The following is a 42,444-nucleotide window of genomic DNA, read 5'->3' as shown; positions in this document are numbered from 1 at the left end:
TCGGTGTGTTCCCAGGGCAGGTCGACGTCGGTGCGGCCGAAGTGGCCGTACGCGGCGGTCGGCGCGTAGATCGGGCGCAGCAGGTCGAGGTCGCGGATGATCGCGCCGGGGCGCAGATCGAAGACCTCGGTGATGGCCGTGGCGATGCGCGCCGGATCGACCTTCTCGGTGCCGAAGGTCTCGACGAACAGACCGACCGGTGCGGCCTTGCCGATGGCGTAGGCGACCTGGACCTCGACCCGTTCGGCGAGTCCGGCCGCGACGACATTCTTGGCGACCCAGCGCATGGCGTAGGCGGCCGAACGGTCCACCTTCGACGGATCCTTACCGGAGAACGCGCCACCACCGTGACGAGCCATGCCGCCGTAGGTGTCGACGATGATCTTGCGGCCGGTCAGGCCCGCATCACCCATCGGACCACCGAGGACGAACTTGCCGGTCGGGTTCACCAGCAGGCGAATATCGGAGACATCCAGCGGCGCGGGCAGATCAAGATCGGCGAGCACCACGTCGACGACCTTCTCGCGGATATCGGGTGCCAGCAAGTTGTCCAGGTCGATATCGGCGGCGTGCTGCGTGGAGATCACGACCGTATCCAGGCGGACCGGACGGTCACCGTCGTATTCGATGGTGACCTGGGTCTTACCGTCGGGACGCAGGTACGGTAGCACTCCCGACTTGCGAACCTCGGTCAGCCGACGCGAGAGCCGGTGCGCGAGCGCGATCGGCAGCGGCATCAGCTCGGGTGTGTCGGTGTTGGCATAGCCGAACATCAGGCCCTGGTCGCCAGCGCCCTGCCGCTCGATCTCGTCATCCGATCCGGCGGTACGCGCCTCGTGCGAGGTGTCGACGCCCTGTGCGATATCCGGCGACTGTGCGCCGATCGCAATATTCACACCGCAGGAATTTCCGTCGAAACCCTTTGCGGACGAGTCGTATCCGATTTCCAGAACCTTTTCGCGGACGATTTTCGGAATATCCGCATAAGCCGACGTGGTTACCTCACCCGCGACGTGCACCTGGCCGGTGGTCACGAGAGTTTCCACCGCGACCCGGCTGCGCGGATCCGCCGCGAGCAGGGCGTCGAGGATGGAATCGCTGATGGCGTCACAGATCTTGTCCGGATGACCTTCGGTCACGGACTCACTGGTGAAAAGGCGGCTGCCAGACGTGGGCACAGTTCTTCCCTCTCCCTCAACGGGTTACTCGTATCGGATTGCGACGGTAACGCGATGTGGCCACCGCACAACCCTTCATTCAGACTATTCCAAACCACCGACGCGACGGGGTTGACGACAGGCAACTGTCTCAGACTATTGAAATCCGTCGATATGTCGGGCCGGGGCTCCAGCCTCCAACACATCGACCAGTCCGGGTTGCGGTCGACAACAGCCTAACCATCACGCGGCGGTGTATCCACCGGACATCCTCGATGCACAGCACAATCCAAGCGCCGCAACGATTCTCAGCGCAGCAGCGGACCGAGCGCGTCCAGCACCCGGCTCGCGAGCAATGCCTTCGATCCGTGGTCGAGCGCCTGTTCGGTGCCGTCGGCACCGAGCAGCCAGCCGTCGTTGGTGTCGACCTCGAACGCCTTGCCCTCGCCGACCGCGTTGACGACCAGCAGATCACAGCCCTTACGCGCCAGTTTGGCCCGCGCGTGCGTGAGCACATCGCCGTGCTCGTCACCGGTCTCGGCGGCAAAGCCGACGATCGCGGTTCCGGGTAGCTGACCATCGCGTCGCGACTGAACGAGTCCGGCGAGAATGTCGTCGGTCTTGGTCAGCGGGATCACGTCGGGCTCGTGCGCGCCCTTCTTGATCTTGGCAGCGGCCACGGTGGTCGGCCGGAAGTCGGCGACGGCCGCGGCCATGATCACCGCGTCCGCACCGAGCGCATGCTTCTCGACGGCGGTCTTGAGCTGTTCGGCGGTGGTGATGTGCACGAGATCCACGGCGGCGGGTGCGGCCATCTCGATGGTGTTGCCCGCGATCAACGTGACGTGGGCGCCGCGCTGCGCGGCGACCCTGGCCAATGCGTAGCCCTGCTTGCCGGAGCTGCGATTGCCGAGGAAACGCACCGGATCCAGCGGTTCCCTGGTGCCGCCCGCGGTGATCACCACGCGGCGGCCCGCCAGATCACGCGGGATGGCGTCGGCGCGTTCCAGCAGCAGCGTCGCCAGCCCGAAGATCTCCTCGGGCTCGGGCAACCGGCCGGGACCCGTATCGGTACCGGTCAACCGGCCCGACGCGGGTTCCATGACGATCGCACCGTGCGCGCGCAGCGTCGCGACATTGGCGACGGTGGCCGGATGCTCCCACATCTCGGTATGCATCGCGGGCGCGAACAACACCGGACATCGGGCCGTCAGCAAGGTGGCGGTGAGTAGATCGTCGGCGCGGCCCTGTGCGGCACGAGCCATCAGATCGGCGGTCGCCGGGGCGATGACCACAAGGTCCGCCTCCTGGCCCAACCGCACGTGCGGCACCTCGGGGACATCGGTGAACACATCGGTGTGCACCGGATTCCCGGACAGCGCCTCGAAGGTTGCCTTACCGACGAACTGCAGCGCCGACTCGGTGGGGATCACCCGTACCTGATGCCCGGTCTCGGTGAACCGGCGCACGATCGAACAGGCCTTATAGGCGGCGATCCCTCCGCCGACGCCGACGACGATCCGTGTGGTCACTACGCCTCCGGCCTAGATGTGGTTGTTACTCGCCTTCGGAGTGCTCGAGCAGGTCGGAGTGGATCTCACGCATCGCGACCGACAGCGGCTTCTCCTGCAGACCCGGCTCGACCAGCGGGCCGACGTATTCGAGGATGCCGTCGCCGAGCTGGTTGTAGTAGTCGTTGATCTGACGGGCCCGCTTGGCCGCGTAGATCACCAGCGCGTACTTGGACGAGGTGCGCTCGAGCAGCTCGTCGATCGGCGGGTTGGTGAGGCCGACCGGAGTGTCGTATGCGGGCGCGGGCTTGATGTCCGTACTGCTCACTGAGAGGGCTCCTGCGGGGATCGGTTCTTCGGGCTGGGTGGTTTTCCGAGAGTGCGGGTCACGAACTCGAATTTGTGCTAACGAACAACGATACCAACTGCTCACAGGCGCTGGTCACCTCGTCGTTCACTATGACGATGTCGAACTCGTCACAGGCCGCCAATTCCGTCCTGGCGGTCTCCAACCTGCGGGCGATCACCTCGGGTGATTCGGTACCCCGCGCGGTCAGCCGGGAAACCAGTTCCTCCCAGCTGGGCGGGGCGAGAAATACCAGCAGCGCCTCCGGCATGGCCTTGCGCACCGACCGCGCGCCCTCGAGGTCCACCTCGACGAGCACCGGCAGGCCGGCGGCGAGTGCGTCACGCACCGGTTTCGCCGGAGTACCCGAGCGCTGCAGTCCCCCGTGGATATCAGCCCACTCGAGGAGTTCGCCCGCCGCGATCATGGCGTCGAACTCCTCCCGGGACACAAACCGGTAGTCGCGGCCTTCGACCTCCCCGGGCCGGGGGGCCCGGGTTGTCGCCGACACGCTGAAGACCAGTTGGGGCAGTCGCTCGCGGACGCAGCGGACCACGGTCGACTTGCCCACGGCCGAGGGGCCGACCAGTACTACCAGTCGACCCTTCCGCGTGTGTTCGACCACCTTGGTGGTCAGGCGAAGTCGAATCGGGCGAGCAGCGCCTTGCGCTGCCGATCACCCAGTCCGCGCAGACGCCGGGTGGGGGCGATCTCCAGCTCGCTCATGATTTCCGCCGCCTTGACCTTGCCCACCTTGGGCAGGGCCTCCAGCAGCGCCGACACCTTCATCTTGCCGAGGATCTCGTCGGTTTCGGCGTCGGTGAGGACCTGCTTCAGGTCGGTGCCGCCACGCTTCAGGCGCTCCTTGAGCTCCGCCCGAGCACGGCGAGCGGCAGCCGCCTTCTCCAAAGCAGCGGCGCGCTGCTCGTCAGTCAGCTGGGGAAGGGCCACGGTTCCTCCGTCTCATCGTTCATTGCATCAACTCCTGCCGGTAACCCAGCAGTCTCAGCGACCGTACCCACGACGTTGCCCGATTGCGAACCCACCCCCCAGGTCAGCGCATGATTCGCCGATGTCGTAAGGGTGGGCCCGACGGGATGCGCACAGCGCGTCGATCGCTGCGGTGATCCTACCGCCGAAATCTCGAAATGCCCCGCTAGCAGGGCTTTTTCATACCGAAACTGGGTTAGCGGAGCGGTTGCGGTGTCAACCCGCATCGGACCAGCAACCGGTCACGTGTCCGACCTGGAATTTTCTAGGATTTTTCCGCGTGTCGCGTTGTTCTTGCGCGTGTCGGAGGCTCGAAACGACCGATTTCAGGCTTCCGTACCTCCCGAACCGACGCCGGACACACGGAGCGCAACAAAATCCTGGAATTCGCCTGGACCGCAGCGCGGCGAGAGCGAACGGCACTCTGTGCCGGTCCAGTTGGCTCCGTGATCGATCAGGACGCCGCCTCGGCCACCGATATGCCGAATGGCGGGGAAATCGGCGCAGCGGGCCGCACAGCTGTTCGATATGACACGTCATCCCCGATCAACATGCCTTCCCCCGCCCGAAACGCGAAATGGACCGACGCCGAAGCGCCGGTCCATGTAATCGTCACGCGTCATCGCCGCAGGAAGGCGAACTCCTCCTGCAGCGCGCTCACCTTGGCACGCAGTGCCGACACCGACGGACCGGCGCCGAGCACCTCGCGCGAAACGGTCGGCACCGCGGCGCGCAACAACTGCTCCGGCACCAGCTCACGCACGGTTTCCGGACCGCCACCCTGCGCGCCGACGCCCGGCATCAGGATCGGGCCGTTGAGCTCCGCGAGATCCGGCGCTTCGGTGAGGGTGGCCCCCAGCACAATGCCGACCGATCCGAATTCCTGCCCCGCATTGCACTGCGCCGCCGCATCGACCATGGTCTGCGCGATCGTTCGACCGTCCGCCGCGACCGCCCGCTGCACCTGTGCACCTTCGGGATTCGAGGTGGCGGCGAGTACGAAGACACCGCGCCCGTTCGCCTCCGCGAGCGTCAAAGCCGGTGCGAGGGAACCGAATCCGAGATACGGCGAGACCGTCACCGCATCCGAGCCGAGCGTACCGTCGGCGAGCCAGGTCCGCGCGTAGGCAGCCATGGTCGAGCCGATATCGCCGCGCTTGGCATCGGCGAGCACCAGGGTGCCCGAGGCGCGCAGCACCTCGATGGTGCGCTCGAGCACCGCGATTCCGCCGGAACCGTAGGCCTCGAAGAAGGCGACCTGGGGTTTGATCAGCGCGATCCGGCCGTCGAAAGCTTCGACGCAGATCTCGGCGAAGGCCTCGATACCGTCGACATCGTCGGTGAGACCCCACGATCCGAGCAGGCCGGGATGCGGATCGATGCCGACGCACAGTGGCCCGAGATGCCGCATGGCGTGCTGCAATCGGGCACCGAAGGTCTTCATCGCACCGTCTCCTTCGTCAGCCACGCAGCACCGAATGCAGTTCCTGCAGCGAGCGCACCCCGATGCCGCCGTTGATGCTCGCCTCGATGCCTTGCACGGCCGCGGCCGCACCCTGCACCGTGGTGATGCACGGGATGTTCACACCGACCGCCGCCGTGCGGATCTCGTAACCGTCCACGCGCGGGCCGGAATTGCCGTAGGGGGTGTTGAACACCATGTCGACCTCGCCGTCGCGGATCTGCTCCACGATGGTCGGCTGGTCGGCGGGTCCGTCCTCGGAGTGCTTGCGCACCTGTTCGCACGGAATTCCGTTGCGGCGCAGCATTTCCGCGGTGCCCTCGGTGGCCAGGATGCGGAAGCCGAGGTCGTTGAGGCGCTTCACCGGGAACACCATGGCGCGCTTGTCCCGGTTGGCGATCGAGACGAAGACGGTGCCCTCGGTCGGCAGCGAACCGTAGGCCGCGGCCTGGCTCTTGGCGAAGGCGGTGCCGAAATCGGCGTCGATGCCCATGACCTCACCGGTGGACTTCATCTCCGGCGAGAGCAGCGAATCCACACCGCTGCCGTCGGCCTTGCGGAACCGGTGGAACGGCAGCACCGCCTCCTTCACCGCGACGGGTGCGTCGAGCGGCACGTGGCCGCCGTCGCCCTCGGCGGGCAGCATGCCCTCCTTGCGCAGTTCGGCGATGGTGGCGCCCATGGTGATCCGTGCCGCCGCCTTGGCCAGCGGCACCGCGGTGGCCTTGGAGACGAACGGAACCGTGCGGCTCGCCCGCGGATTCGCCTCGAGCACGTACAGCACATCGTCCTTGAGCGCGTACTGCACATTGAGCAGGCCCTTGACGCCGATGCCCTTGGCCAGCGCGATGGTGGAGCGGCGCACCGCCTCGATATCGCTGCGGCCCAGGGTGATCGGCGGCAGTGCGCAGGCGGAGTCGCCGGAGTGGATGCCCGCCTCTTCGATGTGCTCCATCACACCGCCGAGGTAGACCTCGTCACCGTCGCAGAGCGCGTCGACGTCGATCTCGATGGCGTCTTCCAGGAACCGGTCGACCAGCACCGGATGTTCCGGACTGAGTTCGGTCGCCCGGGAGATGTAGCCCTCCAGCGAGTCCTCGTCGTAGACGATCTCCATACCGCGACCGCCGAGCACGTAGGACGGGCGCACCAGCACCGGGTAGCCGATGCCCGCGGCGATCTTTTTGGCCTGCGCGAAGGTGGTCGCGGTGCCGTACTTCGGTGCGGGCAGGCCCGCGGCGACCAGCACGTCACCGAATTCGCCGCGATCCTCGGCCAGGTCGATGGCCGCGGCGCTGGTGCCGACCACTGGCACACCCGCGTCGGTGAGGCGCTGCGCCAGCCCCAGCGGGGTCTGGCCGCCGAGCTGCACGATCACACCGGCGACGGTGCCGGACTCGGTTTCGGCGTGGTAGACCTCGAGCACATCCTCGAAGGTCAGCGGCTCGAAGTAGAGCCGGTCGGCGGTGTCGTAGTCGGTGGAGACGGTTTCCGGGTTGCAGTTGACCATGACGGTCTCGTATCCGGCCTGCGAAAGCGTCTGCGCCGCATGGACACACGAGTAGTCGAACTCGATGCCCTGGCCGATCCGGTTCGGCCCGGAACCCAGGATGATCACCTTGTCGCGTTCGCGCTGCGGCGAGACCTCCGACTCGGCTGCGGGATCGAGCTCGTAGGCCGAGTAGTGATATGGGGTTTTGGCCTCGAACTCCGCGGCGCAGGTGTCGACGGTCTTGAAGACCGGGCGGATACCGAGCCGATGACGCAGCGCGCGCACGCCGGTCTCACCCGCCAATTCCGGTCGCAGCGCGGCGATCTGGCGATCGGAGAGGCCATAGTGCTTGGCACGGCGAAGCAGCGGCTCGTCGAGTACGGGTGCGTCGATGACCTCTCGGCGCAGCTCGACCAGTCCTGCCACCTCGGCGACGAACCAGGGGTCGATGCCGGAGGCCGCGGCGACGTCCTCGATGCTCGCGCCCAGCCGCAGCGCCCGCTCGACCTGGTAGATGCGCCCCTCGGTCGGCGTGCGCAGATCTTCGAGGACGGCTTCGGTATCGGTCCAGTTGCCGTCGCCCTGGGTCCAGAAGCCCGCGGCCTTGGTCTCCAGCGAGCGCAGCACCTTGCCGAGTGCCTCGGCGAAGTTGCGACCAAGCGACATCGCCTCGCCGACCGACTTCATGGTAGTGGTCAGCGTGGCGTCGGCGCCGGGGAACTTCTCGAAGGCGAAGCGCGGTGCCTTGACGACCACATAGTCCAAGGTCGGCTCGAAACAGGCCGGGGTTTCCTTGGTGATGTCGTTGATGATCTCGTCCAGGGTGTAGCCGATGGCCAGCTTGGCGGCGATCTTGGCGATCGGGAAACCCGTTGCCTTGGAAGCCAATGCGGACGAGCGCGAGACGCGCGGGTTCATCTCGATGACGATCAGGCGTCCGTCGGCCGGATTGACCGCGAACTGGATGTTGCAGCCACCGGTATCGACGCCGACCTCGCGCAGGATGTCGATGCCCAGGTCGCGCAACCGCTGGTATTCGCGGTCGGTCAAGGTCATGGCGGGTGCGACGGTGACCGAATCACCGGTGTGCACACCCATCGGGTCCACATTCTCGATCGAGCAGACCACCACGACATTGTCACGGCCGTCGCGCATCAGCTCGAGTTCGTATTCCTTCCAACCCAGGATGGATTCCTCGATGAGCACATTGGCGGTCGGCGAGGCTGCCAAGCCGCCGCCCGCTATGCGATCGAGGTCCTCGTCGTTGTAGGCCATGCCGGAGCCGAGGCCGCCCATGGTGAACGACGGCCGCACGACCACCGGAAAGCCCAGTTCAGTGACGGTTTCGCGGACCTCGTCCATGGTGTGGCAGACACGCGAGCGAGCGCTCTCGCCACCGACCTTGGCGACGATGTCCTTGAACTTCTGCCGGTCCTCACCGCGCTGGATGGCCTCGAAATCGGCGCCGATCAGCTCGACGTTGTATTTCTGCAGCACTCCGCGCTCGTGCAGGGCGACCGCGGTATTCAGCGCGGTCTGCCCACCGAGGGTGGCGAGAATGGCATCGGGGCGTTCCTTTTCGATGACCTTCTCGACGAACTCCGGCGTAATCGGTTCCACATAGGTCGAATCGGCGAACTCCGGATCGGTCATGATGGTCGCCGGGTTGGAATTCACCAGCGATACCCGCAGACCCTCGGCCCGCAGCACCCGGCACGCCTGGGTGCCGGAGTAGTCGAATTCGCAGGCCTGGCCGATGACGATCGGACCGGAGCCGATCACCAGGATGTGCTTCAGATCCTCGCGGCGAGGCATCAGGCTCCTTCCATGAGACCGGCGAAACGGTCGAAGAGATAGGCGGCGTCATGAGGTCCGGCGGCGGCTTCCGGGTGGTACTGCACCGAGAATGCGCGGCCGTCGACCAGGCGCACGCCCTCGACGGTGCCGTCATTGGCGCACACGTGGCTGACCTCGGCCTTGCCGAACGGAGTATCGAACTGTTCGCCCTGTTCGCCCTCCAGCGCGAAGCCGTGGTTCTGTGCGGTGATCGAGATACGGCCGGTTTCGTGTTCGACGACCGGGATATTGATGCCGCGGTGGCCGAACTTCATCTTGTAGGTCTTGCGGCCGAAGGCGCGACCGAGGATCTGATTGCCGAAGCAGATCCCGAACAGCGGCAGCCCCTTCTCCAGCATGCCCTGGGTGATGGCGACCGCGCCGTCCTGGGTGGCCGGGTCGCCCGGACCGTTGGACAGGAAGACGCCGTCCGGCTTCAGCTCCAGGATCTGATCCAGCGAGACGGTCGACGGCACCACATGCACCCGCATGCCACGCTGAGCGAACATGCGCGGGGTGTTGGTCTTGATGCCGAGGTCGACCGCGACAACGGTGAAGCGCGGGTCGCCGTTCGGTTCGATCGTGTACAGCGCGTCGGTACTCACCTCCTCGGCCAGATCCGCGCCCAGCATCGAGGGCTGTCCGTTGACCCGGGACAGCAGTTCGTCTGCGTCGGCGAGGGCCGAGCCGGAGAAGATGCCCGCTTTCATCGAGCCGCGGGTGCGCAGGTGGCGCACCAGCGCGCGGGTGTCGATACCAGCGATGCCGACGATCTGCTGGCTGTCCAGCTGGTCCTGCAGAGTTCCGGTTGATCGCCAGTTCGACGCGACGCGCGAGGCGTCGCGGACCGCGTATCCGGCGACCCAGATCTTGCCCGATTCGTCGTCCTCGTCGTTCCAGCCGGTATTGCCGATCTGCGGGGCCGTGGCCACCACGATCTGGCGGTGGTAGCTGGGGTCGGTGAGGGTCTCCTGATACCCGGTCATCGCGGTGCAGAACACCGCCTCACCGAGTGTTTCGCCCACGGCGCCGAAGGCCGTGCCGCGGAAAACCCGCCCGTCCTCCAAGACCAATGCCGCTGCTTCTTGTGGCCCTCCCGTCACCCGACCACCACCCCCCATGGAATCGCTCCGCGATCCTGCGTTCATTCGTCGTCTCCCGTCATCGCCCTGGCCCACGCCGGGTACACCGTCTTGTCGTCACCTCGGAAACCGGTATCTATCTCGGTTCCGGTCGGCAGCTTCCAGCGAATTACCAGCACACCATCTTCCGTCATCACCTTGCCCGCATGTCCGCGTTCGGTCCGCACGGCGGTAATGGATTCCTGCGGAATCCAGATCACCGTCGCACCGTCGCGCTCGAGCAGAATCCCCCGTTCGAACCGCGTGAGTTCCGCTGTGGCCCGGAAACCCAGGTCGCCCACCGCGATCCGGTCCTGCCAGCTCGGCGCGATGGTGCTGCCGAGATACAGTCCGGTGGTCGGCTCGAGCACCTGAGCGCCGAGATCACCCGGCACATGCGGTAGTTCGCCGATGCGCGCCTCCTGACGCGCGGCTCGGTTCTGCCAGCCCCGGTACATCAGCCAGACGCACAGAACGAACAGTGCGATCAGCCCGACCACCAACAGCACTCTCATTTACGAACCTCCCACCGCCTTGCCCTCACGGGCGGTTACCCGGCCTCGGAGCAACGTCGTTGTCACCCGAGCCGGGAACGTCATGTCCTCGAACGGCGTGTTGTTCGAAATGCTGGCGAGTTCGGCGGCCCGCACCGTCCAGCTCGCGTCCGGGTCGACCAGCGTCAGGTTGGCCGGTTCACCGACCTCGATCGGGCGGCCATGGCCGTCGAGTCCGACGATTTCGGCCGGACGCTCGCTCATCACGCGGGCGACACCGCGCCAGTCCAGCAGGCCGGGTTCGACCATGGTCTGCACGATGATCGACAGCGCGGTCTCCAGGCCGAGCATGCCGGGGCGGGCGGCGGCGAATTCGCAGCACTTGTCCTGTTCGGCGTGCGGGGCGTGGTCGGTGGCGACGCAGTCGAGGATGCCCTCGGCGAGTGCCTGCCGCAGCGCGATGGTGTCGGAGACCTCGCGCAGCGGGGGGTTCACCTTATTGACCGCGTCGTAGGTCTCCAGGCGTGAGTCGTCGAGCAGCAGATGGTGCGGGGTGACCTCGGCGGTGATCGAAATGCCCTGCGCCTTGGCCCATTTCACCAGTTCGACGGTACCGGCCGTGGAGGCGTGGCAGATGTGCACGCGGGCATCTGCGTCGCGGGCCAGTAGTGCGTCGCGAGCCACGATCGACTCTTCCGCGGCGCGCGGCCAACCGGCCAGGCCGAGGCGGGCCGCGGTCGGACCTTCGTGCGCGACAGCGCCTTTGGTCAGGCGCGGCTCTTCGGCATGCTGTGCGATCAAGACGCCGAGGGAGTTCGAGTACTCCAGTGCGCGGCGCATGAGCAGCGGGTCGTAGACGCAGTGGCCGTCGTCGGAGAACATGCGTACCGCGCCGACTCCGGCGGCCATGGTGCCCATTTCGGCGAGCTGCTTACCTTCCAGCCCGACCGTGACCGCCCCCACCGGGTACACGTCGACCAGCCCGACCTCCTGACCGCGCCGCCACACGTGATCGGTGACGACCACCGAGTCGGCGACCGGGTTGGTATTGGCCATGGCGAAGACCGCGGTGTAACCGCCGAGTGCCGCTGCGGCGGAACCGGTTTCGATGGTCTCGGTGTCCTCGCGGCCGGGTTCGCGCAGATGGGTGTGCAGATCGACGAAGCCGGGCAGCAGGATCTGGCCATGCGCATCGATGATCTCGGCGTCGATAATGCCGAGATCGGTTCCGATGGCGGCGATTACACCGTCGCGCACGAGTAGGTCGACCGGCTCGCCCTCGCCGTACGGCCGAACACCCTTGAGCAGCAAGCTCATGCCTTCACCTCACTGGCGCTCGGCTCCGGCATGCGCCATGCGCACTGGCACATGATTCGCTCACTTCGTTCGCTCATGCGACAGCCTCCTGGGTACCGACCAGCAGCCGGAACAGCACGGCCATCCGCATATGCACTCCGTTCGTCACCTGTTGCAGGATCGCCGCCTGCGGGGAATCCGCGACCGGCGAGGCGATTTCCATGCCACGCAGCATCGGCCCCGGATGCAGGACGACCGCGTTCTCGTCGAGCAGTGCGAGCCTGCGCTCGGAAAGTCCGTAGTTGACCGAATATTCGCGCGCAGACGGGAAGAAACCGCCGTTCATCCGCTCCTGCTGCACCCGCAGCATCAGCACCGCATCGGCGCCGGGCAATTCGGCGTCCAGGGAAGACGAGATCCGGGCGGGCCACAGGTCCGCACCCACCGGCAGCAGCGTGCGCGGCGCGACCAGCACCACCTCGGCGCCAAGAGTATTGAGCAGGAAGACATTCGAGCGCGCGACCCGGCTGTGCAGGATATCGCCGACGATGACGATCCGCTTGCCCTCGATATCGCCGAGGCGCTGACGAAGGGTCAGCGCGTCCAGCAGCGCCTGCGTCGGATGCTGGTGGGTACCGTCACCGGCGTTGATGATGGCCGGGCCCTGCCGCCCCTCGGCGACCGCCCAGCCATCCATCCAGCGCGCGATCTGATGCGCCGCACCGGAGGCCGGGTGCCGGACGATGAGCGCATCGGCGCCCGCCGCGTGCAGAGTAAGCGCGGTGTCGCGCAGTGATTCGCCCTTGGCGACCGAGGAGCTGCTCGCGCTGACATTGATCACATCGGCGCTCATCCACTTGCCCGCGACCTCGAACGAGACCCGGGTGCGAGTCGAGTTCTCGTAGAAGACGGTCATCACGGTGCGGCCGCGCAGCGTCGGCAGCTTCTTCACCTCGCGGCCCAGCAGCGCCTGTTCGAAGCGTTCGGCCTCGTCGAGCAGTTCGGTGGCGGTGGCACGATCGAGGTCGGTCACCGTCAAGAGATGTCTCACGACTCCACCTCGCTGGCGCTCGGTTCCGTCGTTCGACCTCCGGCCGCTGTGTTGATGGTTCGCTCGCTACGCTCGCTCACGACTCCACCTCGCTGACACTCGCTCCGGCGAGCCGATTCACTGCGCGTCCTCCTGATGCAAGTAGACGCCGTCGCGCCCGTCGTGTTCGGTGAGCAGTACAGAGATGTCCTCGCTGCGGGAGGTCGGCACGTTCTTGCCGACGAAATCCGCGCGGATCGGGAGTTCGCGATGGCCGCGGTCGATGAGCACCGCGAGTTGGACGGCGCGGGGGCGGCCGAGATCGCGCAGACCGTCGAGGGCCGAGCGCACGGTGCGGCCGGAGAAGAGCACGTCGTCGACCAGCACCACGAGTGCGTCCTCGATGCCGCCCTCGGGCACCGAGGTGCGCTCGAGCGGGCGGTGCGGGCGGCTGCGGAGATCGTCGCGATAGAGGGTGATGTCGAGCGAGCCGAGTGCCGGGCGGACGCCGGAGAACTCCTCGATCTTGTCGGTAAGTCGCGCGGCCAGCGTGGTGCCGCGGGTGGGAATGCCGATCAGCACCACGCGCGGTGCGTCCGGCTCACCCGCATCGAGGGCGGTCTTTTCGATGATCTGATGCGCGATGCGCGCGATGGTCCGGCCGACGTCGGAAGGAGACAGCAACTCGCGTCCCGCGCTCACCCACTCCGGGGTGTGTCGCTGCGACGTTTCGGCAGCGCCGGACTTGGCGGCCCGTTCCTCGGGCACGGCCATGCCGACCTCCTTCCCCGCCTCACCGGACGGTCCGTTAAAGGATGTCTTTACGGCATGCAGCCTAGCAGCGCCGTTTGCACCGCTTTAACCAGGCATATCCCGCTGTGAGCGGGCCCACGCGTGGTTCGGGCACTCCGGGCATTCCGGGCGGTTCACGCCTCGCGGACCGCGATGACGACTCCGATGTCCGGATCGTTCGAAGCGACGGGCCGCCCCAAGGCGGCGACCATATCGTCCCAGCTACGGAATTTGGTATACCAGCCGTGTTCGTCCAGCCAGGTTCTGGCATCGGCGCCGAGGCCGGTGCGCGGACGATCCGCGTCGTCGTCACCGCGGACCAGCCGTTTGAGTTCGGCGTACGGCCGGGCATTTTCGTCGACGGCGAAGCGGCTGACACCGAAACGGCTTCCCGGAGCGGATAATTCGGTCAGCGTGGTGACCACATGCAAAGCGTGCTCGTGGGTCAGGTAGCCCAGGACGCCCTCGTCTACCCAGTGCGTGGGCAGATCCGGCCGAAATCCGTACTCCCCGAGCAGCTTTGCCCAGTCTTCGCGCAGATCGATGGCGAGCACCGCGCGGCCGCAGCGCGGTTGCGCATGTGCCGCGGTGAGGACCGGTTCCTTGAACGCGAAGAGCTCCGGCAGATCGATCTCGAATACTCGAACGTCGGCGGGCAGCGCCATGCGGAATGCCCTGGTGTCCAAGCCCGCACCGATCAGCACGATCTGACGTATCCCCTGTTCGACCGCCGCGGCGACGCGGTCGTCGACGAGCCGGACGCCGACCGTGCGGCCCTCGAAGAACATGTCCGCCACCGCTTCCAGCCGCGCCCAGCGCTCGGGTCCGCCGTCGATCTCGCAGTAGGCGCGGCGTGCGGCGTCAACGAACAGTTGCGCGAGCGGATCGTCGTACAGGCGGTCCGTGCGCACGGATTCCTTCGCCCGGATTACGGCGACACCGATCGCGGTCAGTGCGACACCGGCCGTCGGCGCCTTCGGATGCGTTTCGGTCATTGCTGCCTCCCCAATAGATAACTTGTCGCCCGGCTAGTAATTCGGGCACAGGGAAGACGCTAGGCTTCCACTAGCCGGTCGTCAAGCAAAAAGAGAAGGACACAATGGACGGACGTCGCAGCGATACACGCGAGCGGATTCGTACTGTCGCAATGGAATTGTTCTCCGAACGCGGCTACGAGAAGACCTCCCTGCGCGAGATCGCCGACCGCCTCGGCGTCACCAAGGCCGCGCTCTACTACCACTTCCGCACCAAGGAAGACATCGTCGCGAGCCTCTCCGACGACCTGCGTCGCGGCATCGACGACATCGTGACCTGGGCCGAGAGCGCCCCGCCCGGCACGGAGCGAGCCAACGAAATCCTCACCCGCTACGGCGCGCTGCTGCACGGCATCGGCCGCAGCATGGTCCGCTTCTGGCACGAGAACCAGCCAGCCTTCCGCCAGCTCGACTTCGGCTCGAGCATGCGCTACCAGTTCCGCGTGCTCGCTGACCTGATGGCCGGTCCGGACCAGCCGCCGCTCGCCGTCTTCCGTGCGCGCGAAGCCCTGCTCGCCATCAGCTGGAGCACCGCCATGATGGGCGATCTTCCTCTCACCGACGACGAGTGCTACGCCGCGGCCGTCGATATCGCGCGAGACATTCTCACCAAGAATTGAATGACCGTTTCTCGCTAGCACATATGTTCGATAGCGCGTAGATTCGACGGCATGTCGACACCGCTGCAGGGATCATTGCTCGACGGGTTCGGAGACATCGAGGTGGGCGAGCTCGATGGCGTGCGCCGGACGGCATTGAGTCATGGGGCCTGGGTGGATGTGTTGCCCGGGTGGTTATCGGGGGCGGATGTGTTGTTCGAACGGTTGGTGGATGGCGTGCCGTGGCAGGCGGAGCGGCGGCCGATGTACGACCGGGTGGTGGATGTGCCGCGGCTACTGTGTTTCTACGAGGAGGGCGCGGAATTACCTGATCCAGCGTTGGACGAGGCACGGGCGGCACTGACCGCGCACTACCGCGCGGAACTCGGTGAACCGTTCCGCACAGCCGGGTTGTGCTACTACCGCGACGGACGCGACAGCGTGGCCTGGCACGGCGATACCTTCGGGCGCGGCGCAACCGATGACACCATGGTCGCCATCGTTTCGATCGGTGCGCCGCGAGCGCTGCTGCTGCGCCCGCGTGGTGGCGGCGCGAGTCTTCGATTCCAGGTCGGACATGGCGATCTGCTGGTCATGGGCGGGTCGTGCCAGCGCACCTGGGAACACGCGGTACCGAAGACGCGCAGGCCGACCGGGCCGCGAATCAGCATTCAATTTCGACCGCGTGGCGTGCGCTGACTACACAGACGGCGCGACGATTTGACCTCAACTATGGTTGAGATAAGAAGCTGATCTCCATGAGCGCAACGACAATTCAGCCCGCGGTCGAGCACACCACGGTCGACCACACCGACGACATTGCGGCGATCGAGCAGATCATCGCCAATGTCGAAACCGCGTACAACACCAACGATGCCGAACTCATGACCGCCGACTTCACCGCCAATGCGGCGGTGGTCAATGCGGTCGGTGCTCTCATGGTCGGGAAAGACGCACTGCTGGAGGCGAATCGGCAGGGGCTGGCGGGATTTCTGAAGGATCAGTATGTCCGCTACGAGGTCGCCGACATCGTATTCCTGCGGCCCGATATCGCGATCGCGCACAAGCTCGCCCGGGCGACCACGGCCGAGGGCGAGCTGATCGATATCGGTCACGCGATGATCGCGCTGTACGTCCTGGTCAAAGAGAACGGTCGATGGTGGACCGCGGCGCGGCAGAACACACTGGTCCCGCAGGCGAATTAGCCGTCAGTTCAGGGCGCGGCGAGCCGTTCTTCGCGCGTAGGGAAAAGACGGCGGCGAACGGTCGCACCGTGCGACCAGATGGCCCGCTGAACCTCCTCCGCCGAGGCACATCCGTCGAATCGGACGAGTACTTCGGCACGGGCCTGACGTGCGATTTTCACCTTGCGGCGGTATTGCCGGAAAATCTGCACCTCGCCATTACGATCCTCGTCCAGGTATTCGTAATCCATGCCGTAGTAGGCGTAGGTCCCGAGGGTTGCGAGCGAGGTTGCCCAGGATCGCAGCTGATCGCGTGCACCGAAAATCGTGACCATGCCGCCGATGCGGTCGATCCGTTCCCACCCGGTCGGTATGTCGGCGAAATACCAGTCGCGCTCCCCCGGCCCCTTCGCGCGCCACTCCTGCAGCTGGGCCACCGCGGCATCCAGACCGAATGTCTGCCAGCGCACCGTACCCTGCGAACCGTCGCGGAACGGCAGTTGCCTGCGCAAAGCGACGGCGGCGGCACGGGTGAACACGGTCAGGTCGGCGGGGACCAGCACAATCGGATCCGACGGCGCGGCGTCGAACGGATTGGGATCCAGATGCGCCGGATCGATGACCACGAGCGTGCCCGGCCGTCGCTGATAGGCCAGGCCCCACAGCAGTCGAGCAAGCATGCGCGCACCGCGCCAATCGGAGAGCACATGCCAGGTCTCGTGGAAATGGTTGGTGGCGAATCGGAAATCGCTGCCGGGCCGCAGGCTCAGCACCGTATACACCCGCCCATCGAGCACCATGGTGCGCCGATGCAGTTTCGCCATATTGTCGGTGGCCGAACCGGGGCGCGGCCGTTTATTCTGCGCGGCCACATTCACCTCCAGTTCCGCCTCGCGTGCATTCCAGGAGATCACGGCCGCCACCGTGCGGCAACGGATTATTTTCGCGTGGTTGAACAGTGGTCCAGAGCACAGCGGTGCGCGGCATCCCCCGATAGATTGGCCCTATGAGCAATCCTGGGGCGGGGGTTTTGGCCGTGATGCCGCTGCATACGATCAGCGAGGTCTACGGCGAAAGCGGACTGCGCGAACGATTACTGCTGGAAATCGCCGAACTATCCGATACCGAACGGCTCACCGAGGCATTGGACCTGGCTACCGAGTTGCATCGCGAGGATCGTTACGGCCGCGAACCGTATCTGAGTCACCTACTGCGCGTTGCGATTCGGATCGTCAGCCACTACGAGGTGCGGGACCCGGATGTCGTCGCGGCCGGGCTGCTGCACGATTCGGTCGAGGATCACCCGGTCGAACTGGCCGGAGCGCGTCCCGGTGCCCCGGCCGATGCCGCCCTCGCCGAACTCTCGGCCCGGTTCGGCACCCGGGTCGCCGAACTCGTCGCCGCCGTCACCAATCCGGAACCGGACCCGGACATAGATCAGCACGCGCAATACCGCGAGCATGTGGCGGCCAATCTCGATCGGGCGCCATGGGCCCGCATCGTCAAACTCTCCGACTTCACCGACAACGGCGTCGGCATCCTCTACGCCGACGGACCGGCGATGCGCAGACTCGCCACCAAGTACCGCCCGCTCACCGATATCTACCGCGACCTCGTCACCCGCCCGGACACTCCGCTCGCCGAGCACGTCAAACGGCACATCCTGCACCAGCTCGACAGCGCCGACGAACGTTTCGACGCCATTCTCGCCCGGGACTAGGGTCCGCGCAGCACCGATTCGACGAGTTCACGAACCGCTGCGAGCAGCCGTTCGGTCTGTCCCGCACGAGCCAGTCGCGGCACCTGTTCGCCACCCAGTGCGCCGAACAGCAGCCTGCCGACCACCTCGGCATCCAGGTCCGGGCGGGCCTCCCGCAACAGTGCGGTGATGTGCGCATCCCAGAATTCGTGGATTTCGGCGGCACGTGGATGCGGCGGGCCCTGCAGGTAGGCGACCGTCACCTCGATGTTGTCGGTCATCATTCGCACGAAGCCGTCGAAGAAGGCCAGCAGTCGCTCTCCGGCCGGGGCCCCCGGACCCAGCGGCGGCGGCCCGGTCCGGACGGCATCCATCAAGGCGAAGGTGCTCTCGGCGATCATCTCGTGCAGCAATCCGGCGCGATTGCCGAAGCGGTGGAAGATCGTGCCCTTGCCGACCCCGGCGGCCGCCGCGACCCGATCCATCGTGAGTGCGTCGGCGCCGTGTTCGGCGAGCAGCGCGGCGGTCGCGGCCAGGATCGCCTGCCGATTACGTGCGGCATCCGCCCGTTCCCTCGGCCGTTCGTCGGTCATTCCACCACCTTCATTGACAACTTGACCGCCGGTCCATATTGTTCCGAGACATCTGGACCTGCAGTCAAGTTATGGAGTTAGCAATGAAGGCAATCGTAATGACGGGCGTCGGCGGACCCGAGGTCCTGGTCGCCCGGGATGTCGCCGTACCGCATCCGGGTCCCGGCGAACTGGTGATCCGCGCCGAGGCGATTCCGGCGCTGTTCCCAGAGACCAAACTGCGCTCGGGTGAGTTCCCGATGCCGGTCGGAACACCGGTGGTCTTCGGTTTCCAGGCCGCCGGGGTGGTCGTCGAGCTCGGGGACGGGGTCGACCCGGCATTGCTGGGCCGACGGGTCGCGGTGTCCACCGCAGGCTTCGGTTCCTACGCCGAATTCGTCTGCGCACCAGCACCTTCCGCAACCGCCATTCCGGACGCACTCTCTTCGGAAGACGCGGCGGCCGTCCTGATGGACGGATCGGTGGCACTGCCTCTGCTCGCGACCGCGGCGCTCACCGGCACCGAAACCGTCCTGATCGAAGCCGCCGCAACAGGAGTCGGCAGCGCACTTACCCAACTCGCCAAGGAATTCGGCGCCGCGCGCGTCATCGCAACCGCTGGCGGCGCCGAAAAGTCCGCGCGGGCGCTGGCATTGGGCGCGGATGAGGTCATCGACCACAACGCGCCGGACTGGCCGACCCGACTGCGTGAAACCCTTGACGGGACAACGCTCGACGTCGTCTTCGATTCCATCGGCGGTAGCAGCGCCCGCGACCTGCTGGCAGCCATGACCCCGGTTCGCGGCCGAATCCTCAGCTACGGCTGGCTCTCCGGAGCCCCCGCCCAGATATCGACAACAGATCTACTCCCCTACGGCCTCACCCTCACCGCCTGCGCGGGCCCGGCCTGGCTCGCCGAAGTAGCCCGCTCGGGTGCCGCCGTCCTCGACCGAGCCACGTCCGGAACCCTCACTCCCCGAATCGATTCCATCCTTCCCCTCGACGCGGCCGCCAAAGCCCACCAGCTCATCGAGCAGCGGTCCCCCATCGGCAAGATCGTCCTGCGTCCCTGACGCACCACAGATATCCGACCCGCCGTCACTGCCGTCACCGAAAGTGGATTCGCGATTGAAATGGATTGTGGCCGTTGATGTTTCCCGTGAAGCACGCGGTGCGCGGACTGCATTGTTGCAGCGAGTGCATCCACCGGAGGCATCAGGGGCGCCGGGCGAAAGCGGGGGCGTGTTCCGGGAGTATCCCTCGGGCAATCAAGAATGGGGGGACGGTGCGCAGGACCGGGATCCGGCGCAGGATGCGCAGCGGCAACGGAGTCGTCGCGGCGTTGGCGATATCGATTCGGCCGGACAGGGCGGGGCGGAATACGGCGGCGTGGAGGATGCGTTGCAGGCCCTGGGTGACGGCGGTCGGGAGGGTGCGGCGACGCTGCACCCTGGCCAGGTCGCGGGTGGTCAGGGCGCCCGAAGTCAAGGGTGGGGCAAGGATTCTCGCGGTGGCGACGGCGTCCTGGATGGCCAGGTTGATGCCGACTCCGCCAGCGGGTGACATGGCGTGGGCCGCGTCGCCGATGCAGAGCAGGCCGTCGGTGTACCACTTGGTCAGGCGGTCCAATTTCACGTCGAGTAGTTTCACCTCGCCCCAGTCCCGCAGCGCATCCTCCCGGTCACGCAACCACGGTGCCGAATCGGCCATACTGCGCACGATTTCGGTGACCGGATCGCGCCGGGCCGCCGCATCGCCGCCCTTGGCGATGAGGGTCGCGACCTGCCAATAGTCACCGCGATCGAACATGACAGCGGCGCGGTGCGCGCTGAGCAGTCCGATCAAACCGGCAGGGTCGATATCGGTGCGTGGCAAGCGGAACCACCACACATCCATCGGTGTCGGCCAACTTCGTGAGCCGAGTCCGACCTCGGCTCGCAGCACCGAGTTACGCCCGTCGCAGGCCACGGTCAGATCGGCACGGATCTCGCCGGTTTCGCCGTCTCTGGTCCGGTAGGCGACACCGGCGACCCGGCCGTCCTCCCGGATCACCGCTGTCGCTTCGGTATTCATCCGCAGCCGGAAGCTCGGCTCCCGATCGGCCGCCCCGGCCAATAAGTCCAGCAGATCCCACTGCGGCACCATCGCGATGTATTTGTGCGTACCCGGCAGATGTTCCAGGGTGAACACCGTCTGCACCGACCCGCGGATCGGCAGCTGGATCTGCTGCAGCTTGCGCGCGGGCAGTTTCGCAAACTCCTCGCCGAGGCCCAGTTCATCGAGCAGGTCCAGGGTCGTTGGATGTACTGTGTCGCCACGGAAGTCGCGCAGGAAGTCCTTGTGTTTCTCCAGGACGGTGACATCGATACCCGCGCGGGCCAGCAGCAGCCCGAGCACCATACCCGCGGGTCCACCACCGACCACCAGGCACGTCGTACGTTCCATTGCCCCGACCTCCCTCCGTGCGCACGCGCCGGACGGACATTCCGCGGGCGCGGATGTAGCGGTTTCCCTGGCCGACTTCAATGGTATGCCGCTCAGTCGAGCCCAAGCCCCGTTACCGCTGCGGTAGCGATCAGATCAGCGGCGCAGCACGAAAAAGTACGGCTCGGTCATCCCGCGCATATCCATAACCCCGAGCAGCGTATCCATATCCACCCGGCGGAAGTGGTCGATGATCGGCAGCTGGTCGTAAACCATCGCGGCACCCAGCGCACCGCGGTATTCGATATCGCGCAAACGTGCTGTCGGCCTGCGAGTTCGGATCGCCGGGGCGAGGACGGGCAGTAGCTTCCGCGCCGTCTGCACGCCCGCGAGCGGCACCCTACCGGCCAGACCGAGCGGCACCCGCCGCGGATCGACCGCGAAGATATTTCCCGATTCGTCGGCGAACAACAGTGGATGCACCGACTCCGGGGCATCGAACTGCTTTCCGTACCAGCCCGAGGCGACCAGTACCCCGGCCATCGGATGCCCGGTATCCAGTTCCTCGCCCCGCCAGCGGCCGACGGTCACCTCCGCGACCCTGGCCGCGGGCAATCGATCGAACAGCTCCCATGCCTGCTCCGTCGTGCATCCACCATCGAGCAAGTCCGCCAGATCGGACTGCGCGTTCTCATTCTCGGCCATGACCGATCTCCTTCTCGACGGCAACGTTGCGAGAATAAGACTATCAATCTCTCATTCGGTCGGTTCAGAAGGGCGCGTCGGCTGCCAACTGCCCCACTTCCGGCAGGTAGGGGTCGAGTTCGCCGGATTCGAACCGCGACATGCCGATGACATGCCAGAACTGACCGGCGATATTGCCCTCGAATTTGTATCGGCCATCAGGTGCGAGAGCCGCCCATCCTTCGGGTAGACCGAGCAGGATCGCGCGAATCGACGGTGCGCCATCCTCCGGACGCGACCACAGCAGGATGTTGCCGTCATCACCGCCGCTGGCAAGCAGCTTGCCGGACGGATCGAAGCCGAGCGACCAGACCCGGCGCTTATGCCCTTCGAGGGTATGCAGATGACGTCCGGATGCCATGTCCCACAACCGAACAACCAGATCATCGCCCCCGGTGGCCAGGGTGCCGGTGCGCGAGTCGACCGCGGCCGTCCAGAGCCTGCCCGTGTGCCGGGTCAGCGTATGCAATGCATCGCCGGATTCGATATCCCAAATGCGGGCGGTGGTATCCCAGGACACGCTGGCGAGGCGGTCCTCGTGGAAGGCCACCGAATACACGCGGTCGCGATGTCCGCGCAGTGCGCGCAGGAACCGTCCGGAGCGCACGTCCCACAGCCGAACCACGGAATCGTCGCAGCCGGTGGCCATCAGCGTGCCGTCGGCACTGAATGCGATCGAGCGCACCCGGCCGCGATGTTCGGCGCAGACGGCGTGCAGTGCACCGGTGGTGCGCACCCAGATGATCACCGTGTCGTCGTCATTGGCGGTGGCCACATAGTCACCGGTCGGGTCGAAGGCGGCGGCCCAGATCGGTGCGGATTCGACGTTGATATGGCGTTCGTACAGGTCGGCGTCGAGGTTGAACAGGCTGAGCCGACCGTCGTTGACGACGAGGCCGAGCTGGTGGCGGCCGAGTTCGCTGAATATCGCCGATTCGAAGGTGAGCAGGCGGTCCTCGCTGCCGATCAGTCGGCGAACCAACCGCCCGGTCACCGGGTCCCACAGCCGAACCACACCGTCGTTACCCACGCCGCAGAGCAGGGTGCCGTCCGCGTTGAAGCTGACCGTGCGAACTTGGCGGCCGTGGCCGGTGAGCGTGTGTTTGCAGGTGCCGGTTACCGGATCCCAGAGCCGGGTGGTGAATTGGTCGTCGGTAATGGCCAATTGGGTACCGTCCGGGCGAAAGGCGAACGGCCAGATCGAGCCGGTATGCGTGGTGAGCCGGTGTCGCAACTCCCCGGTCTCACTGTCGCGCAGACAGACCAGCCCGGCGCTATCGCCCGATGCGAGCAGTTGACCCGCCGGATCGAAGGCGAGCCAGTAGATAGCCGCGGTGTGTTCGGTGAGCGACTGCCGTTCCGCACCGGTCTCCGCATCCCACAGACGCAGTCCCCCATCGGTATCCCCGCTCGCCACGATGGGCAGGCTGGGGTGGAATGTCACGGTATAGACCCGCCCGGTATGACCGGGTAGGTCGCGAATCTTCCGACAACTCGACGTATCCCACAGCGCGAGTGTGCCGTCGACGCCACCGACCGCGAGCAGTTCACCGGTGGGACTGAACGCCACGCGGAATATCGAGCCGGACGCCCCGCTGAATTCGCCGCTCTCCCTGCCACTTTCGATATCCCACAGGCGCACGGTGCCATCCCGATAGGAGGCGGCGACCAGCGGTCCGCGAATATCCAAACTGTAGATGAGTTCCCGGCCGTCACCCGCGGGACGGCATTCGTGCCGCAGTTCGCCGCTCGGCAACGTCCACAGCCGCAGCACGCCGTCGGCGTCGCCGGTGGCCAGCAGATCACCGGCGGGGCTCAGCACCACCGGCCACGGCCAGTTCTTGTGCCCCAGCAGGATTCGGCGCAGTTCACCGGTGGCGGCATCCCAGATGCCAACAGTGCCGTCGCCGGAACCGGTCACCAACACCGTATCGGTGAACGCCACCGCGAACGTCCGTGCTCGGTGCGTCTGCAAGGTGCGCAGCGGTCTTCCGGTTTCGGCGTCGCAGATGAGTACGCCGCCGTCATCGCTGCCGATGGCCAGCGTGCCGCCGTCCGGGTTGTAGGCGACCGGCTGCGGCAACCGGCCGTGCCTGGCGTGGAAGCCGTGCCGGACTCCGATGGCGGCAGGCGCGAATTCGGTCTGCGCCGCGACTCCGGGCACCCACGCCGCACCGTACAGATCGGTGCCGGTCGGGGTGCCGGTGATCTCGATGAGTGCCGCCCGGGACCAGCGGCTGCCACCGGCCCGCGATCCGGTCAGATCGGTATGCACCAGGCGGGCGCGGGTGAGATCGGCCTCGCCCAGATCCGCGCCGACCAGGCTGGCCTCGTCGAGTCTGGCGCCGACCAAGCGCGCACCGTGCAGGACGGCACGGTCGAGGTTCGTGCCGACCAGCCGGGCACCGCTGAGATCCGCCCCGGTGAGATCGACATCGCGCAGGTCCCGATACGACAGATCCTCCCCCGCCAGACTCGCACCGCGCAGATCCGCGGTCGGTGCGGTGCGCAGCCGCGTCGCCACCCGAATGGCATTGGTGCGCGAGACTTCGTCGGCCGCCTGGTCGGCGAGCACACCCTCGGCCCAGATCCGCAGCGCCCGGTTGTCGGCGAGATCGCAGAGGAAGTCGATCGAGAGTTGGGATAGCGGCGATTGGGTCAGCTGGGCGGGCGCGAGGGTGCCGACCTCGAATTGTTCGGCAATGTGGTTGGCCACCAGCCACTCCATTACCGACGAATGGATGAAGCCGAACAGGTTGTCCTCGGTGCGCACCAGCAGGCTACCGGAGCCGATGGCGTGCGCCGACTGCTGCACCGACATTCGACTCGATCCGGTCAGCTCGGCCAAACCCGCTGCCACCTCCGTCAATTCGGACAGCCGCAGATAGGGCTCGCCGGTTTCCCAGACGCGTAGCGCGAATGCCGTGACACCGAGCCACAATTCGTGCAGGCGCAGCCCGGGCAGCGCGCCGGCCACGCCCGCGGTGCGGTCGGCCTCGTAGGTCAGCCAGGACTCCAGAATTTCCCGGTACAGTCCGGCCGGACCCACCGCCTGTTTCGCGCCCGCCGCGGCCCGTAGCCGCCGCTCGTCCAGATCGGCGATGAACCCCAGCATCCTGGGGTTCTGTGCCAGTCCGAGCAGATCCTCGATACCGGTGATCAACCCCATTCTGGCGTCCGCGCGGCGGATGTCGCCGCCGTATCGGTTGGTCAGGAAGGCGTGGATCTGTGCTGGGGCGAAATCCTCGATGCCCACGATGCGCCGATCCTGCAGCAGACCGACGCGTTCGCCGAGAGCGGTCAGCACCTGGGCGCGAGATTCGAAGTGCTGGGTGCGGCTGGCCACGATGATCTTGGCTTTGCCGACGGCGGCCTGCAGCAGGGTTTCGAGATGGTCGGCGGCGAAGTCGTAGCTGATCCGGGTGACGAGCTCGTCGAAGCCGTCGAACAGCAACACCACCCGCCCCTCGCGCAGCATGTAGTGCAGAGCCTTCAGATCGATCCGATCCTCGCCGTGATTGGCCAGGTGCGCGGCGACCAGACCGTCCACCGAATGGGTTTTGTCCAGGGCCCGCAGGTCGATCAGGATCGGAATCAGCGCGGGCATGGTTTCGGTGATGCGGCGGGCCAACTCGCGTAGCGCGAAGGTTTTCCCACGACCGAAATCACCGAGTATCAGAATGAATCGGCCGTGGTCGGCCGCGATCACCTTCATCAGTTCGCCGACCAGATCGTCGCGGATCTGCTGGTCGCCGTGTTCGAGGATCCGGAAGCGCTGCGGCACATACAGATCCGGCGGATAGGTGCGGTCCGCGCGCAACCGCGCGGCCTGGTGCATGAGGTAGTCATCCAGATCGAGCAGACCCTGGAATTCGGTGAAGCTGCGCACCCGCAGACCGTGGCTGGCCGCCTCCTCGCGCAGCGAACGCGGCGGCGCCGCACCGCGATACACGAGTTCGGAACCGTATTCCGGATCGTGGCCGAGGAAGTCCTCCACCACCTGCCTGGTCATATCACCGACGTGCACGCCGACGCGCCATTGGGCGATGACCTCGTCGTCCTCCCTGGTGATCAGCAGATGCGGCGGCTCCACCTCGACGCGCCGGACTTTCGCACCGGGATAGCGGGTTTCGCACACCTCGGCGACGCGCTCGAGCAGCCGCCCATGCGGATCGACGGCCGGAGCTTCCGGGGGCGGTTCCGGGAGTTCGGGCTCGTCCGGTCCGAGGAGTTCGGGCTGTTTGGCCGTCGGCAGCGCTGCGGTCACCTTCAGCCAATCGAATTCGAGTTGCGCGGTGGACTCACCGCGTCCGGAGAACCGGGCCAGTCCCGCGGCGGTGAGCTGGATGATCTCGTCGCGGCCCGCAGCGGCGGCGGGCAGGACGGGCAGCGTGTCGTCGAGCCGATCCAGATGCGGACCACCGGGTCCCGGACCGTGCAGCAGCAGGTTCAACCGGGCGCCGAGCATCCGGGACAGCGTATCGGCGTCGCGCAGCAGGTCCGGATCATGAGCAGGCGTGCCCGCGCCGGGCAGCGGATCGTGCCGGACGACACCGATGCGCAACCAACCGTTCTCCTCGAACGGGCGCAGCCGCTCGGCGAACCAGGACGCCTGCGGTTCGCCGATCCGGCCGTAATCGTCCTCGGGCAGATGGGTCGCGGCCATGGTCGAGTTCAAACCGGCGACCACCACCCGCAATTCGGGAATCGGGAACAATGTCCATGGCTGTCCGATATCGAAGACGAGGTGATCCAACCCCTGATACAGCGCGCCGAACATCCGTGCGTACTGCTCGAGCTTCGGGAAATACGGCGGCTGCGGTTTGCGATCGCGAGCCTCGCAGCTCAGGAAGTACGCGTGGCAGGCCGGTTTGGAGACATCATGATTGCCGGGCACCACGATCAGTCGCTCCGGACCGAGGCCGAGCAGCGTACGCAATCCGCTCAGGAACGTCAGCGCCTCGTCGACCTCGCGCGGGCGGCCGGATTCGGTCATATCCCCGGACACCACGATCAAATCCGGTTTGGCCACACCCTGATTCACCAGATGGGTCACATTGGCGTGGATGCGCGCCTGCAGTTCGGCCGCGGTGCCCGGCTCGTCCGGTGCGAGCAGCCCACGACCGAAGCGTGGACCCGCGACATGCAGCACCGAGACGCTGGTACGCGGTTCCGCACGATCGGTGGCGCCCGGGAACGCAGGAGCCACAACCGGTGTGCGCCGCGGCAGCACGGATTCGGGTGTGTCCGTGATGGTTTCGACGGCGAACCGGTCCGGGCCATCGTGCGGAAATCCCGGTTCCGACGGCGGCTTGGCCCGCCCCGCGAGCGAATGTCCGACCCGCTCCAAAAGGATTCGGCGCGCCTCCTCGGCGGTGGCCACCCGCACCAGGTCGAGATAGGTAATGGTGGCGAGCAGGCCCTCGAGCGTGCATTCGGCGATGCGCACCGGCATCAGCTTGCCCGGATCGGTGCGGTAGGCCGCCTGCCATTCCATGGTTCCGTAGTAGGAACCGAGATAGTTCTCCGACAGCACCACCAGCACCACCGCCGAATCACGCACACCGCGATCCATGAAATCGATGAAATTGGTGCCGGGGACGAAATCCCAGGCCTGGATGAGGGTGCGGTAACCCGCGGTCTCCAACTGCCAGGCCAACCAGGTGGCCCATCGCTCGTCGGCCGGTGAATAGCTGATGAAGAAGTCCCGCCGCCCGCCCGAAGTCACAGCATCAGTATGCCCCGATGGGTCGCCACGCCAAACGGCAGAAGATCATTACGACGCTTACCGAATGCGGAAGAGCCGCAGCCGATATGCTGCATGATGGGGAATGTGTCCGAACAACAGGTCGATTACGCCGCGGAGAACCCGCCGTCGAGTGCCCTGGTGTCCGCGCCGCCGAGATGGGGGCTGAGCACGCTGGATTGGGTCCGGCTCGGACTGTTCGCGGCCGGACTGCTGTGTGTGGCGACCGGATTGCTGCCGCGCGCCGAGGCCGCCGACAATATGCGCAGGATCGGGCCACTGCTGCTGTTCCTGTGCAGTGTGATCATTCTCGCGGAGCTGACGCGGCAGGCGAAAGTGTTCGATGTGATCGCGCACCGCCTGGCCATCCTCGGGCGCGGCTACTATCCGGCGTTGTTCCTGCTCTGCGTGCTTTTCGCTTCGGCGACGACGATATTGCTCAATCTCGATACCACTGCGGTATTGCTGACTCCGGTCATGCTCGCGCTGGCGGTACCGGCTCGCATTCCGCCGCTGCCGCTGGCGATGACCACGCTCTGGCTGGCCAATACCGCGAGCCTGCTGCTTCCGGTCTCGAATCTCACCAATCTGCTCGCCGCCGACCGGGTTGCGCTGCGCGCCACGGATTTCGCGGCACGGATGTGGGCGCCGCAGCTCGTATCGATCACGGCGACCATGGTGTGCCTCTGGGTCTGGTATTGGCGGCGCGGCCGACGTGAAACCGATCGGTACATACCGCCGGAGCCGGTTCGTCCGGAGAACGCCAGGGAGCGCACGCTGCTCTACACGACGGCAGGAGCGTGTCTGCTGTTCATTCTCGCGATCCCGTTCGTGGGTGATCGGATCGGTATCGCCGCCACCCTGGCTGCCGCGATCGCCGTGGGCGCCTTCGCGATCTTCGACCGCGCATCGCTGCGACTAACGCTGATCCCGTGGCAGTTGCTGGTTTTCGTGGTCGGGTTGTTCCTGGTGGTGCCGACATTGAGCCGGTTCGGGCTCGCCGATGTCATGCATGCGCTGATCGGGCACGATTCCGGAGTGGTCGGGGCGTACCGTGCGGCGGGCGCCGGGGCCGGATTGTCCAATGTGGCCAACAATCTTCCGGCTTACACCGCAGGTGAGGCTGTGGTGTCCGAGGAGAATCGAAATCAGTTGCTGGCCCTGCTCATCGGCACCAATGTCGGGCCGATCGTGACGCCATGGGCGTCACTGGCGACGCTGCTGTGCCTGGAGTTCTGCCGCACCCATGGTGTTCGGGTGCCGATGCCGCGGTTCGTGCTCACCGGGCTGGGGCTCGCGGTCGTCGCTACGACCGGTGCTGTCGCTGCGCTGCTGGCGACCGGATAGGTGGGATCGCCCCTCAGCCCGGCAGGCCCGTCACACTCACCTCGGCGGCGGTCTTCACCAGCAAAGCCAGCTCCGGCAGCATTTCGGCGCTGGCGGCAATGAAGTTCACTTCGCCGCGGGGGAGGTCGAGGTGATCGTTGAGCGGTGCGCCGTCGAAATCGGTGATGTGGATCCCGGATTCACGGGCCAGCAGGGTGCCCGCGGGCAGGTCGACCAAACCGGCTCGGTAGCCGACGAATCCGTCGATATCACCGCGGCTCAGCATGACCCAGCACAGCAGCGGAGACCACAGTTGGATCAGGCGACGGGAACCGGATTCCAGGGCCAGGCGCAGGCCGCGTGCCGTGCTGTCGGTACGAGTCACCGGATAGCCCTGCAGCCAGGCCAGGGTCGGAGCGGATTCGGAGGACCGGTGCGGCGGCCGCCAGAGCGGGCCGTCCGGCCCGGTAGCGCCGGACCCGCGCACGGCGGACCAGGTGCGGTCGGCCAACGGTTCGTGGACGATACCGAGCATCGGAATTCCGTTGTGGCACAGAGCGATACCGATTGTGCAGACGGGCAGGCCGATGGCGATGTTATTGGTGCCGTCGAGCGGATCGACGACCCAGCACCAGGAATCGTCGACACCCTGGAGCCCGGATTCCTCGGCGAGGATGCGATGGTGCGGGAAGGCGCGGCGGATATGACCGACGATGATATGTTCCGCGCGCAGGTCCAGGTCGGTGACCAGATCGCCGCTGGCGTCCTTGGTACGGACGGTGACCGATCCGGCCAGACCCTCCCGGATCGCCCGACCCGCCTCGATCACCGCCGCCCTGGCCACCTCGGCAGCGGTCGTCAGGACGGTGGCCAGCCGGTCGAAGGCGCTGATCGGATCCGGATCGGCCGACGTCGGACCATCCGGTGACAGCAATAGGTTCGCTACGTCGCCTGCTCGCATCGGTCCTCCAGTTGTTCCGGCAGGGTGGGGTCCTGCAGGTGGTCCAGCACCGTTTGCGCGGCGCGCCTGGTTTCGCTCGGAGTGCAACTGGTTCGGTGCACCCAGTGGTCTGCGGTGGCCAGAGTGCCGAGGGATCGGTCCGGTCGGCCACGACGAACCTCGCCGAGCACCACGGTGGCCGCCTCGCCCCGCACATCGGAGAGGTGAAATACCCCGTGTGGCAGGGTGTATACCTCGCCCGCACGGAAGTGCTCACTGGATCGGATGCGATAGCGGACCATACGCTCGGTCGCACGCACCACATCACCGTCGGCGCCACTATGGATTTCGAAGATGCGATGGGTTGCCCGGTCCGCAGAGCTCTCCACGTCGAGTATCTCGTTGCCGACCTCGCCGTACAAGACCACGCTGAGCAGATCCCAGCTGTGCGCGTGCATCGCCGAAGTCGTCGGACACGACCGCAGCCCATCGGTCCAGACGTGCACGCAGACGCCGAGTCCGCCGTCGCGCCACGCGGGAAAACACAAGAAACCCAACGGATGCCGAACCGCGCCGATCTCGGTGCGACCGTCGAGCACTCTTGTCATGAAATCACGAGCCCAGCGCCGCACCGCGGGCCCCGCCGCATCGGAGCTGATCAGCGTTCGTAGTCGGGCATAGTCGTTCATTCAGTACGGATTCCTCGGCTGCAGTGCGCGTCGCACGATATCGGCGACATCGCGATCGGTATAGGACGCCGGTAGCGCGAGACCGAGCAGATCGAACAGCGCACGAGTCTGATCGACCGACGGTTCGTCGGCGAGCGCGAGTTCCTCGCTCCGGCTCAGCGGCACCTGTCTGGCCTGCTTGAAACTGGCCACGAGCTCGCGGTTGAAGTCCCGGTAGTAGGGCTTGTCCCGTTCGAACATCAGGGCAGGAGTGTTCGGATTGTCCTGTGTGACAATGACGCAACTCGACGAGAGGTCCCATCGGAAGGTCGTCATCACCATCGAGAGTCCGACATCGATGGTCAGGAAGGTGAATCGCTGCCGGTACCAGCAGGCCGCGAGCACCGTCGCGAAGGACTCCTTGCGGGTCCGCTCGGTGGTCCACAATTCGCCGGTGCGGTCGGCCTCGGGCACCAGCGAGGAGCGGAACTGCGCGTAGGTCTTGCACAGTTGTTCATTGGTCGGATCCAGCACCTCCACCTGGATCCGCAGCGGACGCTGTTCGCGGCGCGCGTTCTCCACGCACTCCCGCAGCGTCACCGCGCGCAGGTAGGTTCCGGTGCCGCCCTTGAAAAGCCACTGTTCGGTACCGCGCCGGGCCAGTGTATGCGCATGCCCGATCTCGGGACCGTAGAGCAACTGCACCGAGGTCGTATCGCGAATGGCCTTGGCCGACAAGTGCCGATCACGCAGCAGCGTGGTGGCCAGCAGACCGAGCACCAGCAGGATGACCGCGTTGATCAGATCCGAATCGAAGAAGCCGATATCGATCAGCGAGATCACACCGAAGATGACCGCGAGAACCAGAGCGACGAGTCCGTCGATATTGTTCCGCAGCCAGATCAGCACCCGTGCCATAGGTTTTCGGCCTCCCCTAGGGTTTCTACCCAGGATAGGTGCACCTGTGTGGACGCAGCGAGCGAACGGTCAAGTCGCACTGGCGGGTCGGTGTGTGACGGCGTCCAGTCGAGCGGCGAGGATACGGCGGGCTCGATCGTAGCGCGCCGATTCGCCGAACAGCAGCGCATCCTGGGCCGCGGTGCGTGCGATGGCGTCGAGTTCGAAGGCGAGGTCGCCGGGCTCGTTGCCGGGGACGATCTCGCCGAGGCCGATGGCCTCGGCGACGGTGGCTTCGTAGAGCCGCAACCAGTCTCGGCGCGATGCCGCGAGGGCGTCGTGCACGCGTCCGGGGCGGGCGTCGAACTCCGCGACGGCGGACAGGAAGAAGCAGCCGCCACTGAAGTACGGCTTCGCGGCATAGTCCAACCACGACTCGGCGAGCGCCCGGACCCGGCGGATCCCGGCGGGTGCACGTCGCGCGGGCTTCACCACATGCGCGACGAACACCTCGACGGCCGCGCGGACGGTCGCGATCAGGAGAGGACAGATCATGCGCGCTATTCAGCAGGAGCAGTGGGGCGGGCTGGAGACCATGCGACTCGTCGAGATCGCGCGGCCGACACCGCTGTACACCGAAGTGCTGGTGAAAGTCGTTGCGGCGGGAGTCAATCCGATCGACTACTTCACCCGAGAAGGGCGGGCGTACGTGCGGGCATTGACGCTACCCTTCGTCAACGGCTGGGATGTCGCCGGAATCGTTGAGGAGGTCGGCTACGGGGTGACCCGTTTCCGGCCCGGCGACCGCGTGTACGGCATGCCCTGGTTTCCGCGCGCGGCGGGCGCCTACGCGGAATACGTGACCGCGCCGTCGCACCAATTCGCGTCCATGCCAGCGGGTTCGAGTTTCACCGAGGCCGCAGCCCTGCCCTTGGCCGCGCTCACGGCCTGGCAGATGCTTGTCGATATCGGGAAAGTCGCACCTGGACAGCGTGTTCTGGTATCCGCCGCAGCAGGCGGCGTTGGCCATTTCGCCGTGCAGATCGCAAAGTCGTTCGGGGCCTATGTGATCGGGACCGCACGCGCGGCCAAACACGACTTCCTCGCCGCGCTCGGCGCCGACGAGACCATCGACTACACGACGACCGATGTCGCCGCGAGCGTCCGCGACGTCGATATCGTGATCCAGATGCACGGCGGCGAACCGGCGCTGCGCATGCTCGAAACCTTGCGTCCCGGTGGCATTCTCGTCAACGCACAGGCGGCATGGACACCTGGAATGGCCGAGCGGGCGAGCCGACTCGGCGTACGCGCCAGCGGCTACCTGGTGGAACCCGACCGCGCCGATCTCGAAGCACTGACCGAACTGGTCGAAAAGGGGCAGCTGCGCCCACACGTGGAAACGGTGCTGCCACTGGAGCAGGCAGCACAAGCCCACCGCCTCATCGAGCGGGGCCGAACCAGCGGGAAGATCGTGCTCACCGTGAGTGACCCAGAGCACACGCCGGAACCTTGACCTCGAGTGCAGTTGAGGAACCAGGATCGATCGTGCCCAGGTTCGCCGAATGCGGTACGCACCATCCGTCGGTGCGCACCACGGAGCCAGGCATACCCGATTCCGCGAGATAGTCCTCGCGGTTCGCTCCCGCTGGGCCGGTACACCCACCAGCGGGAGCTCGGGCGGCATCGGATCGTGATAGCCCTGAAACGTAAACAGCCGCATACCATTTCGGTATGCGGCTGGGCCGACGGCGATCAGACGGAGACGGCGATCTCCCACTCGTACACGGTGAGCTCCGAGGAACCGGTGGTGTGCACCGGATCGGTGAACGCGATTTCCCTTGCGGCTTCCAAACTTTCGGCGTTGATCACGTAAGCACCGCCGGTGCCGTCGGTGAACCGACCGCTCTCCACCAACTGTCCGCGCTCGAGCAATTCGTTCAGGAACTGCTTGTGCGGTTCGATCACGGCCGGGTCGAACGACGGCTTGCGCATCGCCATGACCAGATACTTGTTGATCACGCCTGCGACTCCGGACGCGGTGCCCTGGTCGCCGCGGCGGCCGCGCGCACCTGCGGGGCGACCAGCACGACCTGGCCGAGCACACCGTTGACGAATCCGGGCGAATCGTCGGTGGACAGCTCCTTGGCCAACTCCACCGCCTCGTCGACCGCGACGACCGGCGGAACATCGTTGGCGTGGAACAACTCCCACACCGCGATCCGCAGAATGGCCCGGTCCACGGCGGGCAGCCGGGACAGCTCCCAGTCCTTGAGGTAGGACTCGATAGTGCCGTCCACCCGATCCAGATCGTCGGCGACGCCCTCGACCAGGGTGCGGGTGTAGGCATGCACCGGAGCGACCGCCTGATCCTGGGTGGCCAGTTCGGCCCGCTCGGTGAGCAGGTCGGCCGCGTCCACATCGCGGGCCTCCGCCTCGAAGAGCAGATCGACCGCCCGGCGGCGGGCCTTGTGGCGCGCGCCGAGCTTCTTGAACGTGGACTTCTTGTCTATGGGCTGTTCCGCCACAGCAGTCATTATCCCTGTTCGCCTCGGCGGGCGATCAGGCGTTCACGCGGCCGAGGTAGCCGCCGTCGCGCGAATCGATGCGCAGCTTGTCGCCGGTGTTGATGAACAGCGGGACCTGCACCTCGGCGCCGGTCTCCAGGGTGGCGGGCTTGGTGCCGCCGGTGGAGCGGTCGCCCTGCAGGCCGATGTCGGTGTGCTGCACCACGAGCTCGACGGTGACCGGCAGCTCGACGTAGAGCGGCGCGCCCTCGTGGGTGGCGACCTGAACGACCATGTTCTCCAGCAGGAACCGGGCGCCGGGGCCGATGGTCTCCTCGGAGATGGAGATCTGGTCGAAGGTCTCGCCGTCCATGAAGACGTAATCCGAGCCGTCGTGGTACAGGTAGGTCATATCGCGACGGTCGACGGTGGCGGTCTCCACCTTGACACCCGCGTTGAAGGTCTTGTCGACGACCTTGCCGGACAGCACGTTCTTCAGCTTGGTCCGCACGAAGGCAGGACCCTTACCCGGCTTGACATGCTGGAATTCGATGATCTGCTGGAGCTGACCGTCGATCTTCAGCACGAGGCCGTTCTTGAAGTCGCTGGTGTCCGCCACTGTTCTCGGATCTCCTAGTTCTGGATATGCGGTCTCGGTGACCGGCGTCATTCGACGACGGTCAGGTCTTTGCTGGTGTTGGTGAGCAGATCCGGGCCCCCCTCGCGCACCACGAGCGTGTCCTCGATCCGGACGCCGCCGCGGCCGGGGAAGTACACACCTGGTTCGACGGTCACCGCCACGCCAGACAGAAGTGTACCGGTTCCGGTTTTGGCGATTCCGGGCGCTTCGTGGATCTGCAGTCCGACACCGTGTCCGAGACCGTGTACGAACAGCTTCCCGTGTCCGGCCGCCTCGATCACCGCACGCGCGGCCGCATCCACGTCGGTGACCGGCGCGCCGGGCCTCAGCGCCTCGCGTCCGGCCCGCTGCGCCGCCTCGACCAGCGCGTACACCTCCCGGTGCCAGTCGGACGCGGTGCCGAGCACGAAGGTGCGCGTCATATCGGAGTGGTAGCCGCCGACCACCGCGCCGAAGTCGATCTTGACGAAATCGCCGGTGGCCAGGACCGCTCCGGTGGGTCGGTGATGCGGGATGGCGGAGTTCGCGCCGGTCGCCACGATGGTCTCGAAGGCGACCGCATCGGCGCCGTGTTCGAACATCGCCCATTCCAGATCCCTGGCGACCTGGCGTTCGGTACGGCCGGGGCGCAGACCGCCGCGCTCCAGCAGGGTCGCCAGCCCGGCGTCACCCGCGGCGCAGGCGGCCCGCAACTGTTCGATCTCGTAAGCGTCCTTGACCATGCGCAGCTGTTCGACCAGCCCCGGAGTGGCAACGAATTCCAAACCGGTCTTCTGCTCGATGAATCCGCGATGCTGGTCGACGGTGACGATATGGCTCTCGTAACCGACCCGGCCGAGCTGCCACTCCCCCGCGAGCTCCACGATGCGCCGGGCGGTCGCCCTGGCGATTTCGGCGCGCAGGTCCGGCACCTGCTCGGCGACCTGGCTCAGATAGCGCCCATCGGTGCCGATCACGGTGCGCTCCTCGGAATTACGCATATCCCAGGAGGTCACCAGCAGTGCGGCATTGGACCCGGTGAAGCCGGTCAGATACCTGATGTTCACCAGATCGGTGACCAACAGCGCGTCGACCTCGTTCTCCACCAGCAGACTGCGCAGTGCGCCACGGCGCGCCGCGTAGTCGGGCCCAGGACCCGCGTGATCAGCAGACATGTCTCAAAACTACCGCCGACACGCCGTAGATCCCGCATAAAACACCGGTTTACCGGTATTCGAGCGAGGCGATCGATGTTCACATATCGATCGGTTATCCCCAATCCCGAATCGGGGGCTGCATCCGCGACCAGGCGCGGACGAGGCTGAAAGCCATGTCCCCCATCGCTTTTGCCGTGCTACTGGCCTGGTGCTCGGTGCTCACCGTCTTCGATATCCGGCAGCGCCGACTGCCCAATGTGCTCACCGCCTCCGGCGCGCTGATCATCTTCGGATATGCGCTGTTCACAACACAATTCAGAGCCGCGATGGTCGGTTCGATCTTGTTGGCGATGCCATATTTATTGGTGCACTTGATCGCACCGGCCACACTCGGCGCGGGTGATGTGAAACTAGCCGTCGGGCTGGGCGCGGTCGCGGCGCTCGGTGGCGCACAGGTATGGGTGCGGGCGGCGCTCGTCGCACCCGCACTGACCGCGGCATTCGGGCTCGCCGTATTGGCCCACTGGCGGATTCGGTCCGGTGCTGATCGGGCCGGACCGCGTGCGCTTCCCCACGGGCCCGCCATGTGCGTCGCGACGGTGCTGAGCCTGGCGGCGGCGTATGGCTAGCCGATGCCGCGACGCCGCCGTGCCGGTCATCACGGCGGGCCGCGTGCCGGAGCACCCCCGTCGACATGGGAAGATGGACAGCGTGTTGCGCTGGATAACTGCCGGAGAATCCCATGGTCCCGCTCTCGTCACCATCCTCGAGGGGATGGTGGCCGGTGTCGAGGTGACGTCCGACGAGATCTCCGCACAGTTGGCGCGCCGTCGGCTCGGGTACGGGCGCGGTGCCCGGATGAAGTTCGAGGCCGATAAGGTCACCGTCATCGGTGGAGTGCGGCACGGACGCACCATGGGCGGGCCGGTGGCCATCGAGATCGCGAACTCCGAGTGGCCGAAGTGGACGACGGTCATGTCCGCGGATCCGGTGGACGAGAACGAACTCGCCGACCTGGCCCGCAACGCACCGCTGACCCGGCCGCGGCCCGGCCATGCCGACTACTCGGGCATGCTCAAGTACAACTTCGACGACGCCCGCAATGTCTTGGAGCGGGCCAGCGCCCGCGAGACCGCCGCGCGCGTCGCGGCGGGCACGGTCGCCAGGAATTTCCTGCGCCAAGCCTTCGGCGTCGAGGTCATCTCGCATGTCGTCTCGATCGGCACTGCCGCCAACACCACCGGCATCGTGCCGACTGCCGCCGACCTGGCCGCGATCGACGAGAGTCCGGTGCGCGCGTTCGACAAGGACGCCGAGGCAGCGATGATCGCCGAGATCGAGGCCGCCAAGAAGGACGGCGACACCCTGGGTGGTGTGGTCGAGGTGGTCGTGGACGGGCTACCGGTTGGATTGGGTTCGTTCATCAGCGGCGCGGATCGGCTGGATTCGCGGCTCGCGGGCGCGCTCATGGGAATTCAGGCGATCAAGGGCGTCGAGGTCGGCGACGGTTTCGAAACCGCGCGCCGCCGCGGCAGCCAGGCACATGACGAGATGAAGCCGGGGCCGGACGGCGTGCTGCGCTCGACCAACCGTGCCGGTGGTCTCGAGGGCGGTATGACCAATGGCGAGCCGCTGCGCGTGCGCGCCGCGATGAAGCCGATCTCGACGGTGCCGCGCGCGCTGTCCACGGTCGATATGACCACCGGCGAGGAGGCCGTCGCCATCCACCAGCGCTCGGATGTCTGTGCCGTGCCCGCCGCGGGTGTGGTCGCCGAGACCATGGTCGCGCTGGTCGTCGCGCAGGCCGCGCTGGAGAAGTTCGGCGGTGATTCACTGGTCGAGACCGTCGACAACATCACCAGCTACGTCAAGCGCATCGGCACCCGACCACACGTGCCGCAATGATCGTGCAGTCCGATCCGCGCGCACCGCGCGTGGTGCTGGTCGGACCGCCGGGGGCGGGGAAGTCGACGATCGGCCGCAAGCTCGCCAGGGAACTCGGTGTCGAGCTCTACGACACCGATGCCGGAATCGAGCGCGAGACCGGACGCACCATCCCGGAAATTTTCACCGAGGACGGCGAACCGGAATTCCGCCGGATCGAGGAGCAGGTGGTGCGCCGCGCCATCCTCGCCGAACGCGGTGTGGTCTCCCTCGGCGGTGGTGCCGTACTGTCCGAGGACACCAGGGCGCTGCTGCGCAATCGCACTGTGGTGTATCTGGAAATCAGTGTGGCCGAAGGACTTCGGCGCACCGGTGCGAGTACGCAGCGACCGCTGCTGAACGGTGCGGATCCGGGTGCGAAATATCGCGAGCTGATGCGCAAGCGCAGGCCGCTGTACCGGGAGGTCGCCACCGTGCGGGTGCGCACCGACGGTCGCAGTCCGGGTCGCGTGGTGCGGATGATCATGGCGAAGCTCGGCATGGAATCGGTACTGCCGCAAGAAGCGGAGCCCGACGCGAGCGGAACTACACCGGATGACGTAGCGCCGAAACCGCAGGGCAGCAATAGATCCCGAGCCCGGCGCGCTGCCAGGGCCCGTGCGGCCGCGCGTCGCCGGGCCGCCGCCGCACAGGCGGATGGCACCGAATCCGCGGCGACCGAGCGGCTGGAGCCCACTGGCAAGATCACCGCGGCCGGACGGATCACGACCGATACCGCAACAGTCGATCGCCCCAAGCCCACCGGCAAAATCGCCAATGGCCGTGCCGGTTCCGAAGGATCCGGTGACCCAGCGACACCCGGAAGCCGGTCCCGCCGCACCCGGGCCCGTCGCGCCCGCGCGCGAGCGCTCAAACAATCAGCACGCACAGAATCGGAGCCGAGTACACGTGAGTGAGCGAAGCGAGCGACCCATCAGCCCAGCTGAGCAGCAGCCGACCGAGCCGAGTCGCATCGAGGTCCGCACCGCCGATCCGTATCCGGTGATCATCGGCCGCGGCCTGCTCGGCGAGCTCGTCGAGTCGGTCGTCGGCGCGACAACCGGCGTGCGCACAGTCGCGATCTTCCATCAGCCGCCGCTGGCCGAAACCGCCGAGGTGGTGCGCAAGGCCTTGGCCGACAAGGGTATCGATGCGCACCGCATCGAAATCCCGGATGCCGAGGCGGGTAAGGACCTGGCGGTGGCCGGGTTCTGCTGGGAGGTGCTCGGCCGCATCGGCCTGACCCGCAATGACGTGGTGGTATCGCTCGGCGGCGGTGCGGCGACCGACCTGGCCGGATTCGTCGCCGCCACCTGGATGCGCGGGGTGCATATCGTGCATGTGCCGACCACGCTGCTGGCCATGGTCGACGCGGCCGTCGGCGGAAAGACCGGTATCAACACCGAGGCGGGTAAGAATCTCGTCGGCAGCTTCCACGAACCGGCCGCGGTGCTGGTGGATCTGGCGACCCTGGAGACGGTGCCGCGCAACGAGATCGTCGCGGGTATGGCCGAGATCATCAAGGCCGGTTTCATCGCCGACCCGGTGATCCTGGACTTAGTGGAGCGCGATCCGGAGGCCGCACTCGACCCGACCGGCGATGTGCTGCCCGAATTGATCCGCCGTGCCATCCAGGTGAAGGCCGATGTCGTTGCCGCCGATCTCAAGGAAGCCAGCCTGCGCGAGATCCTCAACTACGGCCACACCCTCGGCCACGCCATCGAGCGCCGTGAGCGCTACCGCTGGCGGCACGGTGCGGCCGTTTCGGTGGGTCTGGTCTTCGCCGCCGAACTCGGCCGACTCGCCGGTCGCCTCGACGATGCCACCGCCGACCGCCATCGCAGCGTCCTCGCCAGTGTCGGCCTCCCGACCAGCTACGACGCCGACGCCCTCCCACAACTCCTCGACGCCATGCAGACCGATAAGAAGACCCGCTCCGGCGTGCTGCGCTTCGTGGTCCTCGACGGCCTCGCCAAGCCCGGCCGCCTCGAAGGCCCGGACCCCACCCTGCTGGCCGCCGCCTACTCGGCGATCGCCCGCGAGGACAGCGCCAGCAGCGGCGCGATCCTGCTGTAGTCGCGAACAGCGAAGCGGCGCATCCGATTCGGTCGGTTGCGCCGCTTTGCGTCACGATCTCGGCCGCAGGCACAGTGCCGACCGCATCGGCCCGCCCGCTGCATGGGCGAACTGAGCACCTGAACAGGACTGCGGCCCATCCGGAAAAACGAAGGCGACCCTGTCGGCCGTATCGGCCGACGAAGGTCGCCTCCAATCGAATTCGCCAGCGGCTACGCAGGAGTCGCGGCGGCGCCCGGTGCCTGCGGTGTCGACCGTTTCGCAGACTTGTTGATCTGGCGGTCGGCGATGATGCGGCCGATGCCGATACCGATGAGGCCCGGAATGAAGACCAGCAGAATGATGAAGGACGCGCCCGCCGTCAGCTCGAAGAGCAGGCCGTTATCGCCGAGATCGAAGCGGGGCAGCCAGTCGAGCAGCCACGAAACCACACCGCTGCCCAGCCCCGCGGCAGCGGCGGTCTTCAGCCACAGGATGGTGAGGTCGGAGCCGTGCTCCGGATCCGGATGGACCTCACGGTCCTTGCGGCCATCCAGCACACCCCAGAACACCACCGCGGCGAGCAGCACCACCAGGCACAGCGGTCGCATCCAACTGCCCTGGGTCGGCCAGTACACCATCGCGAAGCCCAACGCGGCACGCAGGAAAACGACCAGCGCACCGAGCCCGATGGCCCGCAACACCCAACCATTCATGGTCAACACCATAGCCTCGAGTCGGCCGGATCCAAATGAGAACCGGTTACAGATTTATCGCCGCGGCCATTTCCGCGTGCGGAGCCGGGCGGCCGGTGAACTGTTCGACCTGTCCGTAGGCCTGGTTCAGCAGCATCTCCAGCCCGCCAACCACGATGTGCTCCGCCCGCGCGACCGCAACAGCCAGCGGCGTCGGCCACGGGTTGTAGATCGCGTCGAGCACCACCGGTGCTGCCGCCACCGCCTCGGCGACAACCGCGGCCGCCTCAGCCGGGATCGTGCTCACCACGGCACCGGCATCGGCGCACACCGCGCGCAACGCGTCCTTGTCGAAGCCGATCACGGCGGTGGTCATACCGAGTTGCTCAGCGAGGTCCACTGCGTTGCGCGCCCTTCCGGCATCGCGGGCGACGACGGTCACCGCCTTCGCACCGAGTTCGGACAATGCGAGCAGCGCCGGACGTGCGGTTCCACCCGCACCCAGTACGACGGCCTCGGCCAACTCGCCGACACCACCGCCGCGCAACGCGCCGAGTACACCGTCGACGTCGGTGCAGTCGGCACGCCAACCCCGCGAGCCGATCCGAACCAAGGTGTTCGCCGAGCCCACCAGCACCGCCCGTTCGGTGCGTTCGCTCGCATATGCCAGCGCGGCCTCTTTACCCGGCATTGTTACCGAAAGCCCGACCCATTCCGGTCCGAGCCCATCGACCAGACCGGGCAACTCCTCGGCCGAACATTCGATCCGCTCATAGGTCCAATCGAGCCCGAGCGCGCGGTAGGCCGCCAGATGCAGCTGCGGCGACCGCGAATGCGCGATCGGCTTACCGAGCACGGCCGCCTTGCGGGTTTCCGTCATCGCCTCACCGCCCACTGTCGAGAATTCCGCTCTGCCTGGCCTTTTCGATATTGCGCAGATGTTCGCTGTAGCTCTCGGTGAACAAGGTGGTTCCCTGTTTGTCGACAGTCACGAAGTACAACCATGTCCCCGGCTCCGGATTCTCCACGGCGCGCATCGCATTCAACGATGGCGCGGAGATCGGGGTCGCAGGCAGTCCCGGCATGGCGTAGGTGTTCCACGGTGTGCGCTTGGCACGGTCGGCGTCGGTGGTCGCGACCTCGGTGCGGTCCAGTGCGTAGTTCACCGTCGAGTCGAATTGCAGTGGCTGGTTGTCCGCGAGCCGGTTCACGATCACCCGCGCCACCTTGCCCATGTCCTGCGGCAGCGCCTCGCGTTCCACCAGCGAGGCGGCGATCAAGGTCTGGTACGGATTGAGCTTCGTCTCGGCACCGGACTGCAGCAGACCGGTCGACTCGTAGCTGCGCGCACTCGCGCTCACCAGCTGCTTCAAAATCTGATCCGGTGTACCACTGGGATCGAAATCCCAGGTCCCCGCGGCGATAAGACCTTCGAGCTGCCTGGTGCGATCGGGTACGTCACGCACCCGCTGCTCGGCCCAGCTCGGCACGCCGAGGGCGTTCAGATCCGCACCCGCACCGGCGGTATCGAGCTGGTCGTAGGTGATGCATTTCTGATTCGTACCGGTGCCGACGCAGCTGGCGTCGGCAATCTTGCGGTAGATGCCGTCCTTGCGCGAGCCGGTATTCACGTCCTGCTGGTCGTGCAGCTGCCGTCCCTCGGAGACGACGAGATTGCCGACCCGCGAACTCTTGCCGAGCAGTGCCGTCACCGCCTGGGTGGACGGGCTGTGACTCGGGATCGCGTAGTAGCCGGGCTGCACCGAATTCATATTCGAATTGCGCACGGCCGCTTGGAAGAAGGCCTCACTGCTCGCGACGATGCCCTTCTTGTGCATCTCCTCCGCGATCTGGTTCGACGTGTCGCCCGGATGGACCTGCACCACCACCAGCGGACCGACCGGGCCCGCGAAGTCCTCGGGCGCGCCGAACATCTTGACCACTTTCATCCCCGCGAATACCGCGGCACCGGCGAACAGCGCCACGAACAGCGCACCGATCAGCCACAGATTTCGGCGGCGCTTCTTGCGCTCGGCGGCCTTGCGGGAGGCCGCCCGGGACCGTCGGCCGCGCGAGGGCGCACTGCGTCGACGCTCCGAGCGGGACTCCGCACGCTCCTCGTCGGTCC

At 66.5% G+C, this 42,444-nt stretch carries 39 protein-coding genes and 1 pseudogene; 11 read left to right on the top strand and 29 right to left on the bottom strand.

Annotation, left to right across the window (positions count from 1 at the left end; all coding sequences use genetic code 11):
- From metK to NP3_RS20335, 13 genes are all read right to left on the bottom strand, one after another.
- Positions 1-1,178: methionine adenosyltransferase (gene metK / locus NP3_RS20395; protein ID WP_084508725.1), on the bottom strand; the 1,178-nt coding region annotated here is incomplete at its 3' end.
- A 287-nt stretch (positions 1,179-1,465) separates the two neighbouring features.
- Positions 1,466-2,689, bottom strand: a complete 1,224-nt coding sequence (gene coaBC, locus NP3_RS20390) for a bifunctional phosphopantothenoylcysteine decarboxylase/phosphopantothenate--cysteine ligase CoaBC (RefSeq protein WP_063043186.1) — start codon at positions 2,687-2,689, stop codon at positions 1,466-1,468.
- A 25-nt stretch (positions 2,690-2,714) separates the two neighbouring features.
- A complete protein-coding gene (gene rpoZ / locus NP3_RS20385; protein WP_040692158.1) occupies positions 2,715-2,996 on the bottom strand; it encodes a DNA-directed RNA polymerase subunit omega in 282 nt (93 codons plus the stop codon).
- A gap of 58 nt (positions 2,997-3,054) precedes the next feature.
- On the bottom strand, positions 3,055-3,639 hold the full coding sequence (gene gmk, locus NP3_RS20380) for a guanylate kinase (protein WP_063043185.1): 585 nt from the start codon (positions 3,637-3,639) through the stop codon (positions 3,055-3,057).
- 8 nt (positions 3,640-3,647) lie between these two features.
- Complete coding sequence (gene mihF / locus NP3_RS20375) at positions 3,648-3,965, bottom strand: integration host factor, actinobacterial type (protein WP_062993489.1); 318 nt, start codon at positions 3,963-3,965, stop codon at positions 3,648-3,650.
- A 658-nt stretch (positions 3,966-4,623) separates the two neighbouring features.
- Positions 4,624-5,448, bottom strand: coding sequence for an orotidine-5'-phosphate decarboxylase (pyrF, locus tag NP3_RS20370; RefSeq protein ID WP_063043184.1), 825 nt, complete (start codon positions 5,446-5,448; stop codon positions 4,624-4,626).
- Between the two features lie 16 nt (positions 5,449-5,464).
- Positions 5,465-8,773, bottom strand: a complete 3,309-nt coding sequence (carB, locus tag NP3_RS20365) for a carbamoyl-phosphate synthase large subunit (protein WP_063043183.1) — start codon at positions 8,771-8,773, stop codon at positions 5,465-5,467.
- On the bottom strand, positions 8,773-9,915 hold the full coding sequence (carA, locus tag NP3_RS20360; protein ID WP_169814524.1) for a glutamine-hydrolyzing carbamoyl-phosphate synthase small subunit: 1,143 nt from the start codon (positions 9,913-9,915) through the stop codon (positions 8,773-8,775). The genes carB and carA overlap by 1 nt, the downstream gene beginning before the upstream one ends.
- Positions 9,916-9,938: 23 nt before the next feature.
- Entirely contained in the window at positions 9,939-10,430 is a 492-nt protein-coding gene (locus NP3_RS20355) for a PH-like domain-containing protein (RefSeq protein ID WP_063043181.1), read from the bottom strand.
- Positions 10,431-11,726 (bottom strand): dihydroorotase, encoded by a 1,296-nt coding sequence (locus tag NP3_RS20350; RefSeq protein WP_063043180.1) that lies wholly within the window; start codon positions 11,724-11,726, stop codon positions 10,431-10,433. It lies immediately after the preceding gene.
- Positions 11,727-11,799: 73 nt separating this feature from the next.
- Complete coding sequence (locus tag NP3_RS20345) at positions 11,800-12,756, bottom strand: aspartate carbamoyltransferase catalytic subunit (protein ID WP_063043179.1); 957 nt, start codon at positions 12,754-12,756, stop codon at positions 11,800-11,802.
- A gap of 117 nt (positions 12,757-12,873) precedes the next feature.
- Positions 12,874-13,509 (bottom strand): bifunctional pyr operon transcriptional regulator/uracil phosphoribosyltransferase PyrR, encoded by a 636-nt coding sequence (gene pyrR, locus NP3_RS20340; RefSeq protein WP_063043178.1) that lies wholly within the window; start codon positions 13,507-13,509, stop codon positions 12,874-12,876.
- A gap of 152 nt (positions 13,510-13,661) precedes the next feature.
- On the bottom strand, positions 13,662-14,522 hold the full coding sequence (locus NP3_RS20335) for an SAM-dependent methyltransferase (protein WP_063043177.1): 861 nt from the start codon (positions 14,520-14,522) through the stop codon (positions 13,662-13,664).
- Positions 14,523-14,674: 152 nt separating this feature from the next.
- Here NP3_RS20335 and NP3_RS20330 point away from each other — a divergent pair, with 152 nt between their 5' ends.
- From NP3_RS20330 to NP3_RS20320, 3 genes are read left to right on the top strand one after another with little or no spacing between them, the layout of a single operon-like run.
- On the top strand, positions 14,675-15,181 hold the full coding sequence (locus NP3_RS20330; protein ID WP_063043176.1) for a TetR/AcrR family transcriptional regulator: 507 nt from the start codon (positions 14,675-14,677) through the stop codon (positions 15,179-15,181).
- Positions 15,182-15,232: 51 nt separating this feature from the next.
- The gene (locus NP3_RS20325; RefSeq protein ID WP_063043175.1) at positions 15,233-15,859 is read left to right on the top strand and encodes an alpha-ketoglutarate-dependent dioxygenase AlkB; all 627 of its coding nucleotides are present in this window, start codon (positions 15,233-15,235) and stop codon (positions 15,857-15,859) included.
- Between the two features lie 59 nt (positions 15,860-15,918).
- The gene (locus NP3_RS20320; protein WP_063043174.1) at positions 15,919-16,365 is read left to right on the top strand and encodes an SgcJ/EcaC family oxidoreductase; all 447 of its coding nucleotides are present in this window, start codon (positions 15,919-15,921) and stop codon (positions 16,363-16,365) included.
- An 8-nt stretch (positions 16,366-16,373) separates the two neighbouring features.
- Here NP3_RS20320 and NP3_RS20315 read toward each other — a convergent pair whose 3' ends face one another.
- Positions 16,374-17,216: a hypothetical protein gene (locus NP3_RS20315; protein WP_063043194.1), complete on the bottom strand. Its 843-nt coding sequence runs from the start codon at positions 17,214-17,216 to the stop codon at positions 16,374-16,376.
- 134 nt (positions 17,217-17,350) lie between these two features.
- Here NP3_RS20315 and NP3_RS20310 point away from each other — a divergent pair, with 134 nt between their 5' ends.
- Complete coding sequence (locus NP3_RS20310; RefSeq protein WP_063043173.1) at positions 17,351-18,064, top strand: HD domain-containing protein; 714 nt, start codon at positions 17,351-17,353, stop codon at positions 18,062-18,064.
- On the opposite strand, the gene NP3_RS20305 is transcribed toward NP3_RS20310, so the two are convergent.
- Positions 18,061-18,636, bottom strand: a complete 576-nt coding sequence (locus tag NP3_RS20305; RefSeq protein ID WP_063043172.1) for a TetR/AcrR family transcriptional regulator — start codon at positions 18,634-18,636, stop codon at positions 18,061-18,063. The genes NP3_RS20310 and NP3_RS20305 overlap by 4 nt on opposite strands.
- An 83-nt stretch (positions 18,637-18,719) precedes the next feature.
- Between NP3_RS20305 and NP3_RS20300 the strand changes: the two genes are divergently transcribed.
- The gene (locus tag NP3_RS20300) at positions 18,720-19,688 is read left to right on the top strand and encodes a quinone oxidoreductase family protein (protein ID WP_063043171.1); all 969 of its coding nucleotides are present in this window, start codon (positions 18,720-18,722) and stop codon (positions 19,686-19,688) included.
- A gap of 142 nt (positions 19,689-19,830) precedes the next feature.
- Here NP3_RS20300 and NP3_RS20295 read toward each other — a convergent pair whose 3' ends face one another.
- From NP3_RS20295 to NP3_RS20285, 3 genes are all read right to left on the bottom strand, one after another.
- Positions 19,831-21,060: an FAD-dependent oxidoreductase gene (locus NP3_RS20295; RefSeq protein ID WP_063043170.1), complete on the bottom strand. Its 1,230-nt coding sequence runs from the start codon at positions 21,058-21,060 to the stop codon at positions 19,831-19,833.
- 135 nt (positions 21,061-21,195) lie between these two features.
- Entirely contained in the window at positions 21,196-21,744 is a 549-nt protein-coding gene (locus NP3_RS20290) for a DUF4334 domain-containing protein (RefSeq protein WP_063043169.1), read from the bottom strand.
- Positions 21,745-21,808: 64 nt separating this feature from the next.
- A complete protein-coding gene (locus NP3_RS20285) occupies positions 21,809-27,511 on the bottom strand; it encodes a WD40 domain-containing protein (protein ID WP_063043168.1) in 5,703 nt (1,900 codons plus the stop codon).
- A 105-nt stretch (positions 27,512-27,616) separates the two neighbouring features.
- On the opposite strand from NP3_RS20285, the gene NP3_RS20280 reads away from it, so the two are divergent.
- Positions 27,617-28,876 carry an SLC13 family permease gene (locus NP3_RS20280; RefSeq protein WP_245721041.1) on the top strand — a complete coding sequence of 420 codons (1,260 nt, stop codon included), beginning with the start codon at positions 27,617-27,619 and terminating at the stop codon, positions 28,874-28,876.
- 13 nt (positions 28,877-28,889) lie between these two features.
- Here NP3_RS20280 and NP3_RS20275 read toward each other — a convergent pair whose 3' ends face one another.
- The 4 genes from NP3_RS20275 to NP3_RS20260 all read right to left on the bottom strand — a co-directional run bounded on the left by NP3_RS20275 (position 28,890) and on the right by NP3_RS20260 (position 31,915).
- Positions 28,890-29,816 (bottom strand): inositol monophosphatase family protein, encoded by a 927-nt coding sequence (locus tag NP3_RS20275; protein WP_084508722.1) that lies wholly within the window; start codon positions 29,814-29,816, stop codon positions 28,890-28,892.
- Positions 29,798-30,484 carry a hypothetical protein gene (locus tag NP3_RS20270; RefSeq protein WP_063043166.1) on the bottom strand — a complete coding sequence of 229 codons (687 nt, stop codon included), beginning with the start codon at positions 30,482-30,484 and terminating at the stop codon, positions 29,798-29,800. Before NP3_RS20270 ends, NP3_RS20275 begins: the two co-directional genes overlap by 19 nt.
- Positions 30,485-31,381: a hypothetical protein gene (locus NP3_RS20265; protein WP_063043165.1), complete on the bottom strand. Its 897-nt coding sequence runs from the start codon at positions 31,379-31,381 to the stop codon at positions 30,485-30,487.
- A gap of 69 nt (positions 31,382-31,450) precedes the next feature.
- The gene (locus NP3_RS20260; protein WP_174566245.1) at positions 31,451-31,915 is read right to left on the bottom strand and encodes a TetR family transcriptional regulator C-terminal domain-containing protein; all 465 of its coding nucleotides are present in this window, start codon (positions 31,913-31,915) and stop codon (positions 31,451-31,453) included.
- On the opposite strand from NP3_RS20260, the gene NP3_RS20255 reads away from it, so the two are divergent.
- Positions 31,914-32,876 carry an NADP-dependent oxidoreductase gene (locus tag NP3_RS20255; protein WP_063043164.1) on the top strand — a complete coding sequence of 321 codons (963 nt, stop codon included), beginning with the start codon at positions 31,914-31,916 and terminating at the stop codon, positions 32,874-32,876. The two genes, NP3_RS20260 and NP3_RS20255, sit on opposite strands and share 2 nt — an antisense overlap.
- A gap of 239 nt (positions 32,877-33,115) precedes the next feature.
- Here NP3_RS20255 and NP3_RS20250 read toward each other — a convergent pair whose 3' ends face one another.
- From NP3_RS20250 to NP3_RS20235, 4 genes are read right to left on the bottom strand one after another with little or no spacing between them, the layout of a single operon-like run.
- The gene (locus NP3_RS20250; protein ID WP_245721040.1) at positions 33,116-33,382 is read right to left on the bottom strand and encodes a YciI family protein; all 267 of its coding nucleotides are present in this window, start codon (positions 33,380-33,382) and stop codon (positions 33,116-33,118) included.
- Entirely contained in the window at positions 33,379-33,888 is a 510-nt protein-coding gene (gene nusB, locus NP3_RS20245) for a transcription antitermination factor NusB (protein ID WP_040692236.1), read from the bottom strand. The genes NP3_RS20250 and nusB overlap by 4 nt, the downstream gene beginning before the upstream one ends.
- Positions 33,889-33,922: 34 nt before the next feature.
- A complete protein-coding gene (efp, locus tag NP3_RS20240; protein WP_063043191.1) occupies positions 33,923-34,486 on the bottom strand; it encodes an elongation factor P in 564 nt (187 codons plus the stop codon).
- Between the two features lie 47 nt (positions 34,487-34,533).
- Positions 34,534-35,661: a M24 family metallopeptidase gene (locus NP3_RS20235; RefSeq protein WP_063043163.1), complete on the bottom strand. Its 1,128-nt coding sequence runs from the start codon at positions 35,659-35,661 to the stop codon at positions 34,534-34,536.
- Positions 35,662-35,816: 155 nt separating this feature from the next.
- Between NP3_RS20235 and NP3_RS20230 the strand changes: the two genes are divergently transcribed.
- The 4 genes and pseudogenes from NP3_RS20230 to aroB all read left to right on the top strand — a co-directional run bounded on the left by NP3_RS20230 (position 35,817) and on the right by aroB (position 39,642).
- Positions 35,817-36,272: a prepilin peptidase gene (locus tag NP3_RS20230; protein WP_063043162.1), complete on the top strand. Its 456-nt coding sequence runs from the start codon at positions 35,817-35,819 to the stop codon at positions 36,270-36,272.
- An 82-nt stretch (positions 36,273-36,354) separates the two neighbouring features.
- A complete protein-coding gene (aroC, locus tag NP3_RS20225; RefSeq protein WP_063043190.1) occupies positions 36,355-37,548 on the top strand; it encodes a chorismate synthase in 1,194 nt (397 codons plus the stop codon).
- Positions 37,545-38,063 (top strand): annotated as a pseudogene (locus tag NP3_RS50505) (shikimate kinase); the annotation flags it as partial. The gene aroC and the pseudogene NP3_RS50505, both read left to right, overlap by 4 nt.
- A 412-nt stretch (positions 38,064-38,475) precedes the next feature.
- Positions 38,476-39,642 carry a 3-dehydroquinate synthase gene (aroB, locus tag NP3_RS20215; protein ID WP_245721039.1) on the top strand — a complete coding sequence of 389 codons (1,167 nt, stop codon included), beginning with the start codon at positions 38,476-38,478 and terminating at the stop codon, positions 39,640-39,642.
- 212 nt (positions 39,643-39,854) lie between these two features.
- On the opposite strand, the gene NP3_RS20210 is transcribed toward aroB, so the two are convergent.
- The 3 genes from NP3_RS20210 to NP3_RS20200 form a co-directional block, all read right to left on the bottom strand.
- The gene (locus NP3_RS20210; protein ID WP_245721038.1) at positions 39,855-40,337 is read right to left on the bottom strand and encodes a B-4DMT family transporter; all 483 of its coding nucleotides are present in this window, start codon (positions 40,335-40,337) and stop codon (positions 39,855-39,857) included.
- A gap of 46 nt (positions 40,338-40,383) precedes the next feature.
- Complete coding sequence (locus tag NP3_RS20205; RefSeq protein ID WP_063043188.1) at positions 40,384-41,196, bottom strand: shikimate dehydrogenase; 813 nt, start codon at positions 41,194-41,196, stop codon at positions 40,384-40,386.
- Between the two features lie 4 nt (positions 41,197-41,200).
- A partial coding sequence (locus NP3_RS20200; RefSeq protein WP_063043159.1) for an endolytic transglycosylase MltG occupies positions 41,201-42,444 on the bottom strand: 1,244 nt, incomplete at its 5' end.

It is taken from the genome of Nocardia pseudovaccinii NBRC 100343 (genome assembly GCF_001613225.1).
Lineage (GTDB): Bacteria > Actinomycetota > Actinomycetes > Mycobacteriales > Mycobacteriaceae > Nocardia > Nocardia pseudovaccinii.
The sequence above is the reverse complement of the archived record's forward strand: the minus strand, read 5'-3'. Positions and strand labels throughout refer to the sequence as shown.

Bases quoted from the DNA above. Each gene is read 5' to 3' on its own strand.
- pyrF (WP_063043184.1), bottom strand. From the start codon at position 5,448: ATGAAGACCTTCGGTGCCCGATTGCAGCACGCCATGCGGCATCTCGGG.
- carB (WP_063043183.1), bottom strand. From the start codon at position 8,773: ATGCCTCGCCGCGAGGATCTGAAGCACATCCTGGTGATCGGCTCCGGT.
- carA (WP_169814524.1), bottom strand. From the start codon at position 9,915: ATGGGGGGTGGTGGTCGGGTGACGGGAGGGCCACAAGAAGCAGCGGCA.
- NP3_RS20355 (WP_063043181.1), bottom strand. From the start codon at position 10,430: ATGAGAGTGCTGTTGGTGGTCGGGCTGATCGCACTGTTCGTTCTGTGC.
- NP3_RS20350 (WP_063043180.1), bottom strand. From the start codon at position 11,726: ATGAGCTTGCTGCTCAAGGGTGTTCGGCCGTACGGCGAGGGCGAGCCG.
- pyrR (WP_063043178.1), bottom strand. From the start codon at position 13,509: ATGGCCGTGCCCGAGGAACGGGCCGCCAAGTCCGGCGCTGCCGAAACG.
- NP3_RS20335 (WP_063043177.1), bottom strand. From the start codon at position 14,522: ATGACCGAAACGCATCCGAAGGCGCCGACGGCCGGTGTCGCACTGACC.
- NP3_RS20330 (WP_063043176.1), top strand. From the start codon at position 14,675: ATGGAATTGTTCTCCGAACGCGGCTACGAGAAGACCTCCCTGCGCGAG.
- NP3_RS20325 (WP_063043175.1), top strand. From the start codon at position 15,233: ATGTCGACACCGCTGCAGGGATCATTGCTCGACGGGTTCGGAGACATC.
- NP3_RS20320 (WP_063043174.1), top strand. From the start codon at position 15,919: ATGAGCGCAACGACAATTCAGCCCGCGGTCGAGCACACCACGGTCGAC.
- NP3_RS20310 (WP_063043173.1), top strand. From the start codon at position 17,351: ATGAGCAATCCTGGGGCGGGGGTTTTGGCCGTGATGCCGCTGCATACG.
- NP3_RS20305 (WP_063043172.1), bottom strand. From the start codon at position 18,636: ATGACCGACGAACGGCCGAGGGAACGGGCGGATGCCGCACGTAATCGG.
- NP3_RS20300 (WP_063043171.1), top strand. From the start codon at position 18,720: ATGAAGGCAATCGTAATGACGGGCGTCGGCGGACCCGAGGTCCTGGTC.
- NP3_RS20295 (WP_063043170.1), bottom strand. From the start codon at position 21,060: ATGGAACGTACGACGTGCCTGGTGGTCGGTGGTGGACCCGCGGGTATG.
- NP3_RS20290 (WP_063043169.1), bottom strand. From the start codon at position 21,744: ATGGCCGAGAATGAGAACGCGCAGTCCGATCTGGCGGACTTGCTCGAT.
- NP3_RS20275 (WP_084508722.1), bottom strand. From the start codon at position 29,816: ATGCGAGCAGGCGACGTAGCGAACCTATTGCTGTCACCGGATGGTCCG.
- NP3_RS20270 (WP_063043166.1), bottom strand. From the start codon at position 30,484: ATGAACGACTATGCCCGACTACGAACGCTGATCAGCTCCGATGCGGCG.
- NP3_RS20265 (WP_063043165.1), bottom strand. From the start codon at position 31,381: ATGGCACGGGTGCTGATCTGGCTGCGGAACAATATCGACGGACTCGTC.
- NP3_RS20255 (WP_063043164.1), top strand. From the start codon at position 31,914: ATGCGCGCTATTCAGCAGGAGCAGTGGGGCGGGCTGGAGACCATGCGA.
- NP3_RS20260 (WP_174566245.1), bottom strand. From the start codon at position 31,915: ATGATCTGTCCTCTCCTGATCGCGACCGTCCGCGCGGCCGTCGAGGTG.
- NP3_RS20235 (WP_063043163.1), bottom strand. From the start codon at position 35,661: ATGTCTGCTGATCACGCGGGTCCTGGGCCCGACTACGCGGCGCGCCGT.
- NP3_RS20230 (WP_063043162.1), top strand. From the start codon at position 35,817: ATGTCCCCCATCGCTTTTGCCGTGCTACTGGCCTGGTGCTCGGTGCTC.
- NP3_RS20210 (WP_245721038.1), bottom strand. From the start codon at position 40,337: ATGAATGGTTGGGTGTTGCGGGCCATCGGGCTCGGTGCGCTGGTCGTT.
- NP3_RS20205 (WP_063043188.1), bottom strand. From the start codon at position 41,196: ATGACGGAAACCCGCAAGGCGGCCGTGCTCGGTAAGCCGATCGCGCAT.